The organism is Actinomycetospora sp. NBRC 106378 (assembly GCF_030269685.1).
Lineage (GTDB): Bacteria > Actinomycetota > Actinomycetes > Mycobacteriales > Pseudonocardiaceae > Actinomycetospora.
Genome location: NZ_BSTT01000003.1, coordinates 566780 through 624450, shown reverse-complemented (window position 1 = coordinate 624450; position 57671 = coordinate 566780). Strand labels below are relative to the sequence as shown.

Annotated in this window: 47 protein-coding genes and 1 tRNA gene (2 of these 48 running past the window's edge); 29 read left to right on the top strand and 19 right to left on the bottom strand. The window is 74.6% G+C overall.

Annotation, left to right across the window (positions count from 1 at the left end; translation table 11 throughout):
• The 3 genes from QSK00_RS11405 to QSK00_RS11395 form a co-directional block, all read left to right on the top strand.
• A protein-coding gene (locus tag QSK00_RS11405) for a copper transporter (protein ID WP_285590576.1) crosses the window boundary here: on the top strand, positions 1-673 show its 3' portion. 245 nt of this gene lie to the left of the window's left edge; only the last 673 of its 918 coding nucleotides appear in the window; its start codon lies off the left edge, out of view; the stop codon is at positions 671-673.
• A 242-nt stretch (positions 674-915) separates the two neighbouring features.
• On the top strand, positions 916-2664 hold the full coding sequence (gene pyrG / locus QSK00_RS11400; protein ID WP_502872030.1) for a CTP synthase: 1749 nt from the start codon (positions 916-918) through the stop codon (positions 2662-2664).
• Between the two features lie 14 nt (positions 2665-2678).
• The gene (locus QSK00_RS11395) at positions 2679-3341 is read left to right on the top strand and encodes an NUDIX domain-containing protein (protein WP_285590575.1); all 663 of its coding nucleotides are present in this window, start codon (positions 2679-2681) and stop codon (positions 3339-3341) included.
• Between the two features lie 72 nt (positions 3342-3413).
• On the opposite strand, the gene QSK00_RS11390 is transcribed toward QSK00_RS11395, so the two are convergent.
• Complete coding sequence (locus QSK00_RS11390; protein WP_285590574.1) at positions 3414-4193, bottom strand: helix-turn-helix transcriptional regulator; 780 nt, start codon at positions 4191-4193, stop codon at positions 3414-3416.
• Positions 4194-4274: 81 nt separating this feature from the next.
• Here QSK00_RS11390 and QSK00_RS11385 point away from each other — a divergent pair, with 81 nt between their 5' ends.
• Positions 4275-4700, top strand: coding sequence for a pyridoxamine 5'-phosphate oxidase family protein (locus QSK00_RS11385; RefSeq protein WP_285590572.1), 426 nt, complete (start codon positions 4275-4277; stop codon positions 4698-4700).
• Between the two features lie 17 nt (positions 4701-4717).
• On the top strand, positions 4718-5641 hold the full coding sequence (gene xerD / locus QSK00_RS11380; RefSeq protein ID WP_285590570.1) for a site-specific tyrosine recombinase XerD: 924 nt from the start codon (positions 4718-4720) through the stop codon (positions 5639-5641).
• Here the strand turns inward: xerD and QSK00_RS11375 are convergent.
• Positions 5638-6360: a GAF and ANTAR domain-containing protein gene (locus tag QSK00_RS11375; protein WP_285590568.1), complete on the bottom strand. Its 723-nt coding sequence runs from the start codon at positions 6358-6360 to the stop codon at positions 5638-5640. The two genes, xerD and QSK00_RS11375, sit on opposite strands and share 4 nt — an antisense overlap.
• 69 nt (positions 6361-6429) lie before the next feature.
• Complete coding sequence (locus QSK00_RS11370) at positions 6430-6801, bottom strand: hypothetical protein (RefSeq protein WP_285590566.1); 372 nt, start codon at positions 6799-6801, stop codon at positions 6430-6432.
• Between the two features lie 164 nt (positions 6802-6965).
• Between QSK00_RS11370 and QSK00_RS11365 the strand changes: the two genes are divergently transcribed.
• Positions 6966-7484 (top strand): hypothetical protein, encoded by a 519-nt coding sequence (locus tag QSK00_RS11365; RefSeq protein WP_285590565.1) that lies wholly within the window; start codon positions 6966-6968, stop codon positions 7482-7484.
• Here the strand turns inward: QSK00_RS11365 and QSK00_RS11360 are convergent.
• The 3 genes from QSK00_RS11360 to QSK00_RS11350 all read right to left on the bottom strand — a co-directional run bounded on the left by QSK00_RS11360 (position 7472) and on the right by QSK00_RS11350 (position 11384).
• On the bottom strand, positions 7472-9061 hold the full coding sequence (locus tag QSK00_RS11360; protein WP_285590654.1) for a thiamine pyrophosphate-dependent enzyme: 1590 nt from the start codon (positions 9059-9061) through the stop codon (positions 7472-7474). The two genes, QSK00_RS11365 and QSK00_RS11360, sit on opposite strands and share 13 nt — an antisense overlap.
• Positions 9058-10284, bottom strand: a complete 1227-nt coding sequence (locus QSK00_RS11355) for an MFS transporter (protein ID WP_285590564.1) — start codon at positions 10282-10284, stop codon at positions 9058-9060. Before QSK00_RS11355 ends, QSK00_RS11360 begins: the two co-directional genes overlap by 4 nt.
• 104 nt (positions 10285-10388) lie before the next feature.
• Positions 10389-11384, bottom strand: coding sequence for a YncE family protein (locus tag QSK00_RS11350; RefSeq protein ID WP_285590562.1), 996 nt, complete (start codon positions 11382-11384; stop codon positions 10389-10391).
• Positions 11385-11491: 107 nt separating this feature from the next.
• Between QSK00_RS11350 and QSK00_RS11345 the strand changes: the two genes are divergently transcribed.
• On the top strand, positions 11492-12415 hold the full coding sequence (locus QSK00_RS11345) for a LysR family transcriptional regulator (protein WP_285590560.1): 924 nt from the start codon (positions 11492-11494) through the stop codon (positions 12413-12415).
• A 76-nt stretch (positions 12416-12491) separates the two neighbouring features.
• Here the strand turns inward: QSK00_RS11345 and QSK00_RS11340 are convergent, their stop codons facing one another.
• Positions 12492-13268, bottom strand: a complete 777-nt coding sequence (locus QSK00_RS11340) for an IclR family transcriptional regulator (protein WP_285590558.1) — start codon at positions 13266-13268, stop codon at positions 12492-12494.
• Between the two features lie 167 nt (positions 13269-13435).
• Between QSK00_RS11340 and QSK00_RS11335 the strand changes: the two genes are divergently transcribed.
• The 4 genes from QSK00_RS11335 (at position 13436) to QSK00_RS11320 (ending at position 16403) form a co-directional block, all read left to right on the top strand.
• Complete coding sequence (locus QSK00_RS11335) at positions 13436-14314, top strand: ParA family protein (protein ID WP_285590652.1); 879 nt, start codon at positions 13436-13438, stop codon at positions 14312-14314.
• Positions 14311-15102 (top strand): segregation and condensation protein A, encoded by a 792-nt coding sequence (locus tag QSK00_RS11330; RefSeq protein WP_285590556.1) that lies wholly within the window; start codon positions 14311-14313, stop codon positions 15100-15102. The genes QSK00_RS11335 and QSK00_RS11330 overlap by 4 nt, the downstream gene beginning before the upstream one ends.
• 7 nt (positions 15103-15109) lie before the next feature.
• Complete coding sequence (gene scpB / locus QSK00_RS11325; protein WP_285590553.1) at positions 15110-15712, top strand: SMC-Scp complex subunit ScpB; 603 nt, start codon at positions 15110-15112, stop codon at positions 15710-15712.
• A 73-nt stretch (positions 15713-15785) separates the two neighbouring features.
• Positions 15786-16403, top strand: a complete 618-nt coding sequence (locus QSK00_RS11320) for an SDR family NAD(P)-dependent oxidoreductase (protein WP_285590551.1) — start codon at positions 15786-15788, stop codon at positions 16401-16403.
• A 54-nt stretch (positions 16404-16457) separates the two neighbouring features.
• On the opposite strand, the gene QSK00_RS11315 is transcribed toward QSK00_RS11320, so the two are convergent.
• Positions 16458-17633 (bottom strand): YbfB/YjiJ family MFS transporter, encoded by a 1176-nt coding sequence (locus tag QSK00_RS11315; protein WP_285590549.1) that lies wholly within the window; start codon positions 17631-17633, stop codon positions 16458-16460.
• Between the two features lie 42 nt (positions 17634-17675).
• Between QSK00_RS11315 and QSK00_RS11310 the strand changes: the two genes are divergently transcribed.
• The 3 genes from QSK00_RS11310 to der all read left to right on the top strand — a co-directional run bounded on the left by QSK00_RS11310 (position 17676) and on the right by der (position 20620).
• Entirely contained in the window at positions 17676-18422 is a 747-nt protein-coding gene (locus QSK00_RS11310) for a pseudouridine synthase (RefSeq protein ID WP_285590547.1), read from the top strand.
• A 65-nt stretch (positions 18423-18487) separates the two neighbouring features.
• A complete protein-coding gene (cmk, locus tag QSK00_RS11305) occupies positions 18488-19243 on the top strand; it encodes a (d)CMP kinase (RefSeq protein ID WP_285590546.1) in 756 nt (251 codons plus the stop codon).
• A 3-nt stretch (positions 19244-19246) separates the two neighbouring features.
• Positions 19247-20620 (top strand): ribosome biogenesis GTPase Der, encoded by a 1374-nt coding sequence (der, locus tag QSK00_RS11300; protein WP_285590544.1) that lies wholly within the window; start codon positions 19247-19249, stop codon positions 20618-20620.
• A 12-nt stretch (positions 20621-20632) separates the two neighbouring features.
• On the opposite strand, the gene QSK00_RS11295 is transcribed toward der, so the two are convergent.
• The 6 genes from QSK00_RS11295 to QSK00_RS11270 form a co-directional block, all read right to left on the bottom strand.
• Complete coding sequence (locus QSK00_RS11295) at positions 20633-24229, bottom strand: FHA domain-containing protein (protein WP_285590542.1); 3597 nt, start codon at positions 24227-24229, stop codon at positions 20633-20635.
• Positions 24222-24644, bottom strand: a complete 423-nt coding sequence (locus tag QSK00_RS11290) for a CBS domain-containing protein (protein WP_285590540.1) — start codon at positions 24642-24644, stop codon at positions 24222-24224. The genes QSK00_RS11295 and QSK00_RS11290 overlap by 8 nt, the downstream gene beginning before the upstream one ends.
• 21 nt (positions 24645-24665) lie before the next feature.
• Positions 24666-25877, bottom strand: a complete 1212-nt coding sequence (locus QSK00_RS11285) for a protein kinase family protein (RefSeq protein WP_285590538.1) — start codon at positions 25875-25877, stop codon at positions 24666-24668.
• Positions 25878-26039: 162 nt separating this feature from the next.
• Positions 26040-26750 carry a hypothetical protein gene (locus tag QSK00_RS11280; RefSeq protein WP_285590536.1) on the bottom strand — a complete coding sequence of 237 codons (711 nt, stop codon included), beginning with the start codon at positions 26748-26750 and terminating at the stop codon, positions 26040-26042.
• Positions 26751-26873: 123 nt separating this feature from the next.
• Positions 26874-29480 (bottom strand): helix-turn-helix transcriptional regulator, encoded by a 2607-nt coding sequence (locus QSK00_RS11275; protein ID WP_285590534.1) that lies wholly within the window; start codon positions 29478-29480, stop codon positions 26874-26876.
• Entirely contained in the window at positions 29477-32080 is a 2604-nt protein-coding gene (locus QSK00_RS11270; protein ID WP_285590532.1) for a LuxR C-terminal-related transcriptional regulator, read from the bottom strand. Before QSK00_RS11270 ends, QSK00_RS11275 begins: the two co-directional genes overlap by 4 nt.
• A 120-nt stretch (positions 32081-32200) precedes the next feature.
• Between QSK00_RS11270 and QSK00_RS11265 the strand changes: the two genes are divergently transcribed.
• Together QSK00_RS11265 and QSK00_RS11260 are read left to right on the top strand one after the other, a co-directional pair.
• Positions 32201-32761, top strand: a complete 561-nt coding sequence (locus QSK00_RS11265; protein ID WP_285590530.1) for a TIGR03086 family metal-binding protein — start codon at positions 32201-32203, stop codon at positions 32759-32761.
• 163 nt (positions 32762-32924) lie between these two features.
• Positions 32925-32998: transfer RNA gene (locus QSK00_RS11260), tRNA-Pro, on the top strand.
• Positions 32999-33051: 53 nt separating this feature from the next.
• On the opposite strand, the gene QSK00_RS11255 is transcribed toward QSK00_RS11260, so the two are convergent.
• Entirely contained in the window at positions 33052-33510 is a 459-nt protein-coding gene (locus QSK00_RS11255) for a BLUF domain-containing protein (RefSeq protein ID WP_285590528.1), read from the bottom strand.
• A 293-nt stretch (positions 33511-33803) separates the two neighbouring features.
• Between QSK00_RS11255 and QSK00_RS11250 the strand changes: the two genes are divergently transcribed.
• From QSK00_RS11250 to QSK00_RS11195, 12 genes are all read left to right on the top strand, one after another.
• On the top strand, positions 33804-35873 hold the full coding sequence (locus tag QSK00_RS11250; RefSeq protein WP_285590527.1) for a serine/threonine-protein kinase: 2070 nt from the start codon (positions 33804-33806) through the stop codon (positions 35871-35873).
• Positions 35870-40375, top strand: a complete 4506-nt coding sequence (locus QSK00_RS11245; RefSeq protein WP_285590525.1) for a Pls/PosA family non-ribosomal peptide synthetase — start codon at positions 35870-35872, stop codon at positions 40373-40375. Before QSK00_RS11250 ends, QSK00_RS11245 begins: the two co-directional genes overlap by 4 nt.
• Positions 40372-42909: an amino acid adenylation domain-containing protein gene (locus QSK00_RS11240; protein ID WP_285590523.1), complete on the top strand. Its 2538-nt coding sequence runs from the start codon at positions 40372-40374 to the stop codon at positions 42907-42909. The genes QSK00_RS11245 and QSK00_RS11240 overlap by 4 nt, the downstream gene beginning before the upstream one ends.
• A 28-nt stretch (positions 42910-42937) precedes the next feature.
• Positions 42938-44032, top strand: coding sequence for a 2,3-diaminopropionate biosynthesis protein SbnB (sbnB, locus tag QSK00_RS11235; RefSeq protein ID WP_285590522.1), 1095 nt, complete (start codon positions 42938-42940; stop codon positions 44030-44032).
• Between the two features lie 124 nt (positions 44033-44156).
• Entirely contained in the window at positions 44157-45401 is a 1245-nt protein-coding gene (sbnA, locus tag QSK00_RS11230) for a 2,3-diaminopropionate biosynthesis protein SbnA (protein ID WP_352231122.1), read from the top strand.
• 2 nt (positions 45402-45403) lie between these two features.
• The gene (locus QSK00_RS11225) at positions 45404-46375 is read left to right on the top strand and encodes a TauD/TfdA family dioxygenase (protein WP_285590521.1); all 972 of its coding nucleotides are present in this window, start codon (positions 45404-45406) and stop codon (positions 46373-46375) included.
• 12 nt (positions 46376-46387) lie between these two features.
• Positions 46388-46846: a QcrA and Rieske domain-containing protein gene (locus QSK00_RS11220; RefSeq protein WP_285590519.1), complete on the top strand. Its 459-nt coding sequence runs from the start codon at positions 46388-46390 to the stop codon at positions 46844-46846.
• A gap of 16 nt (positions 46847-46862) precedes the next feature.
• Positions 46863-49121: a serine/threonine-protein kinase gene (locus tag QSK00_RS11215; RefSeq protein WP_285590517.1), complete on the top strand. Its 2259-nt coding sequence runs from the start codon at positions 46863-46865 to the stop codon at positions 49119-49121.
• A gap of 34 nt (positions 49122-49155) precedes the next feature.
• A complete protein-coding gene (locus QSK00_RS11210) occupies positions 49156-49533 on the top strand; it encodes a YchJ family protein (protein ID WP_285590516.1) in 378 nt (125 codons plus the stop codon).
• Between the two features lie 53 nt (positions 49534-49586).
• Positions 49587-51083 (top strand): long-chain-fatty-acid--CoA ligase, encoded by a 1497-nt coding sequence (locus QSK00_RS11205; RefSeq protein WP_285590515.1) that lies wholly within the window; start codon positions 49587-49589, stop codon positions 51081-51083.
• A 41-nt stretch (positions 51084-51124) separates the two neighbouring features.
• Entirely contained in the window at positions 51125-51535 is a 411-nt protein-coding gene (locus QSK00_RS11200; RefSeq protein WP_285590514.1) for a hypothetical protein, read from the top strand.
• A 209-nt stretch (positions 51536-51744) separates the two neighbouring features.
• The gene (locus QSK00_RS11195; RefSeq protein ID WP_285590512.1) at positions 51745-52107 is read left to right on the top strand and encodes an LGFP repeat-containing protein; all 363 of its coding nucleotides are present in this window, start codon (positions 51745-51747) and stop codon (positions 52105-52107) included.
• A gap of 216 nt (positions 52108-52323) precedes the next feature.
• On the opposite strand, the gene QSK00_RS11190 is transcribed toward QSK00_RS11195, so the two are convergent.
• The 3 genes from QSK00_RS11190 to QSK00_RS11180 all read right to left on the bottom strand — a co-directional run bounded on the left by QSK00_RS11190 (position 52324) and on the right by QSK00_RS11180 (position 55461).
• Positions 52324-53142, bottom strand: a complete 819-nt coding sequence (locus tag QSK00_RS11190; protein WP_285590510.1) for a M55 family metallopeptidase — start codon at positions 53140-53142, stop codon at positions 52324-52326.
• 340 nt (positions 53143-53482) lie between these two features.
• The gene (locus QSK00_RS11185; protein ID WP_285590509.1) at positions 53483-54133 is read right to left on the bottom strand and encodes a response regulator transcription factor; all 651 of its coding nucleotides are present in this window, start codon (positions 54131-54133) and stop codon (positions 53483-53485) included.
• The gene (locus QSK00_RS11180; protein ID WP_285590508.1) at positions 54133-55461 is read right to left on the bottom strand and encodes a sensor histidine kinase; all 1329 of its coding nucleotides are present in this window, start codon (positions 55459-55461) and stop codon (positions 54133-54135) included. Before QSK00_RS11180 ends, QSK00_RS11185 begins: the two co-directional genes overlap by 1 nt.
• Positions 55462-55593: 132 nt before the next feature.
• Here QSK00_RS11180 and QSK00_RS11175 point away from each other — a divergent pair, with 132 nt between their 5' ends.
• The gene (locus QSK00_RS11175; protein WP_285590507.1) at positions 55594-56835 is read left to right on the top strand and encodes an alpha/beta hydrolase family protein; all 1242 of its coding nucleotides are present in this window, start codon (positions 55594-55596) and stop codon (positions 56833-56835) included.
• Positions 56836-57005: 170 nt separating this feature from the next.
• Here the strand turns inward: QSK00_RS11175 and QSK00_RS11170 are convergent, their stop codons facing one another.
• Positions 57006-57671 carry the 3' portion of a hypothetical protein gene (locus QSK00_RS11170; RefSeq protein WP_285590506.1) on the bottom strand. It continues 9 nt past the right edge of the window, so 666 of the gene's 675 nt are visible here — the last part of the coding sequence; the start codon falls outside the window, past its right edge — the gene reads right to left on this strand; the stop codon is at positions 57006-57008.

Genomic DNA, 57671 nt, shown 5'->3' with positions numbered 1-57671 from the left:
GGACCGCACCGTGGTGCTCGTCGCCGCGCCGGACGCCGAGCGGGCCGACCTCGACGCGCTCACCGGGCTGGTCGGCCAGGCCGGCGGGCGGGTGACCGGGACCCTGTCCCTCACCGACGCGATGCTCGCCCCCGACCGTGCCGACGCCCTGCGCGGACTGGTCACCCGGGTGCTCCCGGCCGGGGTGCAACTGCCGTCCACCACCGACGTCGGCACCCTCACGGGGTCGCTGCTCGGTTCGCTCGTCACCGTCGGGCGCGGCCCGTCGAGCTCGCCCTCCGAGGTGGGCACGGCCTTCACCGCGCTCGCCGACGGCGGCTTCCTCGCTCCGGGGGCCGCTCCCGCACCGGCCCAGCTCGCCCTCGTCGTGGGCGGGACCCCTGCACCCACGCCCGACGCCGCGGGTCGCGCCACGACGCTCGCGCACCTCGCGGCCGGGGTGCACGCGGGCGGTGCCGGGACCGTGCTCGCGGCCCGCTCCGCGGACGGCGCCGTCGCGGCGGTCCGCACGGACCCGGCGCTGCGCGGCGTCTCGACCGTCGACGGGGTCGGCGCCACGGCGGGTCGCCTCGCCGCCGTGCTGGCCACGGGTGAGCAGTCGGCCGGTCGGTCGGGCGCCTACGGCTCCGCGCCCGGCGTCGCGCCGCTGCCGCAGCGGACGCCCGTCGCCTGAGCGACTCCCCGACCCGCTCCCGCACGGCCCCTCGCGCTCGCGACGGCGAGGGTCACGTGGGGCAGGTTCCGCGGTCGGTGGGCCTGTCTGACGTGCATCTCGCGTCACGGGCAGGTCGAGGTGGGCCGTCCGCTCGGGTCCGCGCTGGTCACCCGGTCGGCGGTGTTAGGCTGAGGTCCCGTGGACCGGTGCCCGAACGCCCGAATCTCCCGGACCTTCCCCCGCTCGACCGGGGGGAACTGATGCAACAGCCACGGACCACGAAGCACGTCTTCGTCACCGGTGGAGTGGCCTCCTCCCTCGGCAAGGGTCTGACGGCGTCCAGCCTCGGCCAGCTGCTCACCAGCCGCGGTCTGCGGGTGACGATGCAGAAGCTCGACCCGTACCTCAACGTCGACCCCGGGACGATGAACCCGTTCCAGCACGGCGAGGTCTTCGTGACCGAGGACGGCGCCGAGACCGACCTCGACATCGGACACTACGAGCGCTTCCTCGACCGGGACCTGTCGGCGCGGGCGAACGTCACGACGGGCCAGGTGTACTCCGAGGTCATCGCCAAGGAACGGCGCGGCGAGTACCTCGGCGACACGGTGCAGGTCATCCCGCACATCACCGACGAGATCAAGTCGCGGGTGCTGGCGATGCGCGAGGCGCCCGACGGGACCGCGCCCGACGTCGTCATCACCGAGATCGGTGGCACGGTCGGTGACATCGAGTCGCTCCCGTTCCTCGAGGCCGCGCGCCAGCTGCGCCACGAGGTCGGGCGGGACAACTGCTTCTTCCTGCACGTCAGCCTCGTGCCGTTCCTCGCGCCGAGCGGCGAGCTGAAGACGAAGCCGACGCAGCACTCGGTCGCCGCCCTGCGCAACATCGGTATCCAGCCCGACGGGCTCGTGCTGCGCGCCGACCGGCACATCCCCGAGGAGATGACCCGCAAGATCTCGCTGATGTGCGACGTCGACGAGGACGGCGTCGTCGCCTGCCCGGACGCGCCGTCGATCTACGACATCCCCAAGGTGCTGCACTCCGAGGGCCTCGACGCCTACGTGGTGCGCCGGCTCGGGCTGCCGTTCCGCGACGTGGACTGGACCGTGTGGGGCGACCTGCTCGACCGCGTCCACCAGCCGACCGAGCGGGTCACGATCGCGATCGTCGGCAAGTACGTCGACCTCCCCGACGCCTACCTCTCGGTCACCGAGGCCGTGCGCGCCGGCGCGTTCGCCCACCGCGCGAAGGTCGACATCCGCTGGGTGCCCAGCGACGAGTGCCAGACCGCCGCCGGCGCGGAGAAGGCCCTCGCGGACGTCCACGGGGTGCTCGTGCCGGGCGGGTTCGGCGTGCGCGGCATCGAGGGCAAGATCGGCGCCCTCGACCACGCCCGCCGCCACGGCGTCCCCGCGCTGGGGCTCTGCCTCGGCCTGCAGTGCATGGTCATCCACGCCGCCCGGGCGCTCGCCGGGATCGAGGACGCCAACTCGGCCGAGTTCGACCCCGCCACCCCGAACCCCGTCATCTCGACGATGGCCGACCAGACCGACGTCGTCTCCGGCGAACGCGACATGGGCGGCACGATGCGCCTCGGCGCCTACCCCGCCGTCCTCGCCCCCGACACGATCACGCGGGCGGCCTACGGCAGCGGCAAGGTCTCCGAGCGGCACCGCCACCGCTACGAGGTCAACAACGCCTACCGCGACCGCCTCGCCGAGGCCGGCCTCGTGTTCTCCGGGACCTCGCCCGAGGGCACGCTCGTGGAGTTCGTCGAGCTGCCGCGCGCGGTGCACCCGTTCTTCGTCGGGACGCAGGCCCACCCCGAGCTGAAGTCCCGGCCCACCCGGGCCCACCCGCTGTTCGCCGCCTTCGTCGCCGCCGCGCTGCGCCACGACGCGTCGTCGCGGCTCTTCCGCAACGACGGCAGCGAGCACACCGACCTCGAGGGGGACGACCCGGTCGACGCCGAGGCCGCGCGCCTGTCCGAGGCCGGCGTCCCGTGAGCCCACGAGAGCCGGTGACCCCCGCGTCCCTGCGCGACCCGCACGACGGCCACCCGCCGCACTCCTTCGACGTCGTCGACTCCGACACCCTCTACGAGGGCGCGATCTTCGCCCTGCGCGGCGACCAGGTCCGCATGCCCGGCGGACGCATCGCGACGCGGGAGAAGGTCGAGCACTACGGGGCGGTCGCCATCGCCGCGCTCGACGACTCCGACCGCCTCGTCATGATCTACCAGTACCGGCCCGCCATCGGCCGGCGCATCTGGGAGATGCCGGCGGGCCTGCTCGACGGCGGGTCCGGCGAGGCCCCCGTCGAGGCCGCGCAGCGGGAGCTGGTCGAGGAGGTCGGGATCGAGGCCGACGACTGGTCGACGCTGGTCGACGTCGTCGGCTGCCCCGGGTTCGCCGACGAGTCGGTGCGCGTCTTCCTCGCGCGAGGCCTGCGGGAGGTCGAGCGGCCCGAGGCCGGGGACGACGAGGAGGCCGACCTGGTGATCCGCCGGGTGCCGCTCGACGACCTCGTGGCCGGCGCCATGTCCGGCGACCTCGTCAACGGTCCTTGCATCGCCGGGGTGTTCGCCGCGGTCGAGGTGGTCGCCGGACGATTTCACCCCCGCCCCGTCGACGCGCCCTGGATCGACCGGCCCACCGAGTACGCCGAGCGCAAGCAGGGCTGACCCCGCGGCGGCGAGATGTCGTCCATGCGGCTCCCGACGCCCACCGGGACCGATCGGTGACGTCTCGACCCGTCAGGACGCGCGGACCTCGCTGGGTGCGAGCCCGCGGTGGCGCCGGAACGCCGTCGAGAAGCTGAACGGGTTGGCGTAGCCGACGCGGCGGGCGACGGCGGCGACGGTGACGTCGGGTTCGGTGAGCAGGGCGTGCTCGGCGAGGGCGAGCCGGTGCTCGCGCACGTAGGCCAGCGGCGAGGTCCCGACGACGTCGGTGAACCGGCGAGCGAAGGCCGCCCGGCCCACCCCGGCGTGGTCGGCGAGGATCGCCACCGTCCAGGAGCCGGCCGGGTCGGCGTGCACCGCCGCGAGCGCCCGCGCCACCCCGGCGTCGGCGACCTCCCCGGATCCCCGCGCGACGAGGACGTCCCGGACGGTCTCCACGACGAGCCAGTCCAGCAGGCGGGCGGACACGACGTCGGAGGCGGAGTCGGGGGAGCCCGCCGGGACCTGGTCGGCGACCCGCTCGATCAGCAGCCGGCAGAACTCCGAGTCCGCCGGGGCGAGCACCTCGTCGGGCAGCGCGAGCAGCCGCGGGGCGGCGCCCTGCAGCGCGAACCGGGCGACCACCACCGTCGTGGGCCCCTCCGTGACCACCGGCACCGTCCCGCCGTCCTGCAGGAGCAGCGCGTCGCCGGGACCGAGATCCGTCCCGCGCAGCCGCATCCGGCCGCGCGCGACGGCGAGGAGGCTCCGGCGGCGGCCGGTGGCCAGCGTCGCCCGCCCGGACGGTTCCTCGACGACGAGCTCCGGATCAACGACCCGGATCGCGCCGAGCAGTCCCTCCACCGCGCCCACGAGCCGGAGGGTAGACGCCGGCGAAGATGCCGGGGAGGCACGGACATGGGCAGGGGCACGCCGCGCGGACAGGGTGGGGACATGACGATCACCGCCGCCGACCGCGACCTGCTCGACCGCCCCCTCTTCGGACTGCTCACGATCCCGCCCGGACCGGATCGCCTCCCCGCGCCGCGGCCGGTCTGGTTCGAGGTGACCCCCGACGGCGCCCTGCAGCTGTTCTCCCTGGCCGACGCGCTCAAGGTCCGGCGGCTCACCGCGGAGCCGCGGGCGGCCTTCGTCGTGGTCGCCCCCGCCGACGAGCCGGAGCGCTGGGTGTCGGTCGAGGCCGACGTGACCGTCCACGCCGACGGGGCGAGCGAGCTGGCCCGTCGGCTCGCCGACCGCTACTGGGCCGACCCCGCCACCGAGGAGCACCGCGAGCTGCTGGCGACGTTCGCCGACCCCGCGAGCGTGCGCCGGATCGTGCTGCACCCGCGGCGGGTCACCCGGGGGCCCGCGGTCTGACCAGGTAGAACGGGGGAGTGGCGCACCCAGCGGACGTCGTGGGCACCTACCTCGACCACCTCGACGTCGAGCGCGGCATGTCGGTGCACACCCTCTCCAACTACCGCCGTGACCTCGACCGCTACCTCGCCCACCTCGAGCGGGCGGGGCGCACCGACCTCGCCGCGGTGACCGCACCCGACGTCGGGAACTTCCTGGTGGCGCTGCGGACGGGGGAGGACGGGCACCGGCCGCTGGCGACGGCGAGCGCGTCGCGGGCCGTGGTCGCCGTGCGGGGACTGCACCGCTTCGCGTTGGCGGAGGGGGAGGTCACCCGGGACGTGGCGGCGGACGTCCACCCGCCGGCTCCACCACGCAAGCTGCCGAAGGCGCTCGACGTGGACACCGTGACCCGGCTGCTGGAGGCGCCGTCCGCGGAGGACCCACGCGGGGTGCGGGACCGGGCGCTGCTCGAGCTGCTCTACTCGACGGGCGCGCGGATCAGCGAGGTGGTGGGCCTCGACGTCGACGACGTGGACGCCGAGCAGCGCACCGTCGTGCTGACCGGCAAGGGCGGCAAGCAGCGACTGGTCCCCGTCGGCCGTCCGGCGCTGGCCGCGCTGGAGGCCTACCGGGTGCGGTCGCGGCCGGGCTTCGCGACACGTGGCCGCGGGACGCCGGCGCTGTTCCTGAACGCGCGGGGGGCGCGGCTCTCGCGGCAGAGCGCGTGGAACGTGCTCCGCGAGACGGCCGAGTTCGCGGGGATCACGGCGGAGATCTCACCGCACACGCTGCGGCACTCCTTCGCCACCCACCTGCTCGACGGCGGGGCCGACCTGCGTGTCGTGCAGGAGCTGCTGGGCCACGCGTCGGTGACGACGACGCAGATCTACACGATGGTCACCGTCGACCGCCTGCGCGAGGTCTACGCGACCTCGCACCCCCGGGCGCGGACCGCCTAGGACCGCGCCGAGGGAGTGTGTTCCCCGGTCAGCCACGCAGCGACGTCGCGGAGCTTGATGTTGGACTGCTGCGAGGCCTCGACCAGCATCTGGAAGGCCCGGTCGCCGTCCACCCCGTGCCGTTCCATGAGGATGCCCTTGGCCTGGCCGATCTGGTCGCGGTTCGCGAGCGCGATGTCGAGGCCCTCGGCCCGGCTCGCCCCGTAGAGGGCGATCGCGGCCTGGAGCGCGAAGACCTCGAGGGTGACGCGACCGGCCTCGGAGAACGCCCCGGGGGTGAAGGAGTACAGGTTGAGCGAGCCGACCGGCGCGTCCGGCGGGCCCATCGCGTAGGACAGCATCGCGCGCACCCCGGCCGCCCGGGCCCGTGGACGCCACCGGGGCCAGCGGGTCTCGTCGTCGAGGTCGATCGCCTCGACGTGGGTCGGCTCGTCGCGGTGGCCGGCGTCCACGCACGGGCCCTCACCGAGCTCGGCCTGCGCGGCGTCGAGGTCGGCGACCCAGTCCGCCGACGGGGCCCGGCCCACGACCTCGCCGCGGTCGGTCTGGGTGATGCCACCGCCGTCGGCGCCCGACACCCGGGACGCGGCGACCTCCACGATGCGCGTGAGGACCTCCTCCGTGGTGCCCAGCCCCTGGTCCGGGCTGGGCGCGCGGAGCACCGTCGCGGCGGCGTGGCTCAGCGCGTCGGACAGGGCGGCGACCTCGTGCTCGTCCATCTCTCCTCGGTCTGGTGAACGGTGCCGGTGGTCGTCGGAGCCTAGGAGATGCGTGACCGGGACCGCGGGTCAGCGCCCGTCGTCGGGATGGCGCACGAGCACCGAGGCGCGTTGGCGGGTGACGCCGAAGAGCCGGGCGATCTCGTTGATGCTCATGCCCGCCGCGTGCAGCGCCTCCGCCTCCCGCCGCCGCCACCGCCCGCCGACGGTGTTGAGCGACTCGAGTGCCCCCGAGATGCGCTCGACGATGAGCGGCGGCTCCTCGGCGCGCACCGCCGTGACCCAGTCCGTCCCACGCACCCGCATGCGCTGGAGATCCTCGGCCCGGTCGCGGGCCGCGTGCAGGCTCTCGATGCAGGTGCCGAGCTCGGCCACGAGCGCGTCGAGCGCGTCGTCGACCTCGTCGGCCGGCCCGTTCTCTCGAGCCGTCTCCTCGGACACGTGGGTCTCCTCCCGTGGTGGCGGGCCTGACAATACCTATTGCGGGCAACACTTGTTGCGACGCCGATGGTGTGTCATCTTATTGGGAGCAATCTCTGTTGGGCAGGAGCAGGGGTTGAGTCGTACGAGTGATGAGCCCACGAGTCGGCTCGGATCGGACCCCGATGACGACGCTCTCCGCAGCCGTCGACCTCCCCGTCGGGGAGTACACGGTGCGCGACGCCCGGATGCTCGCGCTGGGCATCGCCGACAGCTGGGACAGCGCCGCGTCCCGCGTCGACCTCGCGCTGCTCCTCGACGACCTGACCGCCGAGGTGGTCGCCCACGCCGGCGGCGAGAACGACCTCCGCCTGGAACTGACCCTCCACCAGGAGCTGCTGCGCGTGTCCATGTCCGACGGGAGCGCCGTCCGTCCGGTCGTGACCGACCTTCGTGCCGGGCGCGGACCCCTGAGCCTGCTCGCCGTCCTCGCCCACCGCTGGGGGCACGAGCCACACCAGGGCGGTCACCGCATCTGGTTCGAGCTCAACGCCGAGCCCGTCCCGCTCGACCACGACGTGCTCGACCCGGAGGTCCTGGCGCGCGTCCGCCGTCTGCTCGGGTCACCGCGCGGCCCGCTCACGCAGCGCCTGCGCGGCCGGGCCGCCCGATGGATCGCCCGCGTCCCGGGTCAGGGGAGCTGACGGAGGTCGCAGGCCACCACGAGTGGCGTCCGGCGGGCGGCCAGGCCGGGGACGACCTCGTCGAGCAGGTCCTCGAGCTCGGCGACCGTGGCGACCCGGCGTGCCGGGCACCCGAGCGCGGTCGCGAGTCCCGCCACGTCCACCTCGCCGAACCCGGGCCAGGGCGCCTTCCCGCCCGCGTCCGCGGCGAGGCGGTCCATGATCGCGTAGCGGCCGTTGTCGAGGACGACGACGAGCACGCCGACCCCGTAGTGCGCCGCCGTCCAGAGTGCCTGGACCCCGTACAGCGTCGACCCGTCGCCGACGAGCGCCACCACCGGACGGTCCGGAGCGCCCATCCGCACCCCGATCGAGGCCGGGACCCCGAACCCGAGCCCGCCCTGGGCCGCGGAGAGGAACCCGAGCGGGGCCCGCGCGGGGACCAGCCGGTGCAGGTCCGGGCGCGAGGACGGCGTCTCCTCCACGACGACGGCGTCGGCCGGAAGCCGGGCGGCGAGGGCGGTGAAGACGGTCGGCGCGTCGAGCACCTGTGCGTGAGGGGAACCCTCGGGCGCTCTGATGGCACGAGGGTTCCCCTCACGCGGGGGGAGGGCGGCGGGGAGGGCCGCGGTCAGCGCGGTGACCGTGGCCGCCGGGTCGGCGAGGACGGCGAGGTCGGCGCGGCTGTGGTGGACGTCCTCGGCGTCGTCGGAGACCAGCAGGACGGTCGTACCCGGGTCGACCAGCTCGCCGGGGGAGTACTGGTACTGCCGGAACACCGGAGCGCCGACGACGAGCACGAGGTCGTGCGGCGCGAGGACGGCCCGCAGGGCGGCGCGTTCCGGGGGGAGGTGCCCGGCGAAGAGCCGGTGGTCCTGCGGGAACCCGGCGCGGGCGGCGAACGCCTCCTGGTGGACGGGGAGGTCGAGGTGTTCGGCCAGGGCCGTCAGGGCCGTCCAGGCGGCCGGGGAGTCGGCGTCGGCCCCCACCACGAGGACCGGCGACGTCGCGGCGGCGAGCCGGGTCGCGAGCTCCCGCACCGACCCGTCGTCGGGACGGAGACCTCGGCGCACGACGGCAGGGGAGGGGAGGGCGCGGGGGTCGGCCGCGGCGGCCCAGTCGTCGCTGGGGACGGTCACGACGGCGGGTCCGCGGCCCGAGACGGCCTCGTGGAACGCGCGGTCGACCGCGCCCGGCACGTCCTGCGGCCGGGCGGGCGCCGACCACCACACGGGGTAGGAGCCCGCCAGCCCTTCGAGGTCGCCGGCCAGGAAGGGCCGCGACGCCACGTGGCGGCGGTCCTGCTGCCCGACCACGACGACGAGCGGGGTCCGGTTGACGCGCGCGGTCGCGAGGGCGCCGACCGCGTTGCCCAGGCCGGCGGTCGTGTGGAGGACGACGAGGGCGGGGCGGTCGGTGGCGGTGGCGTAGCCGGTGGCCAGCCCGACGACCGAGCCCTCGTGCAGCGCGAGCACGAAGTCGAGGTCGTCGGGCAGGTCGGTGAGCAGCGTGATCTCGGTCGACCCGGGGTTGGCGAAGATCCGGTCGAGACCGCGGCGACGCAGGACGTCGAACGTGGCCTCGCGGACCGTGCTCAGGACGCGGTCCGATCCCGCTCGACGACGGTCGCGGCCAGGTCCTCCGCGGGCTCCGTGCGGCGGACGAGGACGACCGCGACGGCACCGAGCGCGGCGACCAGCGCGAAGAAGTAGAAGCCCCAGGGGTAGGCGACCCCACCGGCGACCAGCGCCCCCGTGAACGCGGGACCGGAGATCGCGCCGAGGCGGCCCACTCCGCTCGCCGAGCCGAGGGCGGTGCCGCGGGCGGCGGCCGGGTAGATGCGCCCGACCCAGCTGTAGACCAGGACCTGCGAGGAGAACACGAAGATGCCGGCGAGCAGGATCGCGACGTAGACCGTGGCGCCGGGCAGCCGGACGGAGAGCAGGGCGAGGAAGACGGCGGCGACGGCGAACCAGGTGATCGTGGCGGGGCGGACGCCGATGCGGTCGGCGACGCGGCCACCGATGAGCAGGCCGATCACGGCGCCCACGTTGAGGGCGAGCAGCTGGAAGAGCGCCTGGGTCAGCTCGTAGCCGGCGAGCCGCATGATCTCGGGCAGCCAGGTGTTCAGCCCGTACACGAGCAGCAGCCCCATGAACGACGCGACCCAGAAGGCGACGGTGGCCACGCCGTACCCGCTGCGGAAGAGGTCGCCCACCGGGTTCTTCCGGGCCCCGGCCGCGCGGGCCACCGGGGCGGCGTCCGCGGGCAGCGACCGGGACATCAGCGGTACGAGCACGAGCGCGGGCAGCGCGCCGACGACGAACATGAACTGCCAGCCGAGGCTCGACACCAGCAGCGCGCCGAGCAGCGACGCGGCGACCGCACCCGCGTGGTAGCCGGTCATGAGGACCGTCGTCGCGGTGTTGCCGCGGCGCGGGGGCGCGTGCTCGGCGGTCATCGCGAGGGCGACGGGCAGGACGCCGCCCAGGGGGACGCCGGCGAGGAAGCGCAGGACGGCCAGGATCCCGGCGTCCGGGGCGAGGGCGCACGCCGCCCCGAGCAGCGAGAACGCCACCACGCACACGATCAGCGTGCGACGGCGCCCCCACACGTCCGCGACCGGACCGACGGCGAGCGCGCCGACCATGACGCCGAGCAGGCCGACGGTGGCCACCGTCGTCGCGCTCGCGGCGCTCAGGGCGAACACCGGGTCGCGGCGCAGGACCGGGATGACGACACCGAGGACGACCAGGTCGTACCCCTCGAGCGCCACCGCCGACCAGGCGAGCCACCGGACCCCTGTCGAAGACGTGCTCATCACTGCCACCTTCCTCCCGCGACGTCCCTGTCGCGGCGTGGGCGGAGTATGGGCGGGATCGCCGGATCGGGTCACCGGCTCCTCTCACTGGGCGGAAGATCGGGCTACGGGGCGGGGACGTAGGCGAGCCCGTGGGCGCCCTGGACGCCCGGGCCGCGGACGTCGAGGGTGTCGAGGGCGACCGGGCGGGTCGGGTCGGCGAGGTCGACGACCGTGACCGTGCCCCCGAACACCGCGGCGACGTAGGCCCGGTCGCCGTCGGGGCTCGAGGTGATCGTCAGCGGGCCCTGCCCGACCTCGACCCCGACGGCGGACGCGTCGACGTCGGCCCAGACCGACAGGCGCCCGACGGGGTCGTCGGGCCGCATCTCGCCGGCGAGCAGGACGCCGCGGGACGTCCAGTGCACGGGGACGGTCCGGTCCCGCGTCGGCAGGGTCGCGACGATGTCGTGGCTCGCCGGGTCGACGAGCCGGACCCCGGGCGCGCCGTCGCCCTCGTGGTGCGGCCCGGCGACCGCGACGGGCCCGCCGCCGGGGTGGACCGCGATGCCCTCGCTGCCGGGCACCGTGATCGTGTCGACGACCTCGCCGGTCACGAGGTCGACGGCCGTGACGAAGGGGGCCTCCTTGTTGGCCGCGTACCCGTGGCGGCCGGCCGGGTCGACGGCGAACCAGTGCGGTCCGGGCGCGAGAGTGTCGATGCGGCGCAGGACGGTGCGGGTCGTGGTGTCGACGACGACGGCGCCGCCCGGTCCCGCGGGCCCGGCCTCGACCGACACGTAGAGCAGGCGCCGGACCGGGTCGAGCGCGAGGCCGTGCGGCCCGTTCTCGGGGGCGAGGTCGAGGACGTCGACGATCTCGCCGGCGTCGGGGTCGAGGACGACGACCCGGCTGTCGTGCCCGTGGTGGGCGCCGTACTGGCCGCCGACGTAGGGGACGGAGCAGTAGACGACGCGGTGCTCGGCGTCGAAGCAGAGCTCGTGCGGCTCGGCGGGGACGCCGAGCACCCGACGGACGGTGTGGTCGACGGCGTCGACGAGGGTGACGGAGCAGCCGGTCTGGCTGACGACGGCGAGCTGGTCTCCGGGCTGCGGGGACATGGGGTGGCTCCTCGGGGTGCTGGTGTCCGACGAGGACCACCGTGCGTCCGGGGCTAGTGTTGCCACAACGGGAACCTCGGCAACGAATCCTTGCCCGGAACGGAATGATGCTGGTGGAAGCCTCGGCGATCGACGCGAACCTGGTGATCGCACTCGACGCGCTGCTCGGCGAGCAGAGCGTCACGCGAGCGGCAGCCCGCCTGCAGACGTCGCCCGCGGCGATGAGTCGCACCCTCGGGCGGCTCCGGCGGCTGCTCGGCGACCCGCTGCTGGTGCGGGCCGGGCAGGCGATGGTGCCGACGCCGCGGGCCGAGGAGCTCCGCGACGAGGCGGCCGAGCTGGTCCGCCGCTGCGGCGCCCTGCTGTCCCCGGGCGGCGACGTCGACCCCGGGGTGCTGCGGCGGACCTTCACGCTGCAGGCCGCCGACGTGGTGGCGGCCCTGCTCGCGCCGCGGCTGTTGGGGCTCGTGGCCCGCGAGGCGCCGGGCGTGACGGTGCGGTTCCTCGCCGAGGAGCTCGAGGGCGGTCCCGCCCTGCGCGACGGGCGGATCGACCTCGAGGTCGGCGCCCTCGACCACGTCGACCCCGAGACCCGCACCGAGGAGGTGGCCACGCTGCGGATGGCGGCCGGCGTGCGTGCCGGGCACGCCCTGCTCCGCGGCACCCCGACGCCCGCGCGGTTCGCCGCCGCGGACCACGTCGCCGTGAGCCGCCGGGGTCGCCTGACCGGTCCGATCGACACCGCGCTCGCCGAGCACGACCTCCGGCGGCGGGTCGCGGCCGTCCTGCCGTCGCACCTGCCCGCCATGACGCTGGCCGCGGCGACCGACCTGGTCTGCCTCGTGCCCGTGGGCCCGCCCGACGCGCCGCCGACCCCGCTGGCCGAGGTGGCCGCGCGCCTCGGGCTGGAGCTCGTCGAGGTGCCGCTGCCGCTGCCTCCGGTGGTGATCGGCATGGCGTGGCACCCGCGCCACGCCGCGGACGGCGGGCACGCGTGGCTCAGGTCGGCGGTCCGCCGGGCGCTCGCCTGACGGGCCGGGGCGTCAGCGGTGGCACACGGTGCTCGTCCCGTGTCAGCGGTGGGCCACGGCTGACGCCAGGGCCCGCTCACCGTGGCGGGCGCGACCCCAGGTTCCGCGACGCCGTGGCGGCCGCGACCTTGACCGCGGGCACGTACGGCGGGAGCGCGGCGCCGACCGGCACCACGACCCCGAGCGCGGCGACCACGGTGCCGTCGGCGCCGACGACGGGAGCGGCGACCGAGGCGGTGCCCTCGGTCATCTCCTCGCGGGACAGGCAGTGACCGGAGCGCCGGATCCCGTCGAGCGCGGCGCGCAGGGCGGCCGGGTCGGTGATCGTGCCGGGTGCGAGCCGCGGCAGACCCCGCGCGATGAGCTCCTCCACGAACGCCGCCGGGGCGTGGGCGAGCAGCACCTTCCCCGGCCCGCTGGCGTGCAGCGGCATGTCGCGCCCGACGCGGGAGCGCACCGTCAGCTCCTCGCGGCCCGGGAGGCGCTCGACGAACAGCGCGCGGTACCCGTCGCGCACCACCAGGTGCACGACGTGGCCGGTCACCGCCGCGAGGTCCTGCATCGGGGCGAGGGCGGCCTCCCGCAGGGTGCGGGCGGCCGGCGCCAGGGCGCCGATCCGCCACAGTCGCAGCCCGATCCGGTAGCGGCCGCGTCCCACGCGCTCCAGGGCACCCCACCCGACCAGTTCGGCGACGATCCGGTGCGCCGTGGCCGGGGGAAGGCCCGTGAGGGTGACCAGGTCGGAGAGGGTGAGCTCCGGCGAGGCGTCGGTGAACGCTCCGAGCACGCCCAGCGCACGGCCGAGGACGGAGCGTGGTGCTCCGTCCTCGGCGACGTCGGCAGCCGGAGACATGGCATCCCGGGTCCCCCGGAAGCGCTTCCGTCACACGTCGGCGCGTCATGATGGCCCCGCTCGGGCCCCCCTCCTAGCCTGGGCGGACCACGGAGGCGCGGGGGTCACCCGGAGGGAGGACGATCCTGATCATGTCGGCACCTCTCTTCGACGCCGAGTCGCTGCGGATGGGTGAACCGGCACGGCCGGACGTGCCCGCCGTGACGCCCGCACCCGAGCCGCCCGACCCGTCGTCGCGACCCCGCCGGGAGATCCCCGAGCCCGTACCGCTGTCCGGGCACGGACCGGCGACGGTCCTCGCGATGTGCAACCAGAAGGGCGGGGTCGGCAAGACGACCTCGACGATCAACCTGGGCGCCGCGCTGGCGGAGTACGGCCGGAAGGTGCTGCTGGTCGACTTCGACCCGCAGGGCGCGCTGTCGGTGGGGCTCGGGGTGCAGCCGCACGAGCTCGACACGACGATCTACAACCTGATCATGGAGCGGCGGGTCACCCTCGACGACGTCGTGCTCCGCACCGCGGTCGAGGGCCTGGACCTGCTCCCGAGCAACATCGACCTCTCCGCGGCCGAGGTGCAGCTGGTCAGCGAGGTCGGGCGCGAGCAGACCCTCGGGCGCGTGCTCGCCCCCGCGCTGCCCCACTACGACTTCGTGCTCGTCGACTGCCAGCCCTCGCTCGGCCTGCTCACCGTCAACGCCCTGGCCTGCGCGCACGGGGTGCTCATCCCGCTCGAGTGCGAGTACTTCTCGCTGCGCGGGGTGGCCCTGCTGATGGACACGATCGAGAAGGTGCAGGACCGGCTGAATCCGGATCTCGAGATCACCGGCATCCTGGCCACCATGTACGACCCCCGTACCCTGCACACCCGCGAGGTCATGGCCCGCGTGGTCGAGGCGTTCGGCGACCTCGTCTTCGACACGGTCATCAACCGGACGGTGCGCTTCCCCGAGACCACGGTGGCCGGCGAGCCGATCACGAAGTGGGCGTCGCGCTCGCAGGGCGCCGAGGCCTACCGGGCACTGGCGCGAGAGGTCATCGCGCGGTGACCCTCACGCCGGAGCGCACCGGCTTCCAGGTCACCCTCCACAACTTCACCGGCCCGTTCGACCTGCTCCTGCAGCTCATCGGCCGCCACGAGCTCGACGTCACCGAGGTCGCGCTCTCCCGCGTCACCGACGACTTCATCGCCTACACCGCGGCGCTCGGCGGGTCGGCCGACCTCGAGGAGACCACCGGCTTCCTCGTCGTCGCGGCGACCCTGCTCGACCTCAAGGCCGCTCGGCTCCTGCCCAGCGCCGAGGTGGAGGACGAGGACGACCTCGCGCTGCTCGAGGCGCGGGACGTGCTATTCGCGCGGTTGCTGCAGTACCGCGCCTACCAGCAGGTCGCGGCCCTGTTCCGGGAGCTGGAGTCCTCGGCGCGGCTGCGCTACCCGCGGGCGGTGTCGTTGCCGCCGGAGCTGACCGAGCTGCTGCCGCCGGTCGAGCTCGGCGTCGACGCCGCCCGGTTCGCCGAGATCGCCGCGGCGGTGTTCCGGCCCGCGCCGCCGCCGACGGTGGGTCTGGACCACCTGCACGCGCCGAGCGTCTCGGTCCCCGAGCAGGTCGTGATCATGAGCTCTCGGCTCGAGGAGGCCGGTCGCCTGACGTTCGCGGAGCTGTGCGCGGACTGCGAGCACGGCGTCGAGGTCGTCGGACGGTTCCTCGGCGTGCTCGAGATGTACCGCTCCCGCCAGGTCGCCCTCGACCAGGAGGAGGCCTTCGCCGAGCTCGCGGTCCGCTGGGCCCCCGACTCCGAGGACCGCGGGACGGCGGCGCTGGACCCCGGGGAATGAGCGAGCCATGAGCCTTCCCGACGACGAGCTCCCCGGGCTCGGGCGCGAGGCGGAGCTGGACGCCGCGATCGAGGCCGTGCTCATGGTCGTGGACGCCCCGGTGCCCGCGACCCAGCTCGCCGAGGTCCTCGAACAGCCCGCCGCCCGGGTGACGACCGCCCTGGAGCGGCTCGCCGCGTCCTACGCCGGCTCGCCCGACGCGTCCGGCTCCGCTCCGATGCGCGAACGTGGCTTCGAGCTCCGCCGCACCGACGAGGGCTGGCGGTTCGCCTCCCGGGCCCGCTTCGCGCCCTACGTGGAGCGCTTCGTCCTCGACGGCCAGCGCGCCCGGCTGACCCGGGCCGCCCTGGAGACCCTCGCGGTCGTCGCCTACCGCCAGCCGGTCACGCGGGCGCGGGTCTCGGCGGTGCGCGGCGTCAACGTGGACGGCGTCATGCGCACGCTGACCGCCCGGGGACTGATCGTCGAGGCCGGCGTGGACGGCGCCACCGGGGGAACGCTGTACCGGACCACGGAGCTGTTCCTGGAACGCCTCGGGCTCGGTTCGCTCGACGAGCTGCCCCCGATCGCGCCGCTGCTGCCCGAGGTCGACGACATCGACGAGCTGTAGCACCCCGCGTGGCAGGAAAGCGTCGTTGCTGTCGTCCAGCGCCAGAAAAGCCACATCCTCGAGGAGCCGCCCCGTGACCAGCGTGATCATCGTCGGAGTAGGCCCCGGGATCGGTACCTCCGTGGCCAAGCGGTTCGCGCGGGAAGGCTTCACCGTCGGGCTGATCGCCCGCTGGGAGGAGACCGTCGCCACCGCGGCCGAGGCCGCGGGCGGGACCACCTGGACCCGGACCGCCGACGCGACGGACGAGAAGGCGCTCCGGGCGGCGCTGCGGGCGTTCGTCGACGAGCACGGCACCCCGAACGTCGTCGTCTACAACGCGGCGATCATCCGCACCGACGAGCCCGGGGAGCTCGACCAGGCGACGATGCTCGACACCTACGCGGTCAATGTGGTCGGGGCGATCACGACGGCGGGGGAGCTGCTGCCGGAGATGACCGGGACCTACGTCATCACGAGTGGCATGGTCCGCCCCGACCCCGGCCTGACGAGCCTGTCGCTGGGCAAGGTCGGTGTGCGCGGGCTCGTGGAACTGCTCACTTCCTGGCGCCCCGAGGTCCTCACGGCGTCGGTCACCGTCGGCGGCCCCGTCGAGCCCGGCGGACAGTGGGACCCCGACGAGATCGCCGAGCACTACTGGGAGCTGCACACCCGTGCGGTCACCGACCAGGAGGTCCGGCACGGCTGCTGACGCGGCTCGACACCGAGTTCGCCGCATTCGTGCCGCTCACCTGTGGCGGCGCGATCAGGGAGATCCGGAACGGCTGCCGAACCGGGCGGGCGGCACCGCCACGAGGGTCGCGGCGACGACGAGCGCCCCGCCGAGCGCGAGGGCCGGCCGGGCGTCGTCGCCGCTCACCAGCGTCACGGCGACCGGGCCGACCACCTGCCCCACCCCGTACAGCGCGGAGAACACGGCCACGACGGGGCCGGCGCCACGGCCCGCCAGCGTCCGGGCCAGCGGCAGGGTCAGCATGACGATCCCGACGAACGTCCCGCCGAAGACCACCGCCGACACCACGACGGCGACCGGTGACGCCACCACCGCCGGGAGGGCGAGACCCACGGCCTGCACCGCGAGGGCGACGAGCAACGTCGGTCCCCGGCCGCGGCGGGCCGCGATCCGTGCCCAGAGCACGCACGACGGCACCCCCGCGAGCCCCGCGATCGTCCACGATCCCGCCGCGACCCACGGCGGCCCGATGTCGGTGGCGACGTCGACGAGGAACGTGCCGGTGATGATGTAGCCCGCACCCTCGAGGAAGTAGGCGGTGCCGAGGGCCGCGAGCAGCAGCACCCGCGGCGGCGGCCCGGCCGCCGCGCCGTCGTCGTCGGGACCCACGGGCAGGCGCGCCAGCCGCAGGGCGAGCAGGCCCAGGACCAGCGCGAGCGCCGCGGCCACCCACCAGGTCGCGGGCCAACCCCCGAGGGCGGCGGCCGGAGGTGTGGCGAGGCCGGACAGGGCGATGCCGCCGCCGACACCACCGAACACCCAGCCCGCGAGGTCGTCCCGGTCGTGACGGCGCAGCAGCGTGAGGACGAGGTCGGCGGCCGTGACGAACGCGAACGCGCTGGCCACGCCGGCCAGCCCACGGGCCGCCGACCAGGCGGCGAACGCCGTCGAGAGCGGCATGGCGGCGAGCGTGAGCACCGTCAGGACCAGACCCGCCGTCAGGAAGGCGCTGCGGTGGCGACGGACGACGGGGGCGGCGGCGAGGACGCAGCCGACGAGGTAGCCGAGGTAGTTCGCGGCGGCGAGGAGCCCGGCGTCGGCGGTGGTGAGACCCGCGTCGGCGCCCATCACGGGGATGATCGGCGTGAAGACGAACCGCCCGACGCCCATCGCGGCCGCGAAGGCGGCGGCTCCGGCCGCGACCGCGAGCCCGAGGCGCGGGCGGACCGCGACGGTCGGCGTCGACACGGTGGACGAGCCTAGTCCGGAGCACGACTACGCTGGAGTCCCGTGACCGAGGGTGAGCAGGGAGTCCGCCTGCAGAAGGTGCTCAGCGAGGCCGGCGTGGCCTCGCGGCGGCAGGCCGAGATCCTGATGCGCCAGGGTCGGGTGGAGGTCGACGGCAAGGTCGTCACGGAGATGGGCCGGCGCGTCGACCCGGACGTCAACGTGATCCACGTCGACGGCAGCCGCATCGTGACCGACGTCGAGACCGTGCACCTCGCGCTGAACAAGCCCGAGGGGATGCTCTCGACCATGTGGGACGGCGAGGGCCGCCGCTGCGTCGGCGACATCGTCCTGGAGAAGGCGGGCAGCACGAAGGGCCTCTTCCACGTCGGCCGGCTCGACGCCGCCACCGAGGGTCTGCTGCTGCTCACGAACGACGGCGAGCTGGCCAACCGGCTGATGCACCCGTCCTACGAGATCCCCAAGACCTACCTCGCCGAGATCCGGACGCCGATCGCGAAGGACCTCGGCAAGCGCCTCCGGGAGGGCGTCGAGCTCGACGACGGACCCGCCGCGGTGGACAGCTTCAAGGTGATCGACCGGTCGGGCGCGCGCGTGATGGTGGAGGTCGTGCTCCACGAGGGACGCAACCGGATCGTGCGCCGCATCTTCGAGGCCGTCGACAAGCCGGTCGAGCGCCTGGTGCGCACCGCGGTGGGTGACGTGCGCCTCGGTGACCAGCGGCCGGGCACGCTGCGCAAGCTCGGTCGGGACGAAGTCGGAGCGTTGTACCACGCGGTGGGCCTCTAGGCCGCCGGATCAGGCACAATGGACTCCCGGACGGGTGTTGGTCGGACGTTCGGGAGGCGCTGGTCGTGGAGAAGGTCCTGCAGGGAGTCGTGGCGGTCGACGGGCCGTCGGGCACCGGCAAGTCGACGACCGCCCGCGGGTTGGCGATGCGCCTCGGGGCCCGCTACCTCGACACCGGTGCGATGTACCGGGCGGCCACCCTCGCGGTGATGCGGTCCGGCGTCGCGCTCGACGCGACCGCCACCGACGCCGACGGCCACGACGAGGCCGTCGCGGTCGCCCTCGCGGCCGACGTCGTGATGTCCACCGATCCGGCCGAGCCGCGGGTGCGGCTGGGCGCGGAGGACGTCGCCGCCGAGATCCGCGGCGTCGAGGTCACGCGGAACGTCTCGGCCATCTCCGCGCTGGGCGAGGTGCGCCGGCACCTGGTCGACGAGCAGCGGCGGATCATCGCCGAGGCGCACGACGACGGGTCGGGCATCGTCGTCGAGGGCCGGGACATCGGCACCGTCGTGGTCCCGGACGCCGACCTGAAGATCTACCTCGTGGCGTCGGACACCATCCGCGCCGGACGCCGCAGCGCCGAGGACACGTCCGCCGGACGTGCCACCGACGCCACCGCCACGGGCGCGGACCTCGCCCGCCGGGACCGCCTCGACTCCTCCCGCGCCGCCTCGCCGCTGCGCGCCGCGGTGGACGCCGTCGAGGTCGACACCTCGGCGCTCGACGTCGAGGGCGTCCTGGACCGACTCGAAGAACTCGCCGCCGAGCGCGGCATGCTGGTTCCCGCGCTGGCCGAGTCCAGCGCCAACGGAAGGTAAGACGTGACGCAGGAACTACCTGCGGATTTTGACCTGCCCGAGCACGACTCCGAGCGCCCGGCCCAGCCGGTGCTCGCGGTCGTCGGGCGTCCGAACGTCGGGAAGTCGACGCTGGTCAACCGCATCATCGGCCGCCGCGAGGCGGTCGTGCAGGACGTCCCGGGCGTGACCCGCGACCGGGTCGCCTACGACGCCCTCTGGAACGGGCGCCGCTTCACCCTCGTCGACACCGGCGGCTGGACGCCGGACGCCAAGGGCATGCAGGCCGCCATCTCGGCCCAGGCCGAGACCGCCATGGCCACGGCCGACGCGATCCTGCTCGTGGTCGACGGGCAGGTCGGCGCGACCTCGGTCGACGAGGCCGTCGCGCGCACGCTGCGCCGCTCCGACCGGCCGGTGCTGCTCGCCGCCACCAAGGTCGACGACGAGCGCGGGCTCGGGGAGATCGCCGCCCTGTGGCGCCTCGGGCTCGGCGAGCCCTACCCGGTGTCCGGCCTGCACGGCCGCGGCTCGGGCGACCTGCTCGACCGGGTGCTCGACGTGCTGCCCGAGTCCCCGCGCGACGACGTCGACCTCGAGGGCGGCCCACGCCGCGTCGCGCTGGTCGGCAAGCCGAACGTCGGGAAGTCCTCGCTGCTCAACCAGCTGACCGGTGAGTCCCGGGCGGTGGTCGACTCCACCGCGGGGACGACGACGGACCCGGTCGACTCGCTCGTCGAGATCGACGGCGAGGTCTGGCAGCTCGTCGACACGGCCGGCCTGCGCCGCAAGGTGCACCAGGCCTCGGGGATGGAGTACTACGCCTCGCTGCGCACCAAGGGCGCGATCGAGGCCGCCGAGGTGACGGTGCTGCTGCTCGACGCCTCGGAGCCGATCAGCGAGCAGGACCTCCGGGTCGCCACGCAGGTGGTCGAGGCCGGCCGCGCGCTGGTCCTCGCGATGAACAAGTGGGACCTCGTCGACGACGACCGCCGCGACGCCATGAAGCGCGAGCTGGAGCGGGCGCTGGTCCGGTTCCCGTGGGTCGAGCGGGTCAACATCTCCGCGAAGACCGGCCGGGCGGTCCGCAAGCTCGCCCCGGCGATGCGGACGGCCCTGGAGAACTGGGACCGCCGGATCCCGACCGGTCAGCTCAACCAGTGGCTGGCCGACATCATCGCCGCCACCCCGCCGCCGGTCCGGGGCGGGAAGCAGCCGAAGATCCTCTACGCCACCCAGGCCCAGACCCGCCCGCCGACGTTCGTGCTGTTCACCTCGGGCTTCCTCGAGGCGAGCTACCGCCGGTTCCTGGAGCGGAAGCTGCGCGAGACCTTCGAGCTCACGGGCACGCCGATCCAGATCAACATGCGGGTCCGGGAGAAGCGCAAGAAGTCCTGACGGCGGATCGGGTCACGGGACGAGCGGCGCCCCGTGACCCGGGATGCCGCGGTCGGGGGCCGGGGCCGGGAGCGGCGACGCGCCGGTGAACCCGGTGGCCCGGGCGTGCGTCGCGACCCGGCGGTCGTACTCGGTGACCGCCGCCAGCACCTGCGCGAGGGCGGCCAGGAGCACCTCCCCGGCGTGCTCGACCACGGTCGCCTCGTGCGTCTCGAAGGCGATCACGCCGTCGCGCAGGGCGCCGCGCAGCGCGGCGAGCAGGCGTCGGTCCTCCTGCTCCACGAACCGGCACATCGCCGGCGCCCGGGTCGACCGCACCCCCGCCCGCAGCGCCGCCATCGCGTCGAGCGCCGCCCGGTGGTCCGGGCCGTCCCGCAGGTCGGCGACGCCGGCCGCGAACCAGCCGAGCGGGCGGTCCGGGGCGCAGAAGGCGGTGGTGAGCTCCGCGAGGGTCGCCACCTCGTCGTCGAGCAGACCGTCCAGGTAACTCACCCGGAACCGCCGGTGGGTCTCGGCGAGGAACTGGGCGACGTACGGGGTCGGGACCGCTCCGCCGGCGAAGCCGTAGTCGTTGACCAGCGCGTTGTCCATCTCGACCACGAGGTAGAGCGCCCGCACCCACGCCGTGAACAGCTGCTCCAGGGCGAGCGGGCGGAGGCCGTCGGGGCCGAGCACCACCGCCCAGGCCGAGCCGAACGCGAGCCGGCGCATCGGCCCGAGCTCGTACATCCCGAGCATCGAGTCGACCTCGGGGCGCTCGTGGTGCAGGACCCCGCGATAGGCGCCCGTGGCGTCGGTGCCGACGTGGGCCCGCAGGATCTCCACCCCGCCGACGTGCTGCGCGGCGAACTCGGTGACGTCGTAGACCGTGCCCGAGATCGCCGTCCAGGAACTGTCGGGGCGGGTGTGCTCGACCAGGGTCGAGACGTCGATCGGCGCGCGGGCGCGGGCGTGCCCGCCGTAGGTGGTGAACACGTCCTGGGCGTACCGGCCCTCCGCGATCAGCCGCCGTACGGTGTCCGTCCCGGCCGCCCGGCCCACGGTCGCCATCACGGTCGCGGCGACGTCGGCCCGCCCGCACACGTAGAGGTGCCCCCGCTCGGCGATCCCGGCCAGCAGCGCGCTCCGTCCGGCGAGCAGGGCGTCGAGCCGCCGGGCCCGGCCCGGCACGACGACGTGACCGGTGCCGTCGAACTCCAGCGCCTCGTCCGCCCGCGAGAACGCCACCTCGAGGGTCAGCACCCCCGCGCGCACCCACCGGTCGAGGTCGGGGAGCGCGACGAGGTCGGCCGCGCTGCGCACGCCGAGGAGCAGGGTCGTCGGCCCGGCGGCCGGGTCGGCTGCCCGGGCGGCACAGAAGCCGAGGAACGGCGCGATCCCGGACCCGGCGGCCACCATCACGACCGGCACCGACCCGTCGTCGGGAAGGCGGAAGCGCGGGGTGGGCACGACGGTGAGCGCGAGGTCCTTGTGCCGGTACCGCGGTTCGGTCATCCGGTGCAGGAACGACGACGCCGACCCGTGCCGCTCGCGCGGGTAGGACCAGGTGGTCCGCTCGGTCGCGTAGGAGAGCTTCCCGACGACGAGACGGAGCCGGTCCGAGCCGTCGGGTGCGCTCGCGAGGGAGTAGAGCCGGTGCACCTCCGGCGGCACCACCCGGCACAGGCTCTCGGGCGAGTCCGGGGCGGCGCGCCAGAGCCGGGTGACGTCGAACCCGCCGGACGTGAGCAGCCCGAGCACGTCGTCGAGCTCCCACTGGTCCTCCATCCGGGCGTCCACGATCCGGCGCAGCGGCCCGTGGGCCGACAGGGCGACGAGCCGCTTCGCCACCCCGCGCGTCATCGGTCGGATGCGGCCCTGGACGAGGACCGAGCGCAGCGGGAGCACCTCGACCGCCCCGCCGCCGCGGGCGGCCAACGCCGCCCGCCAGTCGGCGGTGAGGGCGACGATCTCGTCGCCGGTCGCGCGCAACGCCGCGAGCGTCCGGCGGACGAGGTCGTCGTCGTTCTCGGCCAGCACCCCGAGGCGGTCGCCGGGTTCGTACTGCACGCCCTGTCCCGCGACGTCGATGTCGATGACGGCGGTGCCACCCGGGGTGAGCGCCCGTCCCGGCAACACCCGCCCCCGGACGGTCGGACGGCCCGTGGCGGGCCACCGTTCGTCGCGGACCTCGGCGAGCTCGGCGTCGATGACCTCCCACGTCCTGTCGCGGAAGAGTCCGGTGAACCGTGCCCCGGTCGTGACCGCCCGACCCACGGTGAAGGCCACCTCGAGGAACCCGTAGGCCTTGACCCGGTGCAGCCCCATCCAGCCGTGGTCGCCGGCGTAGGCGTCGAGCACGGCGTCCCAGAGCCCGGCCAGGTCGCCGTCGCCGGACCCGGCCACGACGTCGGCGACCGAGACCTCGGTCAGGGCCTCGACGACGGCCGCCCAGTGCCGGGGGAACCCGGCGCGCAGCGCGAGGCTCTGCTGTCCGACCGTCGAGGCGTACGCGCCGCGCCCGAAGAACGCGTCCATGGCGTGGAACTGCGGCTGGGCGGTGCCGGCCGGGCTCGGAGCACCCTCGAGGATCGGGACGCCGGCGATCCCGACGGTCTTCGCCCACAGGACCTGGTTGCAGTGGGTGAGGCTCGCGGGGTTGGGGTCGATCTGCGGGTAGATCGTGCGCGTGAGGTGGCGGAAGGTCGCCAGGATCGTGGTGAGTTCCGTCCGGAGGGCGGCCAGGTCGGCCGCGACGGCGGCCTCCTGGGCCCGCACCATCGCCCCGAGGACGGGTGCGAGCTCCATCGCGAACTCGGTGGTCACCAGGTAGAAGATCCGTTCGGCGTCGTTGCCCCAGGTCGGTACGAGCAGGTCGAGGTTCGCGAGCCGCCGCGGGCCGGCCGGGTCGCGCAGCCGCCAGTTGTAGAGGAACAGGTCGACGTAGGACACCGAGGGCACCGGCTTGCCCAGCCGTTCGGACACCTGTCGCCACGGCCGCTCCACGGCCTCGGGCAGTGCCGCCGGCGGATCGATCTCGGCGTACCAGTAGGCGTGGGCGAGGATCCCGAGCAGCGTGGACGCCCGGAACAGGTACCGGTCGGGCAGCGCCGCGGCGTCCGCGTCGAGCAGGGGCAGCCGGTCGACGACGGGCCGGGTCTCGAGCCGGGTGAAGAGCGCGGGGATCCGCTCGGCGAGCTCGTCCCACGCCCGGTGGCTCACGGGGAGGGCGGTCAGCGGGGGTTCCCGGGGCAGGAAGCCGTGCTCGAAGGACAGGAACCCGCCGAGCTCGTCGTGGGCCGCCTCGACGACCTGGCGGGCCCGGTTCGTCGGGCGCTCCGTGAAGGTCCAGGTCACGCGGCTCTCGCCGAGCAGCACCGTGTCGTCGGCCCGCAGCGGGTACCGGTCGACGGCCTCGTCGCCGACCCAGGTGCCGTTCGCGCTGTCCAGGTCGACGAGCACCACCCGGTGCCCGTCGGCCTCCAGCCGCGCGTGCCGGCGGGACACCATCCGGTCGGCGATCGCGACGTCCGCAGTGCCCGGGTCGCGCCCCAGCACGACCGGCAGCGCCGCCCGGTGCTCCTCGTGCCCGCCGTCGGGACCGGTGACGACGAGGTGGACCTCAGGCATGGGCGAGCACCGCGCGGCACAGGTCCGTGCGGGAGACGGTCCCGCACAGGCGTCCGTCCTCGACGACGGGGAGCCGCCGGATCCGGCGGTCGGCCATGACCACCGCGGCCGCCGTCAGGTCGTCCTCCGGTCGCAGGGTGATCGCGTCGGTGATCACCAGCGCGTCGACCTCCCGGCCGGCCAGCTCGTGCCCCCGGGCGACGAACGCCGCGAAGGCCGCGGCGATCGACCCGGCCTCGCGGACGTCGTCGGCGCCCGGGAGCACCGCGCGGACCACGTCGCCCTCGGACAGGACCCCGACGAACCGGCCGTCGTGGTCGAGCACCATCAGCTGCCCGACCTCGGAGCTGCCGATCAGCTCGGCCGCCCGTCGCAGCTCGGCGCCCAGCCGGATCGTCGGGGGGAACCGCGTCATCACCTCGTCGACACGCACCGGCTACCGCCTCGGGGTGTACGTCGCGTCGGTGGCGGAGGGCGCTTCACTGCGGGGCCGGTAGGTGGCGTCCGTGGCGGCCGGTCCGGGCACCGCGGTGCTCTCTCGACGGCGTGCCTGCTCCCGGACGGTCTCGGCGGCGCGTCGGCCCTGCAGGCGAGGGACGAACGTCGCGGCGGTCGCGGCGGTCGCGGCGGTCGCGGCGAGCGCGGCCGGTGCGGACACCGGGGGTGAGGCAGCGGTGGACGTCGTCCGGGGACCGAGGGCGGGTGCCACGTCGCCGGCGGCGGCCCGGGCGGCCGCGACGAGCTCGGGGACGGAGCCGTACCGCTGCGCCGGAGCCTTCGCCATCGCCCTGGCGACGACGTCGTCGAACGCGACCGGGACGCCCGACGTCACGCTCGGAGCCGGGGGCGGCGAGGTGAGGTGGGCCTTCATCACGGCGGCGAACCCGACCACCGGGAACGGTCGCCGCCCGGTCAGCAACCCGTACAGGAGGACCCCGACCGCGTAGACGTCCACGCCCGGGCCGGTGCCGCCGTCGAAGACCTCGGGCGCCGTGTGGTCGAGGTCGGTGGGCGCCATGGTTCCCCGGGGTTCGTCGACGAGATCGACGGCACCGTCGTCGGCGACCCGGACGGCCGAGAGACGGACGTCGCCGCACGGGCGGCCCCGCCCGACCGCGACCTGGACGACCCGGGCGAGGACGTCCACGGCCCGGGCCGGGGAGGGAGGCAGGACCGGGGCGTGGTCACCGGACTCCGTCGGGGCCGGGGGAGGGGCGGCGACCACCGTCGGTGCTTCCCGATCGTCGATCGGTGCCGGGACGGCGTCGTCGGGTGCTGGGGTGGCGGGGCCGGGCGCCCGGGCGACGTGGAGGACCGGGGACGGTACGGGGACCGGGGTGACCTCGGAGCCCATCGCGACCCGTCGTCGGGAACGGAGGAGGCGCACCCGGGCGCGGACGCGTCCGGACCGGGCGGGGACGAGGACCACCAGCAGGACGGCGACGATCAGGACCGCCGGCCAGGGTCGGGGGACGTGTTCGCGGGCGGATTCGCCGAGCCGGGAGTTCCACGCGAGCACGAGGCACACCGAGGCGAGCAGCCCGACCAGCAGCAGCGCGGCCGGCTTCGGCCCACGGCGGCGAGGCGCGGCGACGTCGTCGACCCGGGAGCGCCCGGCGGACACCAGCAGGGGGGCCGTGACCTCCACCCCGCTCGCGTCCCCGGGCGACGTCCCGCACCGCGGGCAGGACGGCACGTCGCGGCGGGTATGCGCGTGGCAGGAGCGGCACGACATGCGGACGATCGTCGCCGGGACCGATGCCCGCGTCTGCCGTAGTGCACTACTGCATCGCGCCTGCGGGGCAGCTCGTCACACGAAGCCGACGGAGAGGTTCACGAGGCGGAGTCCCGCGCTGGTGTGCTTGTTCTCGAGGGCGACGAAGTCGTCGTAGGGCTCCTGGTAGGCCCACGCACACCCGTCGGAGCCCGTGCGCCAGATCCCGGTGAGGCCCTGGATCGAGGTGATCTGGACGAGCCGGAGGCCGGCGGCGTTCTGGCGGGCGTCCTCGGCGGAGAAACCGGCGTCGCTCAGGCCCCGGTGGACGAACTGGGCGCCGGTCCCGAGATCGGCGCGCCAGACCCCGTAGTACGCCTCCTGGTCGACGTCCTGCACCATCGTCGCGATGCGCAGGCCGGCCGCGAAGTGCTGGTCGTCCGCGGCCAGGAGCTCGTCGACGCTGTGGGTCCGCAGGATCTGCTGGTCGCCGGACCCGGTGCGCCACACCGCCGCGTGCCGGGTGTCGTCGACCCGCAGGCTCACCAGCCGGAGGCCCTCGTGCAGGCACTCGTCGTTGCGCCGCACGAAGTCCGGCCAGCTCAGGCCGTACCAGACGACCTGCCCGTCGGTGCCCGGGTGCCAGACGGCCGTGAAGCCGCCGTTGGTCTCGAGGTCGGTGATCCGCATGTTCCGGGCGAAGAGGTCCCGGTTCTTCGCGTCGAAATCGGCGGCCGAGAGCCCGGTCCACCAGGTCTCCTCGCCGCCACCCGTGCGCCACACCCCGTTGAGTCGCTTGTCAGCCATGTCCACGCCTCCGTGACCGTCGTCCCGACCGGGGCCAGCGTCCGGCGTCCGGGGGTGCCTCGTCAGCAGTAGCGAGCTACTGCATCCGACGAGGCCTCGGCGACGACCTGCTGCCGCGGTGGACTACGGCATCGACGCGGAACCGGCGACGGCGACCAGATCGGTGCGGTCGGAGAGCCCGAGGCGCGAGCAGGCGCGGTAGATGTGCGACTCGACGGTGCGCACCGAGATCTGGAGCTGCGCGGCGATCTGGCGGTTGGTCAGACCCTGGCCGGCGAGCTGGGCGATCTCGCGTTCCCGGGCCGAGAGGACGACGGGGCCGCCCGCCCCGGTCAGGGCGGGCGTACGGAGCCCGCCGCAGTCGGCCGCCAGCGCCCGGGCCCGCCGTTCGGCGTCCGTCGCGGCCACCAGCTGACGGGCGGCCCGCGCGATCGCGGCCGCCTGGGCGAAGGCGTCGGCGGCCTCCGGGCGCATCCCGGACCGCTCGAGCCGGCCGGCGACCAGGAGCAACCGGGAGGGGTCCTCGGCGGCGAGCGCCTCGGCGTGCTCGGCCGCCAGCCGGGAGCGGGGGGATCCGAGGAGGTCGTCCAGCTCGCGGAGCCGGGGGGCCTGTTCGTGGTCGCCGAGGCGGACGGCGCTCTGGCGGGCGAACACCTCGGCGGCCGCCACGCCGAGCGCCCGGCACCGGTCGCCGGCGGCGCGGGCGGCCTCGACGGCGGCCGGTGACCGTCCCGCGGCGGCGTGCATCCAGGCCCGCGCGAGGTCGAGCTCGAACTCCATCATGGTCACCTGCGGGTGTCGGCGCTCCTCCGCCGCCGTGAGTGCCGTCCGGGCGGCCTCGGTGTCCCCGAGCACCCCGTGGCACTGCGCGACCAGGGCGAGCAGCCAGGCGGACCACCCGCCGCCGTGCCCCGGGAACATCGTCAGCACACCCTCGAAGGCGGGGATCGCCGCCCGCGGTGACCCGAACGCCGCCGCGAGCCGGCCCTCGTAGAGCGCGACCCAGAGTGCGCCCTCGGCGCCGGGGAGGTCACGGGCCCACGCGAGTCGTCGACCGGCCGCGTCCGGTTCGCCGCGCAGGTGGGCGTCGAGCAGCTCGCCGAAGCCGATGTTGCCCGCGTAGTTCGCCATCACCCGACCTCGCAGGGCCGCGGCGAGCCCGCGGTCGACGAGGTCGCCGGGCGGGTGGTCGTCCCCGGTGAGGGCGCGGGCGTACCCGAGGCCCCAGCTCGCGAGGACGACGTCGTCATCGGTCGGTGTGGTCGCGGCCAGGACCCGGGTGCCCCGCTCGATCGCCGCGTCGACCTCCCCGCGGCACGCGGCGATCACGCACCGCATGCCGTCGTGGCGGGGGTCCTCGGGCGCGTCCGGGCCGTGGGCCCGCCGTTCGGCCTCCCGCAGCACGTGTTCGCCGCCCTCGACCGCGTCCGAGCCGGACGCGCCGAAGTGCGCGACGAGCGTGCGCACGAGCACGGCGCGGGTGACCTCGTCCGGACCGGAGGCCTCGTCGACGGCCCCGGCCAGGACCGTGTCGGCCTCGTCGGCGCGCAGCAGGTACACCAGCAGCGCTGCGAGGGCGGTACGGGCGTCGAAGCCGCCGCCGGCACCGACCGCGGCGCGCAGGAGCCGCTCGGCCAGCCCGAAGTCACTCAGGCCGGAGGCCTGACGGGCCGCGGCGAGGAGCAGGGCGGCGTCCGGGGCACGGCCGTTGTCCAGCGACAGCACCGCCCGCCGCAGGTCGTCCCCGGTGCGACCCGCCCCCCGGTCGCCCAGGGCGTCGGAGAGTTCCGCCCGGAGGCGTCGGGCCCGGGGCACGCTGATCCCCGCCCGGATCACCTCGCCGTACAGCGGGTGCGCAGGGCGGGCGTCCCACCGTCCACCGACCTCCTCGAGGGACACCAGTGACCGCTGGGCGACCTCCTCGACGGCGTCCGACCCGGCGAGCGACTCGAGCAGGTCGAGGTCCAGCGGCTCGACGACGGCGAGGAGCTCCAGCACCCGTCGCTGCCCCGCCGTCAACCCGCTCAGCCGGGCCCCGACCAGGTCGGTCAGCACCGGCGACAGCGCGACCTCACCGGGCCACACCCAGGTCCCGGCCTCCGTGCGCAGATGTCCGGCCGCGCGCTCGCCGTCGACCAGGTGGCGCAGCCAGAGCAGGTTGCCGCCCGAGGTCTCGTGCAGCCGGCGGGCGGTGATCGGCTCGACGGGGGCACCGAGCGCCCCGGCCAGCGCGGCGACGGTGCGCGGCCGGTCGAGGGGAGCGACGTCGAGCCGCACGCCCACGTCGTCCTTCCACAGCGCGGTGACCGCCTCCGGGGCGGGCTCGCCCGCCCGCACGGTGAGGACGAGCCGGACCCCGCGCGCGACCAGCCGGGTGACCGCAGCCGCCGAGAGTGCGTCGAGCAGGTGGGCGTCGTCGACGAGCAGGACGTCCCGGCCGTCGCGGGGGCCGAGGGCACCGACCGCGAGCTGGAAGCCGGACAGGTCCGTCGGCACCTCGGGGAGCAGGTCGAGCAGGGCGCCGAGGGGGAGCTCCCGCGACGAGGCGGTGGCGCGGACGACCCCGAGCACCCGGTTCCGCCCGACGCGCTCCAGCAGCTCGAACGCCAGGCGGCTCTTCCCGACCCCGGCCGCGCCCACCAGGACGACCGCGCCCCGCTCGGTCAGCGCGGCCGACGCCCGCGCGAGGTCCTCGTCCCGGCCGGTGAACGGCCACGCCGCCGAATTCACGGCGTGCGCCCGGCCCGGTCCGCACGTGCGACGGCGGCGAGGGCGGCCCGGTCGGCGAGACCGAGCCGCGTGCAGGCCCGGTAGACGTGGGACTCGACCGTGCGCACCGAGACGTGCAGGCGTTCGGCGATCTGCCGGTTGGTCAGGCCCTCGCCGGCGAGCAGGGCGATCTCGCGCTCGCGGTCCGACAGCGGCACCGGCGCGTCCGCCTCGACGACCGCGGGAGTGCGCGCGCCCTCGCCGCCGCCGGCCGCGAGCATCCGTGCGCGCCGTTCGGCCTCGGCCGCGAGGACGAGCCGGCGGTCGGCGCGCGCCAGGGTGGCCGCCCGCGCCGCGGCGTCGGCGGCCTCCAGGACCATCCCGGCGTCCTCGAGGCGGGTCGCGATCTGCAGGACACGCTCGGGATCCTCGGCGGCGAGGGCGACGGCGTGGTCGGCGGCCAGGCGGGAGCGGGGAGTGCGCAGGAGCCGGTCCAGGTCACCGAGGCGCTCGGCCTGCTCCCGGTCGCCGAGGCGCACGGCGGTCTGGCGCAGCAGCACCTCGGCGGCCGCGAGACCGGTGTCCCGGCAGCGGGCGGCGCCGGCCCGACAGGCGTCGACGGCCTCCTGCAGGCGCCCCGACGCGGCGGCGGCCCAGACCCGGGCGAGGTCGTACTCGAAGTCGATCACCGCGATGTGCGGGTGGCGTCGGCGTTCTGCCTCCTCGAGCGCGGCCCGGGCGGCGGCGCCGTCACCGAGGGCGCCGTGACACTGCGCGATGAGCGCCGCGCTCCACCCGCTCCACCCGCCGCCGTGCCCCGGGAACGACGGCAGGGCGGACTCGAGCGCCCGGATCGCCGCGCGCGGCCGGCCCCGGCTGATGGCCATGCGGCCCTCGAAGAGCGCGGCGAACGACGACGCCTGGGGCCCGGTCAGACCGTGGATCCAGTCCAGCCGGTGCTGCGCGCGGGCGGGATCGCCCCGCAGGTCGGCGTCGAGGAGCTCCATGTACCCGATGTTCGCGAGGACCGAGGCGGTGATGCCGCGGCGGGCGGCCTCGATGCCGCGCTCGATCACGGGCCGCAGGTCGTCGTCGCTCCCGCTCAGGGCGGCGAGGAGGCCCACGACGAAGGTCGCGAGGGCGACGGCCTCGTCCGGGCGGGCCTCGTCGGCGAGAACGCCGTCGGCGAGTTCCCGGGCCTCCCGGACGTGCCCCGCGGTCCCGAGGAACATCGAGCGCAGGGCGTCGTAGGCCGGATCGGGGCGGCCGCCGTGGTGCGCGGCCTCGTCCTGATCGATCAAGGCGGGCCCGGAGCGGGGCGGGTCGAGCTGGAAGTGGAGGGACAGGCCCCGCAGGAGGACGGCCTGCTGCCGTTCGGCGTCGCTCGCCGAGGCGGCGCCCGCGGCGAGGACGACGTCGGCCTCGCCCACCCGCATCTGGTAGTCGAGCAGGTGGGCCAGGGCGAGCCGGGCCGAGTACCCTCCGCCGGCCGCGATCGCGGCCCGGAGCAGGCGCTCGGCGAGCCCGAAGTCCCGCAGCCCCGACGCCTGGACCGAGGCCGCGACCAGCTCCCCCGGATCCAGCGGCCGGTCGCTGCCCAGGTCGAGTACCGCCCTACGAAGACCGTCCCCGGCCCGCCGCCCACCGGTGCCGGCCAGGGCCCGGGAGAGCTCACCGCGCACGCGACGGGCCCGCGGCACGCTCATCGTCGCGCGCACCGACTCGCCGTAGAGCGGGTGGGCGAGCCGGACGTCCCAGCGGGCCCCGTCGGGGTGGATCGTCACCAGCCCGCGCTCGGCGACGTCCTCGACGGCGTCCTCACCCACGAGCTCGCCGAGCATGCCCAGCCCCAGCGGCTCGGCGACCGCGAGCAGTTCCAGCACGCGCCGCTGCACCGCCGTCAACGTGCCGATCCGTGCGTCGAGCAGGTCGCGCAGCGCGGGGGAGAGGTCGACCTCGCCCGTCCAGACCCAGGCGGGTCCCTGGCGGGTCAGCCGCCCCGCGGCGCGCTCGCCCTCGACGAGATGGCGCAACCACAGCACGTTGCCGCCCGCCGTCTCGTGCAGCAGCCGGGCCGTACGCGCCTCGAGCGGGCCGCCGAGCACCGTCGTCAGGAGGGCGGCGGACCGGTCCCGCGTGAACGGTTCCAGGTCGATCCGGGGGATCTCCTCGTCCTTCCAGAGGGCGGTCACCGCGTCCGGGGTGGGCTCCCCGCTGCGCAGGGTGATGACGAGTCGGGTGCGTCGACCGCGGGCGAGCTGGTGGACGACCGTCGCGGAGGCGTCGTCGAGCAGGTGGGCGTCGTCGACCACGAGCAGGCCGCCCCGCACCGCCCGGAGCGCGTCGAGTGCAGCCCGCACGTGGTCGGTGTCGGGGGAGGTGACCTCCACGGCGCTGCGGGGGAGTACGTCCACGAGTGCCCCCAGCGGGATCTCGTGCGCGGAGGCGGTCGCCCGGACCAGCCCGACGGCGGGTCCCACGCTCCGGACGGCGAGCTCCCGGGCCAGCCGGCTCTTCCCCACGCCTGCCGGCCCGCCGAGGATGACCGACCCGTGCTCCCGCAGCACGGCCTCGGCGGCGGCCAGCACGTCGTCGCGCTCGGCGAACGGCCACGTCTGCATCTACGCCTCGCGTCCCCTCCGGACCCGGCAGTCGGCGGCAAGTGTTGCTCATCGGGAGCCGTTGTGGTGAAGCCGTCGTGAACTGTGTTTGGCTACGACCTCCCGCCCTGGAGGTCTCGCGTGCACGATCTCGGACCTGCCGCCGCCGCCACCGCCCGCGTGGTCGCGCTGGTGACCGACGACGACCTCGACCGCCCCACCCCCTGCACGGCCTGGCCCGTCCGCGATCTCGTGGAGCACCTCGCCGGCCTCGCGTGGCACTTCGCGGGCGTCGCGCGAGCCACCCCGCCGTCGTCGCCGCCCCCGGCCTCGGACCTGCCCGACGGCTGGCGCGACCTGCTCGCCGAGGAGCTCGCCGAACTCGCGGCGGCATGGCGGAGCGACGAGGCGTGGGAGGGCTCCGACGAGGCCGGCGGGGCGACCATGCCCCGGGCGGCCCTGGGGATCGTCGCCCTCGACGAGGTGGTGCTGCACGGCTGGGACCTCGCCGCCGCCCTCGAGGTCCCGTTCTCGGTGTCCGAGGCCGACGTCGAGGTCTGCCTGCCCTTCGTCGAGCAGGTCGCGGGCATGGACGGCGGCCCGTTCGCCCACCCGCTGCCCGGCGCGGGGGAGTCCTCCGGGCTGGAGCGGCTGCTGCGGCTCTCCGGCCGTGACCCGGCCGCCGGCCCGCCGTCGCTGTAGGTCCGGGCCTCGAGGCTGCGCGATGTCAGCGGTGTCAGCGGTGGCACACGGCTGACGTCCAGCGTCAGCAGTGCGCCACGCTCGACGTGATCACGACCCGTCGGCCGGGCACCGCCGGATGATGCGGTAGTGTTCACGGCGCTGCAGCGGTCGGGCAGCGGTTCGGGACGTGGCGCAGCTTGGTAGCGCACTTGACTGGGGGTCAAGGGGTCGCAGGTTCAAATCCTGTCGTCCCGACAGGACCACGAGGCCCGCTGGCACTGGTGAACCACCAGGTCAGCGGGCCTTTCTCATGCCCCGACCGCGTCGCGCGCGTACTCCCGCATCGCGTCGAGCATCGTGTTCTGCACCGTGTCGACCGGTCGCGGGGCGGCGGCCGCCACCTCCCGGTCCATCTCCACGGGGATGTCGGCCCCGTGGTCGTTGCCGACGCGGGCCATCGACCACCCGCCGAACACCCGCTCCGGGGCGACGTCGGCGTCGAGCAGGGCGACGTGGTCGTGGCGGTGGTCGGCGTGGATCGTGGCGTAGAGGGTGCGGACCACCGACTCCTCGCCCTCGAGCACCTGGACGAACACGTCCTCCCAGATGAGCAGCGCCCCCGTGACGCCCAGTGCGTCGTTCTTCCAGCGCGCGATCTCGAAGATGTCCGCCAGGGCGGCGGCGCGGAGCTCGGGGAGCAGCCGCACGCTGCTGCGGTAGACCAGCCGGAACACGGCCTCGCGGCCCGGGACGGCGGTGTCTCCCATGTCGTGCCCCTCGCGCTGTCGGCCCCGGACCCTCGTCGCTGACCACCGCGCCGATCCGCCGGAATACCCCGTCCCCCGCCGTGCCTACCCCCACCGGCCCACGGCGCGGACCGCGATCGCGGGCGTCGCCGGATCCCGAGGGTGCTGTCCTCCTACGACGAGCGGTAGGCGTGCAGTAGTCCCCGGCCGGTAATGCCGTAGTCGAGTCACTCGAATGGCGGCTCCTGCACCACGCAGCGTCCACCACTATGACGTGAGCCACAGACGGGTCGGCGCATCCGGGGGGCCACGAGGTGGAGCGGGTCGGTGAGTACGAGCTCCTGACGCTCATCGGTGAGGGCGGCATGGGCGAGGTCTGGCGCGCCCGGGATCTGCGCCACGACCGCGACGTCGCCCTCAAGCTCCTGCCCGCCTCGCTGAGCGGGAGCGACGAGTACCGGCACCGGTTCCGGCGGGAGTCCCACCTCGTCGCGCGGCTGCGCGAACCGCACCTCATCCCCATCCACGACTTCGGCGAGATCGACGGGCGCCTCTTCCTCGACATGCGCCTGGTCGAGGGCCGCTCGCTGCAGGACCTCCTCGACGCCGAGGGCGCGCTCCCGGCGAGCCGCACGGTGGCCTTCCTCGGACAGATCGCGGACGCCCTCGACGCGGCCCACGCCGACGGCCTCGTCCACCGTGACGTCAAGCCGTCGAACGTGCTGGTCACCCCCAGCGACTTCGTCTACGTCGTGGACTTCGGCCTGGCGCACGCCGTCGGCTCGCCGCACACCCAGCTGACGCAGACCGGCGTCGCGCTCGGCACCTTGGAGTACATGGCGCCGGAGCGCTTCGCGCAGCGCCCCGTCGACGCCCGCACCGACGTCTACTCGCTGGCCTGCGTGCTCTTCGAGTGCCTGACCGACGAGAAGCCCTTCCCCGGCGACCTCCCGACCCAGATGTACGGGCACCTGTCCCTCGACCCCCCGCGACCCAGCGAGCGCCGGCCCGGCGTGTCCCCGGCCTTCGACGCGGTGGTCGCGCGCGGCATGGCCAAGGAGCCCGCCGACCGCTTCGCCACGGCGGGCGAGCTGGTCGCGGCCGCCCGCGCGGCTCTGCGCACCTCCGCCGGGTCCGGCCCGCGGACGGGCCGGAGCGGGGCGGCCGCGGACCACAGCGCGGTCACCACCGCCATCGCGCCCGGGGCGGTCGCCCTCCTGACGACGGGGTCCGGGCGACGGAGCGCGCCGCCCCGCCCGCCCGTCCCCGGTCGTCCGCGCGACCCGCACCCCTCGGGCCCGACCCCCGGTGCCCCGCTGCCCCAGCTCCGCACCCCGCCGCCGCGCCGGTCCCGACGAGGCCTCCTCGTGGCGACCGTGATCACGGGGGTGGTGGTCGCCGTCGTCGTCGCACTCCTGCTGACCGTCGGGCTCCCGGGTACCTCGCCCGTCCCGCGCCCGGCTCCGGTGGCCGCGAGCCCGACCCCGACCGTCGTGGGCACCGTGCCGGTCGGGTCCTCGCCCGTCGCGATGCAGGTCGCACCCGACGGCCGCTTCGCCTACGTCGCGAACCGCGACGCCGCGACGCTCACGGTGGTCGACGTCGCGGCGGGCTCGGCGGTCGGCACGATCCCGGTGGGCGGCAGCCCGCAGGCCGTCGCGTTCGCTCCCGACGGCGACCGGGCCTACGTGGCCGTCCTCGGCGGGGCCGGCCCGAGCGGGGAGGTCGTCGTCGTGGACCCCGCCTCCGGCGCGGTGACCGCCCGCGTCGCCACCGGGTCGCGGCCCTCGGCGCTCGCCGTGGCCCCCGACGGCGGCCGGATCTACGCCTCCGATCCCGACGGCGGCTCGGTGACGGTCGTCGACGCCGGGTCCGACACCGTGGTCGACCGGATCGCCGTCGGCCGGAACCCGCACGGCGTGGCCCTCTCGCCCGACGGCACCCGCCTCGCCGTCGCGGACTACGACGCCGACACGGTGAGCCTGCTCGACACCACCGGCGGCGGCGCGCCGACGACGGTCCCGGTGGGTCGCTCGCCGCACGCCCTCGCGTGGCACCCCACCGAGCCGTGGGTGTTCGTCACCGACTTCGCCGGCAACGGGCTGACCGTCGTCGACGCCGCGGCCGGCCACGTCCTCGCGACGGTACCCACCGCGGTCCATCCGCAGGCGGTCGCCCCGAGCGCCGACGGCCGCTACGCCTACGTCGCCGCGATCGACGCCAACGTGGTCCAGGTCGTCGACCCCCGGACGGCGACGGTCACCGCGACGATCCCGACCGGCCGGGCGCCGAGCGCGGTCGCCGTCACCCCCGACGGGCGCACCGGATACGTCACCGACCTGCTCGACGGGACGCTCACCGTGCTCCGGTTGGCGGCGTCATGACGGGGTCGACGACGGCGGCGCGGACCCGGGTGATCCGGCTCGGCGCGCGACCGGACGCCCCGCGGCCGGACACCGTGCCCCGCGACCTCGACGACGGCCGCCTCGACCGCGTCGTGGAGCGTCGCTGCGACGAGTTCCGCCGGGTCGGGCGCGCCCACCACCTGGCCGTCGAGACCGGCGGGGCGACCACGGGCTCGCTGTCCTACGTCGACCTCGACACGGCGGCGATCAAGCTGGCCCGCTACCTGCGGCGACGCCGGTTCGAGGCCGGCGACCGGATCGCGGTGCTGCTCGAACGCCCCGTCGACGCCCTCGTCGCCCAGCTCGCGATCGCCAAGATCGGGGCCGCCTGGGTCCCGCTCGACCACGCCCTGCCCGACGCGGCCCTCGCCGCCGTCGTGCACGCCTCCGGGGCGGGCACGGTCCTGACCACCGCCGAGCACGCCCCGCGGCTCCGGGCGACCGACGTCGACGCCGTCTACCTCGACCGGGTCGCCGCCCACGTCGACGCCGAGGACACCCACCGGCTCACCCCCGCCGAGCGGGGCACGGTCGGCGACTCCCCGGCCTACGTCGTCGTCCACGCGCAGGACACCGGGGGCGGGCGGTCCGCGGACGCCGCCCCCGCGCTCCGGGCGCCCGCCGTCGACCACGCCGCGATCACCGACCGGGTCCGGGTCCTCGGGGACCTGCTCGGACTGACCGCCGCCGACCGGGTGCTGCACGACCACCGCCGCGGCTCCGACCTCGCCGTGCTCGAGACGTGGGTCCCGTGGTCCCGGGGCGCCACGGTGGTCGCCCCACCTCCCGGCCAGCAGCTCCGTGGCCCGGCCCTCGCGGCGTTCCTCCGGGCGACGGCGACGACGGTCCTCGTCGCCGAGCCCACCGCCCTGGACGGCGTCGACCCGGACCTGCCCGACCTGCGGCTGCTGGTGCTCGTCGGCCCCGAGGCACCCGCGGCGGCCGTGGCCCGGTGGCAGGCCCCGGGCCGCCGGACGCTCGGGCTGCACGGCGCCCCGGAGGCGGGAGTGGTCGCGTTCTGGACCGACCTGACGGCCGGCACCCCCGTGCGCCGGCCGCTCGCCGGGCTCGACGTCGTCCTGCTCGACCCGGACGACCCCCGCCGGGCGCTCCCGCCGGGCCGGGTCGGCGAGATCGGCCTCACCGGCCGCGGCGTGGCGGGCGGTTACGTCGGCCGGCCCGAGCTCACCGAGGAGGCCTTCGTCCCGATCCCGGGCCAGCCCGGACGTCGGACGTTCCGCACCGGCGACCTCGGGCGGCTCACCCCCGACCGCGGGATCGAGTGGGCCGGCCGCGCGGAGGGCGCGGGCGGCCGGGGCCTGCGCGTGCGCCCCGTGTCCGCCCCGGCGCCGGCCCTGACGCGGCGGTCCGGCGTGCCGGGCCGGACCTCGGTGATGCCGCTGCACCCCGCGAAGCCCCGGGGACCGGTCCGCCCGGAGGGCCTCGACGCCCCGACCGTCGCGCAGCCCGCGGAGACGGTGAACCTCGACCTCGGCCGGACCACCGCCGTCCCGACGGTGGCGATGCCGCCGACCCCGCCGCGACCTCCGCAGGGCCCACCGACGCGCGGCGGGCCGGGGACGTCGGGCGGCGGCCCCGACGTCCGTGCTGCGCTCACCTCGATCCTCGCCGAGGTGCTCGGCCGCGACGAGATCCCCGCCGACGCCGACTTCTTCGGCGACCTCGGGGCCGACTCGCTGCTGATGGCGCGCTTCTGCGCCCGCATCCGCAAGCACCCGGACCTGCCGTCGGCGGCGATGCAGGACGTCTACCAGCACCCCACCCTCGCCGGGCTCGCCGACGCGCTCGCCCCGGCCCCGCGCACCCCCGACGTCGCGGGCGCCGCCCGGGTCCGCGCCGGGCTCGCGGCCACCCTCGCGGAGGTCCTCGGCCGCAGCGAGGTCGCCGAGGACGCCGACTTCTTCCGCGACCTGGGCGCGGACTCGCTGCTGATGGCCCGGTTCTGCGCACGGCTGCGCAAGCACCCGGACCTGCCGACGGTGGGCATGCCCGACGTCTACCGGAACCCGACCCTGCTCGCCCTCGCAGCGGCGCTCGGCCCGGCCGCCGGGTCCGCCGCCGCGGAGGAGCCCGACGCCGACGAGGCCGACACGGGGACCGACAGCGAGGGCGCCGACCCGACCCGGCCCCGCACGGGCACCGGCGCGTTCGTCCTGTGCGGGGTCGCCCAGCTCCTCTGCTTCCTCGCCTACAGCTACCTCGTCGCGCTGTTCCTCACGTGGGCCGCGACGTACGTGACCGCCGCGACCGGACCGCTCGCCACCTACGGGCGGGCCGTCCTCGTCGGCGCCGCCGGACTGGTCGCGGGCATCGCCGGGCCGATCCTCGCCAAGTGGGTGCTCGTCGGACGCTGGCGCCCCGGCTCGATCCCCGTGTGGAGCGCCGGCTACCTGCGCTTCTGGGTGGTCAAGACGCTGGTGCGCACGAGCCCGGCCCGCCTGTTCGCCGGCACGCCGCTGCACACCCTGCACCTGCGGGCCCTCGGCGCGCGGATCGGCCGGGGCGTGGTGATCCTCAGCCCGCAGATCCCCGTCTGCACCGACCTCTTCAGCGCCGGCGACGGGGCCCTGATCCGCAAGGACGCCGTCGTCGCCTGCTACCGGGCGCACGACGGACGGGTCGAGATCGGCGGGGTCAGCCTCGGGGCCGCCGTCGTCGTCGGGGAGTCGACCGTGCTCGACGTCCGGACCTCGATGGGGGACGGCTCCTCGTTGGCGCACAGCTCCGCCCTGCACGCCGGCCAGACGGTGCCGGCGGGGGAGCACTGGCACGGGTCACCCGCCCGGCGGGCGGAGGCGGGCATGCCCACCGTGCCTCCCGCGTCGGCCACCGCTCCGCGCCGCGCGCTCTACTCGATCGGCGTGCTCGTGATCGCCCTGGGCGTGCTGCTGCCCGCCGGGTTCGTGGCCTTCGCCGCCCTGCGCGCCCTCGTCCCGCACGTCGCGGCGCTGCTCGAGCCGCGGGCCGGCGCGCTCACCGACCCCGGCTTCTACCTCACGACGCTGCTGCTCTCCGGCGCGCTCTACCTCGCGGTGATCGTGCTCGGGCTGGCGCTGGTCACCACCGTGCCCCGGCTGCTGGCGCTCGGCCTGCGCCCCGACACCGTGTACCCGCTCTTCGGCCTGCGCTACTGGCTGCACCGCTCGATCGGGACGCTCACCAACATCAAGCCCTTCGTCGAGCTGTTCGGCGACAGCTCCGCCGTCGCGCACTACCTCACGGCGATCGGCTACCGGCTGCGGCCGCTGCAGCAGACCGGCTCCAACTTCGGCATGGCGGTCAAGCACGAGAACCCGTTCCTCACGGTGGTGGGCGCGGGGACGGTGGTGGCGGACAACCTCTCGGTGATGAACGCCGAGTACTCGGCGACCTCCTTCCGCGTCTCCGCGACCCGGATCGGCGCGAACAACTTCCTCGGCAACCGCATCGCCTACCCGCCGCAGGGCCGCACCGGCGACGACTGCCTACTGGCGACCAAGGTGGCGGTGCCGCAGCACGGGCCGATCCGCCAGGGCGTCGGGCTCCTCGGGTCGCCCAGTTTCGAGATCCCGCGCACCGTCGCCCGCGACAGCGGGCTCGACGTCACCGACCCCGCCGAGCTGGCCGCCTCGCTGCGCCGCAAGAACCGGCACAACGCGGTGTCCATGGTGCTGCACCTGTTCGTCCGGTGGGTCTACGCCTTCCTCCTGCTCGTCGCCGTGGCGGCCGTGAGCTCGCTGCCGATCACCGCGGGGGCGGCCGAGGTCGTCCTCGTCGAGGTGATCGGCCTCGTCCTGCTCGCCCTCTGGTGGATCCTCGTCGAGCGCTGCCTGCGTCCGCTGATGACCCGAGCCCCGCAGGGCTGCTCGATCTACGACCCGGCCTTCTGGCGCCACGAGCGGTACTGGAAGGTGCCCGAACCGGACTGGGTGCAGCTCGCCAACGGCACCCCGCTCAAGCCGTGGCTCTGGCGCCGGCTCGGGGTGCGGGTGGGCGCCCGGGTCTTCGACGACGGCGTCGTCCTCACCGAGAAGTCGTTCACCTCCCTCGGCGACGACACCACCCTCGGCGAGGGCACCGTCGTCCAGTGCCACTCCCAGGAGGACGGCGGCTTCAAGTCCGACCACGTCGTCATCGGCGCCCGCGTCACGCTGGGCGTCGGCTCGTTCGTGCACTACGGCACGACGATCGGCGACGACGCCGTCCTCGCGCCCGACACCTTCCTCATGAAGGGCGAGGAGGTGCCGCCGGGGGAGCACTGGAGCGGCAACCCCGCCCGCGCCACCCGGCGCGCCCCCTCCCGTTCCCGACGACGGGTCGCGGCGTCGGCTCCGGACCCCCGCCCCGGACCCCCGCCCGGCCCGCCGCCCGGGCCCCCGCCCCCGCCCCCGGGACGCGTCCCGCCCGGCGGCCCCCGCGTCACGCCCGGGGTCGGCCTCGTCGACGCCGCCCGACCGAGAGAGGACCGACGGCCCCGATGACCACCGTGCAGGACACCGCCGCCACCACCCGTCCCGACTGGCGCGCCGTCGTGGCGAGCGGCGCGACCGAGCTCCCGAGCTGGCCCGCGAACCCCCCGGAGCCCGCAGGGAGCACCGGGAGCCGGGTCCAGCCCGTCCCCGCCGACCTCGGCGCGGTGATCCGGCGGGTCGCGCACGACCACGGCGTCGGGATCGGCGCCGTGGTCCTCGCTGCTCACGCCCGGGTCGTCGCCGCGCTGACCGGCGAGCCCGACGTGCTCACCGCCCTCGTCGTCGGCGCCGGCCACGAGCCGCGGCCCTGCCGGGTCGACACCGGCGTCGCGTCCGGCTCGGAGCTGATCATCGCCGCCCACGCCGCGCTGGTCGGCGCCGCGGGCGCGGCCGACCCGCAGGACGCCGACCGGACCCTCGCCGCGCTGCGGACCGACCGCGCCGTCGGGACCTGGCCACCCACCGTGCTCGACACGACCGTGGCGGAGGACCCGGGGCCGGCGCCGCTGCCGGAGGCCGTCGTGCTGCGGGTGGTCTGGAGCGTCGGCGCGTTGCGGGTCGACCACCGTGCCGACGTGCTCGACGGCGGCGCCGCGGGCCGAATCCTCGGTTACCACCTCACCGCGCTGCGGCAACTGACCGCCGACCCCGCGGGCCCTCCGACCCGGGGTTGTCTCCTCGATGCCGCCGAGCTGGCGTACCAGATCGACGGACTCGCGGGCCCGACCCGCGAGCTGCCCGACCGCCGCCCGCACGACCTGGTCCGCGACCAGGCCGCGCTCCGCCCCGACGCGGTCGCGCTCGTGCGGGGCGAGGAGACCTGGACCTACCGCGAGCTCGACGAGCGGTCCGACGCGATCGCCCGCGCGCTGCTCGCCCGCGGGCTCGGCCCCGAGGACGTCGTCGCCGTCGTCGCCGAACGCACCCTCGGCTGGGCCGCCACCGTCCTCGCGATCCTCAAGGCGGGCGGGGCCTACCTGCCGCTCGAGCCCCACTTCCCGGCCGGGCGGATCGCCGGGGTCCTACGCCGGGCGGGCGCCCGGTTCGTGGTCACCGAACCCGGGGCGACCGCCACGCTCGACGAGGCCCTGGCGGACCTCGACGCGGCGGCGCCGGTCCGGCTGCTCGTCGACGAGGCGCGGGCCGAGCACCATCCCGACGTCGACCCGCGGGTCGAGGTCGGTCCCGACCGGCTGGCCTACCTGTACTTCACCTCGGGCTCCACCGGTGAGCCCAAGGGCGCGATGTGCGAGCACGCCGGGATGCTCAACCACCTCCTCGCGAAGATCGACGACCTGGGCATCGACGAGCACGCGGTGGTGGCCCAGACCGCCCCGCAGTGCTTCGACATCTCCCTCTGGCAGCTGGTCGCGGGCTGGCTGGTCGGGGCGACCACGGTGCTCGTCGAGCAGGAGGTCGTCCTCGACGTCCCGCGCTTCGTCGACCTCCTCGCCCGGCGTCGGGTGACCGTCGCCCAGCTCGTGCCGTCCTACCTCGACGTCGTCGTCTCCTTCCTCGAGCAGACCCCGGTCGTGCTCCCGGACCTGCGCCGGGTGGCCGTCACCGGCGAGGCGGTGAAGAAGGAACTGGTCGTCCGCTGGTTCGCCGTCTGCCCCGACGTGCCGCTGGTGAACGCCTACGGGCTCACCGAGACCAGCGACGACACCAACCACGAGGTGCTCACCGCCGTGCCCGACCACGAGCGGATCCCGCTCGGGCCCGCCGTGCAGAACGTCCGCGTCTACGTCGTCGACCCGGCCCTGGTCCCGGTGCCGCTCGGCGCCCCCGGCGAGATCGTCTTCTCCGGGGTCTGCGTGGGCCGCGGCTACGTCAACGACCCCGAGCGGACCCGCGCCGCGTTCGTGCCCGACCCGCTGCGCCCGGGGGAGCGGCTCTACCGCAGCGGCGACCACGGCCGGTGGCTGCCCGACGGCAAGCTCGACTTCCTCGGCCGCCGCGACCACCAGGTCAAGATCTCCGGCTTCCGCATCGAGATCGGCGAGATCGAGAACACGATGCTGCGCGGTCCCGGGATCCGCGACGCCGCGGTGGTCGTCAGCGAGCGGCCGGGACGCGGCAGGCAGCTCGTCGGCTTCTACGGCGCCGCCGCCCCCGTTCCCGACGACGAGCTCCGCGGGCTGCTCGCGGCCTCCCTGCCGCACTACATGGTGCCGCCGGTCCTGCACCACCGCGACGCCCTCCCGGTCACCGCCAACGGGAAGATCGACCGCAAGGCCCTGACCGCGCTGGCCCTCGAGCTCGACGCCCCGGAGGAGCCGGTCGGCGATGCGGCGCCGCTGACCCCGACCGAGCAGCGGCTGGCGGCGGTGTGGGCGCCCCTGCTCGGCGTCGACGAGAGCGCGATCGGCCGCGACACCCATTTCTTCGAGCGCGGGGGGTCCTCGCTGCTCGCCGTGAAGATGGCCGTCCGGCTCCAGAAGGCGGTCAGCCTCCCGGAGATCGGCGAGCACCCCGTCCTCGCCGACCTCGCCGCCCTCCTCGACGAGCGTGCGGCCACCCCGACCCCCGCGCCCGCCCCGTGACCGCCCCGTGACCGCCCAGGAGACGACCATGTCCACCGCCGCTGCCCCCGCCGCTGCCCCCGACGCGGTCCCGTCCGGCGCCGACGGGGCGCCCGTCTTCGCCGTGATCCCCGGTGCCCAGGTCGCCGGCGCCCTGCACGGGCGGGAACGCGCGATCGTCGACGTCGTCGAGCAGGCCTACCGGATGCACGGAGCCGGGCTGACCAGCAACCCGCCGTCGTACTTCCTGCGCTTCCCGGACAAGCCGAACTCCCGGATCATCGCCCTGCCCGCCTCGGTCGGCGGCGACGTGGGCGTCGACGGCATCAAGTGGGTCTCGAGCTTCCCCGACAACGTCGCCGCCGGACGGCCCCGCGCCTCGGCGGTGCTCATCCTCAACGACCACGCGACCGGCTATCCCTTCGCGTGCCTCGAGGCCTCGATCATCAACGCCGTCCGGACGTCGGCCTCGGCCGCCCTCGCCGCCGACCGCCTCACCGCCGGCCGGCCGCGGCCCCGTCGGGTGGGCTTCTTCGGCGTCGGGCTGATCGCGCGCTACCTGCACACCTACCTCGCCGCGACCGGGTGGGAGTTCGACGAGGTCGGGGTGTACGACCTGAACCCGGAGAGCGCCGTCGGCTTCCGCGGCTACCTGTCCGCCCACGACCCGGCGACCACGGTGCGCATCCACCCCGACGCCGAGTCGCTCGTGCGCTCGAGCGACCTGCTGGTCTTCGCGACGATCGCGGGCGAGCCGCACGTCCACGACCCGGCCTGGTTCGACCACCACCCCCTGGTCCTGCACGTCTCGCTGCGTGACCTCGACCCCGTGATCGTGCTCGGCGCGACGAACGTCGTCGACGACGTCGACCACTGCCTGCGGGCGAACACCTCGCTGCACCTCGCCGAGCAGCAGATCGGGAACCGGGACTTCGTCGACGGCACGCTCGACGACGTCCTGACGGGCCGGCTGACCCCGCCGCAGAACCGCACCACCGTGTTCTCGCCGTTCGGACTCGGAATTCTGGATCTCGCCGTCGGAAAGGCCGTGTACGACGAGATCGCCCGCAGCGGGAGTCTGCAGGAGATCGACGGGTTCTTCCACGAGATGCAGCGCTACGGGACGGGTCCCGAACGGCGCTGAGACGAGATCCGAAATGGTCGGTGACGGCCGGTGACCGGGCGTGGCGAAAAGCGTCAGATCAATTCCGGAACAGCGGCGCACAGGGCATGCTGGGCGCCTGACGGCGGGCCGAGGGGGCAGCGCGATGAGTGATTCGAACGACGACTCCGGTACGACCGTGCGCATCCAGCTGCACGGTCTCGACGCGCAGACCGTCGCCGTCGCCCCGGGGACGACCGTGCAGGTCTCCTACGTCGCGGGCGGGAAGGCGGCGCTGGTCACGCCGGACGCGCCCGGTCCCCGTCCCGCCCCGCCGCCGGTGCGCGACGGTCGCCGGCCAGCCGGTCCGCGCCCGCCGGGACCGACCGTCGGGTCGCCGAACATCGTCTCGGCGCCGCAGCAGTTCAACACCCACGATCTGTTCGTCGACCTGCGCCCGATCGTCGACCAGGCGCTGTTCTGCAAGGTCGAGGGAATGAACTTCGCCGGGTCGGTCAAGCTCAAGGCGGCCGCCGCGATGGTGGAGGCCGCCGAGATCGCGGGACAACTGAATCCGTGGTCGATCATCGTCGAGTCGTCGTCGGGCAATCTCGGGGTCGCGCTCGCCATGGTCAGCGCGAATCGGGGCTACCGATTCATCTGCGTCACCGACGACCGGTGCAATCCGCAGACCCGCCGGTTGATGGAGACCTACGGCGCGGAGGTGCACGTGATCTCCACCCCGCACCCGGAGACCGGTCTGCTCGGGGCCCGGCTCGAGCACCTGCGCGAACTCTGCGACCGCAACCCCGACACCGTCTGGCTCAACCAGTACGAGAACCCCGCCAACGCGGGGGCGCACTACGCGACCACCGCCCCGGCGATCGCCCGTGCCTTCCCCGCCCTCGAGGTGCTCTTCGTCGGGGCCGGGACCACCGGCACGCTCATGGGCAACGCCCGGTGGTTCAAGCAGTACCGGCCCGACGTGCGCGTGGTCGCGATCGACGTCGAGGGGTCGGTCAGCTTCGGCGGGCCGGCCGCGCCCCGCCACATCCCCGGCCTCGGCATGGGGATGACGCCGCCGGCCCTGGACCGCTCGCTCGTCGACGACGTGGTGATGGTCCCCGAGACCGAGACGCTGCGGATGTGCCAGCGCCTCGCGATGCGCGGCTTCCTGTTCGGGGGCTCGACCGGCACCGTCGTCGCCGGTGCCGCCGGCTGGCTCGCCCGGCACGCCCGACCCGACACGCCCGCGGTGACCCTCGCGCCCGACCAGGGCGAGCGCTACCTCGACACCGTCTACGCCCCGGCGTGGCGCGAGGAGCACTACGGCACCGCCGGCCACCTCTCCCGCCCGCACCGGCTGCCCGACGCGGGCGCCGCCGTCCCACCCCCGCCGTCGGAGGAGTGACCATGTCCGCGACCCTCGGGCCCCCCGCCGCCCCGCTCGACCTGCAGGCGGGCCGACCACCGATCCTGCGCGCCGACGGGGCCGCCGACCCCGTCGGGTGGACCACCCACCACCGCACCGAGGTGCGCCAGATCCTGGCCCGGCACGGGTCGGTACTGGTGCGCGGTCTCGGGCTGCGCGACCCGGCGCTCACCGCCGCGGTGATGCAGCGGCTCACGTCGGGCGGTCTGCGGCCCGAGCGCGAGCCGTTCGCGCCGCGCACCCGGCTCGTCGACGGGCTGCAGTCGGCCACCCCCTGGCCCGCCACGCAGCAGATGTGCCTGCACCACGAGCTGAGCTACGTGCCCGACCCGCCCGCGTTCCTGTTCTTCGCCTGCCTCGTCCCGCCCGCACGCGGCGGGGCGACACCGGTCGGCGACGGCGCCGCCGTGCTCGCGGCCCTGCCGCCCGCCCTCGTCGCCCGCTTCGAGCGCGAGGGCTGGTTGCTGGTCCGGCACTACAACGACGACGTCGGCGCGTCCTGGGCCGAGGCGTTCGGCACCGGCGACCGGGCCGCCGTCGAGCAGTACTGCCGGTCCCAGGGCATCGAGTTCAGCTGGGACCCCGACGGCGGGCTGCGCACCCGGCAGCGGCGGCGGGCCGTGGTCCGCCACCCGGTCGACGGGCGCCCCTGCTGGTTCAACCAGGTGGCCTTCCTCAGCGAGTGGGCCCTGGACCCCGACGTCCGGGAGTACCTCGTCGAGCTGCACGGGCCCGACGGGCTGCCCTTCACCACGCGCTTCGGTGACGGCGAGCCGATCGGGCAGGACGTCGTCGACGTGATCAACGAGGCCTACACGGCACACACCCTGCGCGAGCCGTGGCAGGCCGGGGACCTGCTGGTCCTCGACAACATCCGCACCGCGCACGGCCGCGACGCCTACGAGGGCGACCGCACGGTCGTCGTGGGCATGGCCGACCCGGTCCGGCTGTAGCGGAGGACACCGATGGCGTCCGAACGGTGCACCCGGCCCGACCGCCGGGCGGTCCTGGTCGGCGGCGCGCTGGCCTCGCTCACCGCCGCGTGCGGCGGTGCCCGACCCGCGCCACCCGCGCAGGCCCCCGGGCCGGACGGCTTCGCCCCCGGACAGCCCGTCGCCGAGGCGGTGGCCGGGGGCCCGGGCACCGTGCTCGGACCCGCGGACGCCGTCCCACCGGGTGGGGGAGTCGTCTACGGGCGCCTCGCCGTCGTCGTGACCCGCACGACGGCGGGTGAGCTCCGCGGCTTCTCGGCGGTCTGCCCGCACGACGGGTGCCTCGTCAACGAGGTCACCGACGCGTCGATCGTCTGCCCCTGCCACGGCAGTCGCTTCGACCTCGACGGCGCGGTCACCCGGGGCCCGGCCCGCGGCCCGCTCGCGGCCCGCCCGGTCCGGGTCGACCGCGGACACCTGGTGCTGGACTAGGAAGGGACGGCACGACATGGACCAGTTCGGGCAGTACGAGATCGGCGAGCTCATCGGCGCCGGGGGCATGGGGCAGGTGCACCGCGCCTTCGACACCCGCCGCAACCGGGACGTGGCGCTCAAACTGCTGCCCGAGTCGACCAGCCGCGACCCGATCTTCCAGCGGCGGTTCCGGCAGGAGTCCTACGCGGTCGCCAAGCTGCGCGAGCCGCACGTCGTCCCCATCCACGACTACGGCGAGATCGACGGCCGGCTGTTCATCGACATGCGCCTGGTCGACGGCAAGCCGCTGGCCCAGGTCATCGACGAGGACGGCCCGCTCGGGCCCGAGCGGGCGGTCGCGCTCGTCGCACAGGTGGCCGAGGCCCTCGACGCGGCGCACGCCGAGGGGCTCGTGCACCGCGACATCAAGCCGTCCAACATCCTGGTGACCCCCAGCGACTTCGCCTACGTCGTCGACTTCGGGCTCGCCCACGCCGCGGGACACACCCGCTCGTGGGCGACCGTGTCCGGGGCGACGCTGGGCACGCTCGACTACATGGCGCCCGAGCGGTTCGAGAACCGCGAGGTCGACGCCCGCACCGACGTCTACGCACTCGCGTGCGTGCTCTTCGAGTGCCTCACCGCCGCCAAGCCGTTCCCCGGTTCCGACCTGCCGTCGCAGATGTACGCCCACGTCTACCTCAGCCCGCGTCGTCCGAGCGACGTCACGGGCGGGATCGACGCCGCGCTGGACGACGTCGTCGTGCGCGGGATGGCCAAGGACCCGGCCGAGCGCTTCGCCGGTGCCGGTGAGCTGGCCCGCGCCGCGCGGGCGGCCATCGAGGGGTCACCGTCCGCGCCGGTCCCGGTCGCCGGCACCACGACGGGTGGCGCACCCGTGGCCGCCGCCGCGGCACCGGCCGGCTCGGTCGCCGGCGGCGTCGCGACGGCCGAGCCGGCCGCCCGGGTCGCCGAGCCCGTCTCCGCGCCCCCCTCCGCCGGGGGCGCCCTCGACGCGCCCACCACCGCCGTGGCCACCGCCGAGGCACCGACCACCACCGTCCCGAGATCGGGGGCGGGCTCGCCGGCGTCGCCACCCCGGCCTCCCGGGCCTCCCCGGTCCGCGCAGTCTCCGCCGTCGTCGGCCCCCGTCCCGCCGCCGGACCGGCCCGTCGAGCCGCCGGTGGCCGCCGCCCCGGCACCGCGGGGCCGGCGCCGGGCCGTGCTGCTCGGCGCCGCCGCGGCGCTGGTGGTCGTGGCCGTCGCCCTGACCGTCGGGATCGTCCTGGGGCGGGGCACCGGATCCGTCGACGGCGGTTTCGCGGCAGGGCAGCAGGGTGCCGCGACGGCACCGGTCCGCCCCGTCGTCGCGAACTCCGTGGCGACCCCGACCGTGGCCCAGACGGTGCCGGTGGGCCCCACCCCCGGCTACATGGAGATCGCACCGAACGGGAAGTTCGCCTACATCGCGAACCGGCAGGCCGGGATGGTGACGGTCTTCGACACCACCCGGAACGTCGTCACCGGCACCATCCCCGTCCCCGAGGGCGGACCGCAGTTCGTCGCCTTCTCCCCGGACAGCGGTCGGGCCTACGTCAGCGTCACCAACCAGGACTACTCGGTCAGCGAGGTGGCGGTCATCGACACCCGCACGGCGGCCGTGGTCGCCCGGGTACCCACCGGCAAGCGGCCCTTCGCGCTGCACGTCGCCCCCGACGGCTCGAAGGTGTACGTGCCCAACCACGACTCCAGCTCGATCACGGTCATCGACGCCGCGACCGACGCCGTCGTCAACACCATCGTCGTCGCGCCGAACCCGCACTGGGTCGACCTCTCGCCCGACGGCACCCGGCTCTACGCGGCCAACCACGAGTCGAACCTCATCACCACCATCGACACCGCGACGGACACGATCCTGAGCACGACGCCCGTCGGGAAGAGCCCGCACTCCATCGTGCGGATGCCGAACACGCCGCTGCTGCTCAACGCCAACTACGACGACAACACGCTGTCGGTGACCGACACCGACACCGGGAAGGTCGTCGCCACCATCCCCACCCAGGACCACCCGCAGGACATCACGCTCGCCGCCGACAACAAGCACGCCTACATCGCGCCGGTCGACGCCAACTCCATCCAGGTCCTCGACACCACGACGATGCAGATCACCGCGACCGTCCCGACCGGCCGCGGCCCGACGAGCGTGGCGGTCGGCCCCGAGGGGCGGCAGGCCTACGTGACCAACCTGCTCGACGGCACCGTCACCATCCTCAACATCGCCAGCACCGCCTGAGGGCACGGGTCACGGGCGCCTATCCTCGGCGCCCGTGTCCGCCCGCCGGTGCCCCTGCGCCTCCGCCGAGACCTTCGACGCGTGCTGCGGGCGCTACCTCGGCCCCGACGGCGCCGCGCCGCCCACCGCCGAGGCGCTGATGCGCTCGCGCTACACGGCGTTCGTGGACCACGACGTCGAGCACCTGCTGCGGACCTGGCACCCGTCGACCCGGCCGGCGTCGCTCGATCTCGACCCGCAGACCCGGTGGCGGGGCCTCGAGATCGTCGACCGGGTCGGCGGCGGCCCGTTCGACTCCGACGGGACCGTCGAGTTCCGCGCCCACCACCGCGACGGCGTGCAGCACGAGCGCAGCCGGTTCGTCCGCGAGAACGGTCGGTGGTCCTACCTCGACGGGACCGTCGCGGGCTGATCAGCGGCGATCCGTGGTTCGATCACGGTTCGCGAACAGTTGGGGGTACGACGGTGAACCTCGCTCAGAACCTGGTCGACACGGCGGACAGGTCCCCGGACGGGATCGCGCTCCGCGCCGGAGGGACGACGATCGACTACGCGTCGTTCCTCGACTCCGCCCGCGCGGTCGCGGGCGCGCTGCACGAGCTCGGCGTGGCGCCGGGGGACCGGATCGGGCTCGTCTCGTCCAACGTCCCCGCGTTCCCCGTCGGGTTCTACGGGGCCCTGATCGCGGGTGCCGCCGTCGTGCCCATGAACCCGCTGCTCACCCAGCGCGAGATCAGCTACTACCTCGAGGACTCCGGGGCGAGCGTCGTCATCGCGCTCGACGAGGTCGCCCAGGCCGCCCGCGGCGCGGCGGAGGCCGCGGGCCTGGCGGTACTCGAGCTCCCCGCGGCCGGGCCGGCCGACGGGCAGCTGGACGGCGAGCCGGTCGTCGACCCGGTCGAGCGCTCGGACTCCGACCTCGCCGTCATCCTCTACACCTCGGGCACCACGGGGCAGCCCAAGGGCGCGATGCTGACCCACCAGAACCTCGACTCGAACTGCCGCACCACGGTCGAGGCCCTCATCCGCACCACCCCCGACGACGTGATCATGGGCTGCCTGCCGCTCTTCCACGTCTTCGGCCTGACCTGCGGGCTCAACGCCTCCGTCGTCTCGGGGGCGTCGCTCGCGCTCATCCCGCGTTTCGACCCCGCGGCGGTCCTCGAGATCATCGAGGAGCAGCGCGTCACGGTCTTCGAGGGCGTGCCGACGATGTACGGCGCCCTGCTCGACACCGACGCGCAGGCCGACACGAGTAGCCTGCGCACCTGCATCTCCGGGGGCGCCGCGCTGCCGGTCGAGCTGTTGCACTCGTTCGAGAAGAAGTTCGACGCCACGATCCTGGAGGGCTACGGCCTGTCCGAGACCTCGCCGGTCGCCTCCTTCAACCAGCCCGACGAGGAGCGCAAGGCCGGCTCGATCGGTCGGCCCGTGCCCGGCATGGAGCTGCGGCTCGTCGACGACGACGGGAACGACGTGCCGGTCGGCGAGGTCGGCGAGATCGCGATCCGCGGCGAGGGCGTGATGGCGGGGTACTTCGGCCGTGACGAGGCCACCGCCGAGTCGATCCCCGACGGCTGGTTCCGCTCGGGCGACCTCGCGAAGGTCGACGAGGACGGCTACTTCTTCATCGTCGACCGCAAGAAACAGCTGATCATCCGCGGGGGCTACAACGTCTACCCGCGGGAGATCGAGGAGGTGCTCTACCAGTACCCGTCGGTCGCCGAGGTCGCGGTGGTGGGGCTGAAGCACTCCCGGCTCGGCGAGGAGGTCGGCGCCGCGATCTCCGTGCGGGGCGGGGCCGACATCGACGTCGAGGAGGTCAAGGCGTTCGCGAAGGAGCAGCTCGCGGCCTACAAGTACCCCCGCCACGTCTGGGTCGTCGACGCGCTGCCGAAGGGGCCGACCGGTAAGATCCTGCACCGGGAGGTCGAGCCGCCGTCCGACCTCGAGGTGGAGTGACGCGGCCCGCCTCCGGCACCACGACCGGCACGACGACCGGCATGGAAGCCGCCCGCCCCGGGCGCTCGACGAGGTGTTCGACGCGCACGGGGTCGCGGTGGCCTACCTGTTCGTCCGCCGGGGAGCCGGCGTGGGACGCCACGGCTCGCCTCGCCGCGGACCTCGCCCCGGTGTTCGGGACGGCGGTGGACGTCGTCGACCTCGAGCCGGCCACCCTCGTGCTGCGGGGACTCGTGGCCGACCGGGGGCGGCTCCTGCAGTCGACCGACGAAGCCCGCCGCGTGCGGTTCGAGGTCGATGCGCGGATGGCCTCGGCAACCGAGGCCCTTCAGGACGTCCTCGACGCGACTCGTCCCGTCCCGTCCCCGCTCAACTCGACAGGTGCGGCGCCGGCAGGGCACGCGAGCCGGTGGCTACGGCAGACCCGGCGCGAGGAGGCGTGCGAGGGCTGATGGACATCGGACTCCTGGCCGCGGGCGCAGGGGCCGGCAGCGCAGGAGTCGGAGCGATGGCCGTGGTGCAGGGTGCCCGCGTCTGGTGGCGAGGACGTCCCGAGCACCACCGTGCACGGCGAGAGGCCGGATAGGCGACCACGGAGGGCGGGCAGGCTGCGAAGCGCGAGGTATCGGGGGTTGCCCATCCAGGGACGAGACTGGTGGGGGTGAGGCTCTGTCGCGCGGCAGTCATCAGCACCTTCGCCATCGCCGTCGTCGCGGGCGTCGTGGCGCTGGTGGCGGCGACCGTCGGCGAAGACGTCGAGACGTTCGCGGACGGGTTCGACCCCACCGTGAGCCATACGCTCCGAGGGCCGGTACTGGAGCGCTACCGAGCCGAGGGCGGGCCAGCCGGCCCTCTGGGTCTCCCGCTCTCCGATGAGTCCCCGACCACGTTCGAGCCAATGACATCGCGAGGAGCCGACCGGGAGGTCGGCTTTCGACACGGCGCGATCTACCTGGACTCGCAGAGCGGCCACACGTGGTTCGGGGTCTGGTACGCCTACCTCCCGCCAGACCCGATCCCGTAGGTCAAGATCGAGGCAGTATCGAGGCAGTATCAAGCCCCCGTGACACGCTCCGCGGAGCTGGACGTGGAAGCACGAAGCAGCAGGTCAGCGCGCATGCGACGGCGGCGGGGGAGACCCCGGAATCGGCCAAGGGCCCGTGCAGACCGAAGGGGGCGCTCGTAGCCCAACCGCCTCGCGACGAGCACGAGGTGGGCCGAGGCCGAGATCGCCTCGAGGTCAGATGCTCCTGGCCAGCGCTACGAAGACCTCGATGAGGTCGAGCGCGACGTCGATGTCGGGCACGCAGCGGCCGACGATGGTGGGGGCGAGCAGGCGGACCTCGGGGACGAGGCAGGCGAGCTCGGCCATCACGGGTCGGTGCATCTCCACTTCGAGATCGACCGGGCCGTCGATGGTGAATATCTGTTCCGGCGGGTGGAGCAGCGCGTCTCGGGCGCCCTGTTCGATGCGTGCGCACGCCTCGGTCGGATGCAGTCCGATTGCGGCGCGGTTGCCGAGTGCCAGCTTGACCTCGACCGTCGTGATGCCGGGCACGAGATCAGCAGCTTCACGGGCGAGCGTGTCATCGCCGGTCGCCAGGACGGTTCTCGCGCGGAACCTGCCGGCCAGCGCCGCGTTGAGGCCGAATTCGCCCAGTTCTCGGCCGTTGCATCGGACCGAGGCGATGACCCCTCCGCTGATCGTGTGCGCCAGTACCGATGTCGCCGTTCCGGCCCGACCGTGGTAACCGACGAAACACACGGCATCGGTGCCGCTCTGGATCCCCGAGATCATGGCGTGCCGCCGGGGTGCGCCCCGCACCAGCATCGCGCGGCGGTCCAGGCGATCCGGTATCAGGGTGCGGAAGTCGGCGTGGGCGTCGGCGACCAGCACCGTCGCATCGGGATGAGCGCTCAGGACACCGCGGACTGCCGCGTTGGCCTCGTCGGTCGTGTAGCCGCGGCTGCGTTCGAACTCGGGGTGACCCGGACGGATGTCATCGGGCGACACGACGCCCGCAGTGCCTTCCATGTCGACCGAGACGAGGACGTGCATGAGCTGTTCCTTTCGGTGTGGCTCGGGTCAGGTGCTGACAGGGGGGCGCCCCGGGCGACCCGGGAGAGGCGCTCGGCGATCTGCGCGAGGAGGAGCGTGGCTGACCTGACGTCCTCGAGTCTCATTCCGCCGCCGCCGCCGCCGTCGTCGCCCGCCCGGAACGTCCCGTGCCGACCCGTCGTCATCCTCCAAAGTCAGGATCATCTCGACCGCCCGTCCCGCACCAAGGTCGGCCCACCGCCGTGCGTTCGCCAGTTCCCTTGACCGGTGGGCCGGCCATCCGTCCGTCGCCGCGGGAAAGTCCGGTTCGACCAGCGCGCCTGGGCGAGGAGAACGGCGCTCAGGGGTGCACGCCGAGCCAGGCCAGGACAGCGAGAACGCGACGGTGATCGTCGTCGGACGGACCCTGCAGGCCGAGCTTGGCGAAGATCGACGAGATGTGTTTCTCGATCGTCCCGCGACTCATCGCCAGGGCGCGGGCGACCGCGGAGTTGGTACGCCCTTCAGCGATGCCTGCGAGCACGTCGCGTTCGCGAGGGGTGAGCGCGGACAGTCGGTCGGGTCGGTCTCGACGGGCGAAGAGTGTGGACACGACCTCCGGGTCGAGCACGGTGCCGCCGGCGACGATCCGTTCGAGGGCGTCGGCGAGATCGGCGAGGCGACTGACGCGGTCCTTGAGCAGGTACCCGACCCCGCCGCCGTAGCCGAGCAGCTCGGTGGCGTAGGAGGTCTCGACGTACTGGGAGAGGACCAGGACGGCGGTTGCCGGGCGGCGCGCGCGGATATCGAGCGCCGCGCGGAGGCCCTCGTCGGTGAACGTCGGTGGCATCCGGACGTCGATGACGGCGACGTCGGGATCGTGGACGTCGACAGCGTCGACCAACGCCGCCCCGTCCCCGACCGCGGCCACGACGTTCGCCCCGAGCTCGTCGAGTAGTCGGACGAGTCCCTCGCGGAGCAGCAGCGAGTCCTCGGCGAGCGCCACCCGCATCAGCGCACCATCCGGTCCCGGGACGGTCCCACTCCCGCCAGCGGGATGTCCGCCGTGAGCACGGTCGGCCCGCTCACGGGGCTCGTCACGTCCAGGTGCCCCTCGATCGACGTCAGTCGGTCGGCGAGACCGGACAGCCCGTGGCCCTTCCCGGGATGCGCGCCTCCCCGGCCGTCGTCCGCGACCTGCACCGTGACGCGGTCACCGTCGACGCCCACCATCACGCTCGCCCGAGTGGCAGCGGCGTGCTTGGCGACGTTCGTCAACGCCTCGGTGACCACGAAGTAGGCCGTGTTCTCCACGGCCGCCGACAGTGGCGCGCCGTCGGGCAGGTCGATGTCGAGTGTCACGGGTACCGGGCACCGTCCGGCGGCCGCGGTGATCGCCTCCGCGAGGCCACGGTCGGCAAGGATCGGGGGCGCGATCCCACGGGAGAGGGCGCGCAGCTCGGCCAGTGCCTCCCGATTCTGGACCAGCGCTTCGGCGAGCAGCGTCCGAGCCCGCCCGGGATCGTCGTCCAGACGCCGACCGATGCCCTCGAGGTCCATGTCCAGGCGCACGAGCCGCTGCTGGGGACCGTCGTGCAGGTCGCGCTCGACCCGGCGCAAGGTTCGGGCCTCGGCGTCCACCGCGGCGCGACGCGCGGCCGTGAGCTCGCTCGTCCGGGCGCGCAGCGCAGCGGTCTGATTGGTGAGCAAGCCACGGGCCATGGCAGCGCGGACCACGACGAGGCCGCGGGTCACCAGCGGAAACGTCAGGAGTAGCAGCGCCCCGAGGGCCGTCGTGATCGCCACATCCAGGGCGGGGGAGCGGCTCCCGGCGACGAGGTCGGCCAGTCCCCGATAGCTGTTGCCGTGGGGCACCGCCCAGAACCAGGTCACGGACAGGAGGGCGCCCAATCCACCCAGCCCCCAGCTCAGAGTGATCACGGCAGCAGCCAAGCGGAGCGGGAAGCCGAGCACAGCGTGCAGGAGGTCGCGCCACGACTGGGGGTCGCGCAGCTGAGGAAGGAGACGGGTCGTGCGGCCCGGTCCAAGCGCCACCCGGTACAGGCACGGCGGCAACTCCCGACCGGTCGCCGCGGCGGTGGCGCGCCGCTCGAGGGCAGCCAGAGCGCGGCAGGCCCGCAGGCTGAGGGCCAGGATCGGGAATCCCAGCCAGACGACCAGTGTGCCCATCCCCGTGGCGAGGCCCGCCACCGACACCAGGAACGCCGCTACCGCCAGGGGCAGCCCGACCAACAGGTAGCCCGCCTCCCGCAGGCACCGAGGTCCGGTGGCGTGGACGCCGAGGTTGGTCGTGACGTCCGCGGATGTGGTGGCGGTCATGGAACGAGATTGCCCCCGCCCGACGACCCGGGGAAGCCGGTCGACCCTGATGTCGAGCTCAGGGCCATCCCCCAGGCGGGCCGGAGGTCCACCGGCTGGTCCACCGGCGGAGCGCCGAGCACCGTCGACGCCGTGATCTCCACTCTTCCCCGGCTCGTTCGTCGGATGCGCGTTGCCGCGGCGACGACGCTCGTCGTGGGCCTCCTGACTTCGGCCTGCGCCTCCACCGCAGCGCCGCCTCCCGCGCCCACCGAGTCCTGCCGGCCGACCGACCGGGGGCGGCTGTTGTCCGTGGCCCCGACAGACCGGCTCAGCCCGGCGCAGGTGGCGACAGCCCTCGCCTCCGCCCGTCTGGCTGCTCCCGCCGAGCGGGGTGTCGACGGCTACCGAGTGCTCTACTGCACGGTCTCGCCGCAGCAGCGCCCATCGACGGCCAGCGGCCTGCTCGCTCTTCCGCACGGGCTGCAGGGCGCCCTACCACTTGTGGTCTACGAGCACTCGACGGTGACCGAGAAGCAGAACGTGCCGTCGGACCGACCCACCGGCGACGGGCTGCTGGCGCCGCCGTTCTTCGCCACCGCGGGGTTCGCCGTGATCGCGCCGGACTACCTCGGCCTCGGCGCCTCGAACGGCCCGCACCCCTTCATGGACGCCCCGTCGGAGGCCTCGGCGACCCGCGACCTCCTGCCCGCCGCCGAGCAGGCCGCCACACATCTTGGAGTGCATCTGTCCCACGACGTCCTGCTGACAGGACACTCTCAGGGAGGCAGCGCGGTCATGGCCGTCGGGCAGACGCTCCAGCGGGAAGGCGGACCCTGGCGGATGCGCGCCCTGGCCCCGATGGCCGGGCCCTACGACCTCGCCGCCACGGAACTGCCAGCCATCCTGGACTCCCGAGCTGTCGATCCCCACCGCGCGTCGGCGTATCTCGCGTACCTGCTCATCGCCTGGAACGAGCTCCACCCCTTCGCCCCCAACCTCGGGGAGGTGTTCACCCCGCCCTTTGCCGACACCGTCGACGCGTTGTTCGACGGGACACACGGATTCGGGGACATCGCCGCCGCGCTACCCCCACCCCAGCAGCTCTTCCAGCCGAGTGTTCAGGAGCTGATCACGCACCCCAGCGGATCGTTCGCGGCAGCCCTCGCAGCCAGCGAAGTCTGCCGCTGGGCGCCTCGCGTACCGACGAGGCTGTACGCCGGTCAGGCCGATCGTGACGTGGTCTTCGCAAACAGCGACGCCTGTCGCGCACAAATCAACGCTGCGGGCGGGCACGCCACGGTCATCGACCTCGGCAGTGTGGACCACGTCGGAACTGCGATCCTCGCCCTCCCCGCGATCCGCCACTGGTTCCTCGCACTCTCGGACCACTGAGCCATACGAACCCGCCGCGAGTCACCGCGAGACCCTGTGCACAACGCGCCGAACAACTACTCGCGCCGCTCGTCAAGCTGATATTCCGACAACTCCGATTTCCGTGGCATCTGCAGCCGGTTGAACTGCCTCGTCCGGAGGCGTTGGCGTCCCCCCACCGTAGTTCCGGCTCAATAGTTCCCGTCGATGACGGCGGTGCGCGGGGTGACTAGCATCGGCGGCCAGACGGCGGCGGTACGGCAGAGACGGTCGGGTACGACGACGTCGTACCACCCGCGGTCGCGTCGGGGAGGCGGCAACCCCAAGTCACGGGCGGTGCCGTCGTCGGTCAACGAGGCAATGGCGTAATCGCCATCGATGGCCTCGATCCGGCGGAGTTCGAGCTCAGAAGGAGCGAGACCACCACCGACCAACAACGTAGCCAGATCGGGCCGTCCGGGGACCGACGTGAGTGCTGCGACCGGAGTGAGCAGCGTCTTGCTCACGAAGATCGTATTGACCTGGACGCGGCCTTCCTGGCCGGGACGCAGGATTCCGCGGGGCGGGTCGGAGATGACGGCGACCGACGGGGGTGGATCAACGCTGGCGGTGAACTCGCCGTCATGCACACTGACCACCCACGCGTTCACGGCGGTGGCGGCGAGCGGTTGCTCGACGCTCACTTCCTGGCCGACCCGGGCTGCAGGAGCGTGGGCGGCGTCGGTGCGACCGGTCAGGGAGGAACCATCGAGAACGGTAGCGCGGGCCGCGAAGCCCTGGATCATCCCGCCGATGATCGTCGGAGCCGAGCAACGGCCGGTGACCTGCGAGGAGGTGCCCCCAACGTAGAGCCCCGT

Excerpts from the sequence above, each read along its gene's own strand:
- QSK00_RS11180 (WP_285590508.1), bottom strand. The coding sequence starts at position 55,461 with ATGACCGCCACCACATCCGCGGACGTCACGACCAACCTCGGCGTCCAC.
- QSK00_RS11355 (WP_285590564.1), bottom strand. The coding sequence starts at position 10,284 with ATGAGCACGTCTTCGACAGGGGTCCGGTGGCTCGCCTGGTCGGCGGTG.
- QSK00_RS11290 (WP_285590540.1), bottom strand. The coding sequence starts at position 24,644 with ATGACGCGGTTCCCCCCGACGATCCGGCTGGGCGCCGAGCTGCGACGG.
- pyrG (WP_502872030.1), top strand. The coding sequence starts at position 916 with ATGCAACAGCCACGGACCACGAAGCACGTCTTCGTCACCGGTGGAGTG.
- QSK00_RS11240 (WP_285590523.1), top strand. The coding sequence starts at position 40,372 with ATGACCACCGTGCAGGACACCGCCGCCACCACCCGTCCCGACTGGCGC.
- sbnA (WP_352231122.1), top strand. The coding sequence starts at position 44,157 with ATGAGTGATTCGAACGACGACTCCGGTACGACCGTGCGCATCCAGCTG.
- QSK00_RS11225 (WP_285590521.1), top strand. The coding sequence starts at position 45,404 with ATGTCCGCGACCCTCGGGCCCCCCGCCGCCCCGCTCGACCTGCAGGCG.
- sbnB (WP_285590522.1), top strand. The coding sequence starts at position 42,938 with ATGTCCACCGCCGCTGCCCCCGCCGCTGCCCCCGACGCGGTCCCGTCC.
- QSK00_RS11280 (WP_285590536.1), bottom strand. The coding sequence starts at position 26,750 with ATGGCTGACAAGCGACTCAACGGGGTGTGGCGCACGGGTGGCGGCGAG.
- QSK00_RS11185 (WP_285590509.1), bottom strand. The coding sequence starts at position 54,133 with ATGCGGGTGGCGCTCGCCGAGGACTCGCTGCTGCTCCGCGAGGGACTC.
- QSK00_RS11220 (WP_285590519.1), top strand. The coding sequence starts at position 46,388 with ATGGCGTCCGAACGGTGCACCCGGCCCGACCGCCGGGCGGTCCTGGTC.
- QSK00_RS11190 (WP_285590510.1), bottom strand. The coding sequence starts at position 53,142 with ATGCACGTCCTCGTCTCGGTCGACATGGAAGGCACTGCGGGCGTCGTG.
- QSK00_RS11375 (WP_285590568.1), bottom strand. The coding sequence starts at position 6,360 with ATGGACGAGCACGAGGTCGCCGCCCTGTCCGACGCGCTGAGCCACGCC.
- QSK00_RS11295 (WP_285590542.1), bottom strand. The coding sequence starts at position 24,229 with ATGCCTGAGGTCCACCTCGTCGTCACCGGTCCCGACGGCGGGCACGAG.
- QSK00_RS11350 (WP_285590562.1), bottom strand. The coding sequence starts at position 11,384 with ATGTCCCCGCAGCCCGGAGACCAGCTCGCCGTCGTCAGCCAGACCGGC.
- QSK00_RS11385 (WP_285590572.1), top strand. The coding sequence starts at position 4,275 with ATGACGATCACCGCCGCCGACCGCGACCTGCTCGACCGCCCCCTCTTC.
- QSK00_RS11245 (WP_285590525.1), top strand. The coding sequence starts at position 35,870 with ATGACGGGGTCGACGACGGCGGCGCGGACCCGGGTGATCCGGCTCGGC.
- QSK00_RS11200 (WP_285590514.1), top strand. The coding sequence starts at position 51,125 with ATGGAAGCCGCCCGCCCCGGGCGCTCGACGAGGTGTTCGACGCGCACG.
- QSK00_RS11270 (WP_285590532.1), bottom strand. The coding sequence starts at position 32,080 with ATGCAGACGTGGCCGTTCGCCGAGCGCGACGACGTGCTGGCCGCCGCC.
- QSK00_RS11345 (WP_285590560.1), top strand. The coding sequence starts at position 11,492 with ATGCTGGTGGAAGCCTCGGCGATCGACGCGAACCTGGTGATCGCACTC.
- QSK00_RS11215 (WP_285590517.1), top strand. The coding sequence starts at position 46,863 with ATGGACCAGTTCGGGCAGTACGAGATCGGCGAGCTCATCGGCGCCGGG.
- scpB (WP_285590553.1), top strand. The coding sequence starts at position 15,110 with ATGAGCCTTCCCGACGACGAGCTCCCCGGGCTCGGGCGCGAGGCGGAG.
- QSK00_RS11255 (WP_285590528.1), bottom strand. The coding sequence starts at position 33,510 with ATGGGAGACACCGCCGTCCCGGGCCGCGAGGCCGTGTTCCGGCTGGTC.
- QSK00_RS11335 (WP_285590652.1), top strand. The coding sequence starts at position 13,436 with ATGGGTGAACCGGCACGGCCGGACGTGCCCGCCGTGACGCCCGCACCC.
- QSK00_RS11365 (WP_285590565.1), top strand. The coding sequence starts at position 6,966 with ATGACGACGCTCTCCGCAGCCGTCGACCTCCCCGTCGGGGAGTACACG.
- QSK00_RS11340 (WP_285590558.1), bottom strand. The coding sequence starts at position 13,268 with ATGTCTCCGGCTGCCGACGTCGCCGAGGACGGAGCACCACGCTCCGTC.